The following is a 41,146-nucleotide window of genomic DNA, read 5'->3' on the forward strand; positions in this document are numbered from 1 at the left end:
GAAACGCAATATTCTGATCCATCCCGACCCCCGCCTGAAAAAGGTCTGCGCGCCGGTGGCCGACATCACCGATGACCTGCGCAAACTGGCCGACGACATGCTGGAGACGATGTATGACGCGCCCGGCATTGGTCTGGCCGCGCCCCAGATCGGTGTGCTGGACCGGTTGATCGTGGTGGATTGCGTCAAGGAAGAGGGCGAGGCCCCGCGACCGCTGGTGATGTTCAACCCCGAGGTCATTGCGTCGTCGGACGAGACCAATGTCTACGAGGAAGGCTGCCTGTCGATCCCCGAGCAATATGCCGAGGTCACCCGCCCCAAAACGGTGGACGTCACATGGTTGGACCGCGACGGCAATCTGCAACAGGAAACTTTTGACGATCTCTGGGCCACCTGCGTGCAGCACGAGATCGACCATCTGAACGGCAAGTTGTTCATCGACTATCTCAAACCGCTGAAACGCCAGATGATCACGCGCAAGATGCAAAAGCTGAAACGCGAAAAGGCCCGCACATGACCGTGCGGACCTGCCTGCCATGGCCCGACAAACGCCTGCGGACCAAAGCCGAAGACGTGCCCGAGATCACCGATGAGATCCGCGCCATCTGGAACGACATGATCGACACGATGGAGGCGATGCCCGGCGTCGGCCTCGCCGCGCCGCAGATCGGGGTGATGCTGCGGCTGGCCGTCGTTGATGGTTCGACCCAGCGGGGTCGGGCGGTGCGTCTGGCCAACCCCGAAATCCTGCACAGCTCGGTCGAGCTGCGCGAACATGATGAGGCCAGCCCGAACCTGCCCGGCGTCTCGGCCAAGGTGAAACGCCCGCGCGCGGTGACGGTGAAATTCCTCAACGAACAGGGCCAGATCGATCGCCGCGATTTCGTCGGGATCGAGGCCACCAGCGTGCAGCACCAGATCGACCACCTGAACGGGCGGATGTATTTCGACCGCCTCAGCAAGGTCAAACGCGACATGCTGCTGCGCAAGGCCAAGAAGATGGGGTGAAACCCCATCCTACGGAGGAACGGATGCGTATAATTTTTATGGGTACCCCCGATTTCTCGGTCCCTGTTCTGGACGCTCTGGTTGATGCGGGCCACGAGATCGTCGCCGTCTATTGCCAGCCCCCGCGCCCTGCTGGGCGTGGCAAGAAAGACCGTCCGACCCCGGTTCATGCGCGGGCCGAGGCGCTCGGCCTTGATGTGCGCCATCCGACCTCGCTGAAATCCCCCGAAGCCCAGGCCGAATTTGCAGCGCTGAATGCCGATGTGGCAGTGGTCGTGGCCTATGGCCTGATCCTGCCGCAACCCATTCTGGATGCGCCCGCCCAAGGCTGCCTGAACATCCACGCCAGCCTGTTGCCGCGCTGGCGCGGGGCGGCGCCGATCCACCGCGCGATCATGGCGGGCGACGCCGAAACTGGCATCTGCATCATGCAGATGGAGGCAGGGTTGGACACAGGCCCCGTTTTGCTGCGCGAGGCTACCGATATCGGGGCTGAGGAGACCACCGCGCAGCTCCATGACCGCCTGTCGGGAATGGGCGCGCGCCTGATCGTCGAGGCACTCACCAAACTCCCCGACCTGACCCCGGACCCCCAGCCCGATCAAGGCGTCACCTACGCCGCCAAGATTGACAAATCCGAGGCGCGGGTCGACTGGTCGGCTCCCGCAACAGAGGTTGACCGGCACATCCGTGGCCTCTCTCCGTTCCCCGGCGCATGGACCGAAATCGGAGGCGACCGGATCAAACTTCTCGCCTCACGTCTGGCCGGCGGGCAGGGCGCACCGGGCGAGGTTCTGGACAGCTACCTGACCGTGGCCTGCGGCACAGGCGCGGTCGAACTGCTGCGCTTGCAAAGGGCGGGCAAAGGCGCGCAGGATAGGGAAACCTTCTTGCGGGGCTGGCCGATCCCGGTCGGTACCCGCCTGACGTCGGAGTAAAGCCAGATGTTCATGATCCTGATGGGCACCGTCGTGATCGCCGGGATCGTCGGCTATCTGTCCGAGAAAACGGGCTTTACCCATAACGGCTACCTTCCATCCATCATCATCTGCGTCGGCGGGGCCTTCCTGTTCTATTTCGTCCGCATCATGTTCGGCATCAGCTTTGGCCCGCCGGGGCTGGACGCGGTCCTGTCGTCGATCGGTGCGCTGATCATCGTGCCCACCCATTGGAGGAAATGACATGCCCATCGTCGCCCTGATCGTCATCGGAGCTGCCGCAGGCTTCCTCGCCACCCGCCTGATGCGGATCGAGGCCGACATCCCCACCACAATGCTGATCGGCATCGTCGGCGCGCTGGTTGGCGGGCTGATCCTGCGCACCTTGCTGGCGGTGATGGGTTGGCTTTCGGGCTTTGTCGGGGCCGTGTTGGGGGCGCTGCTGGTGATCTGGGTGTGGCAAACTTATGTGCGGCGCTGACGGCGGCCCAAAATGAAAGGTGATCAATGATCCGCGATCTGAATCCCGGTGATGTCGCGTTGATGGGCGTGCCGTTGGACCTGCATTCCTCGTTCCTGCAAGGCCCCGCCTTTGCCCCGGGACGCATCCGCGAGGCGCTGCATTCCGGAGCTGCCAATCTAACGGCTGAAGATGGCACCGATCTGGGCAAAACCGACCGCTTCAAAGACACTGGCGATCTGGATGTGTTCGAGATGATGGGGCAGGAACCCATCGACCGGATCGAGGCCGGCACTGCCGCCCGGATCGAAACGGGTGCGCGGGTGCTGTCGCTGGGGGGCGATCATTCGGTGGCCTATCCGCTGATCAAGGCCCATGCCGACCGGTATGAGGGGCTGAATGTGCTGCATATCGACAGCCATCCAGACCTCTATGACAGTCAGCAGATCGGACCGCTGGGCCATGGCTGCCCTTTTGCGCGCGTCATGGAGCTTGGCAAGGTCAAGCGTCTTGTGCAGGTCGGTATCCGCACGATGAACGCCCATCAACAGGAACAGGCTGACAGGTTCGGGGTCGAGGTGATCGACATGCGCAATTGGCGTCCCGATCTTGAGGTCAGCTTTGACGGCCCGGTCTACCTGTCGCTGGACCTCGACGCGCTGGACCCGGCTTTTGCGCCGGGTGTGTCGCATCACGAGCCCGGCGGGCTGAGCACGCGGGAGGTGATCAACCTGATCCACCGCTTCCGGGGTCAGCTAATTGGCGCGGATATTGTCGAACTGAACCCGCACCGCGATCCATACGGTATGACCGCCATGGTCGCGGCGAAATTTGTCAAGGAGATCGGCGCGCGGTTGCTGAACGGCTAACGGATTTCGCAATTGGCCGCTCTGCCCAGTTGCGGAGTGCTGCGGGTGGTCATGTCGAACCGGTTCGCCTCGGCTGCGGTCATCCAGTGCATCTCGTTTTCCGAGGCCGCGTCCAATGTGAACCAATAAAAGGCGGGATCAACGCCAAGATCGGCAAAATAGTCCAGATACCGAACATGTTCCGGGTGATCCTCGGGCAGCTCTGCGGCCACAAACCCGCCGCCGCCCCAGCTGTGGACGCCGACGCAAGCGCCGGGCTCAAGCACCCGCCGATTGCCCGCCAGAAACAGATCGGTTCCACCCGAAGCAACCAGCCCGTCCGAAGGCACGACCGTGTCGAACCCTTCCTGCCGCACCACGCGGCTGAAGACCACATTGGCATCATCATCGACCGAGCCTTCGATATTCTGCAGCACCAGCGTTTTGATGTCGGGATGGTCTTCGATGATTTCCTCAAACGCGCCCAGCGTTGTGTGGTCGATCGTGCCGCTGGCCACGATCTGATCCCCCTCAGCGACGAAGCTGACCGGCGAGTAGGGGGAGGCGCATCCCGCCAGCAGCAGCGCCGAAGCCAGATATGAAAATCGGAGGGTCATTGGTGATTCCTAAACCTTATTGCCTCGGAGGCCGGGCTTTGTAGACCGGCAATTGCCATCCGAAAAACAGCGACCCGGCCCGCAATGCCCAGCAAACAAGGGCGCATAGCGCAAGCGCGGGCAGGCCTTCAAGTCCCGCCCGGGTTGCCACAACCGCAGTCAAAGCCCCTGCAAAGGCGCAAGAGACATAGAGCTCACCCTGTTTCAGCACCAGCGGCACCTCGTTGCAGACCACATCGCGCATCAACCCGCCCAGACAGCCGGTGGTGACGCCCATCAGCACCACAATGGTGCCGGATTGGCCAAGCGATAGCGCGGCGCCCGTTCCGGCAGCCACGGCGATAGACAAGGCGAAGCTGTCCAGCCAGATCAGCCAATTGTACCGGCTTTCCACCAGATGGGCGGTGAAAAAAACCAGCACCGCCGCGCCGCAGGCAATCAGGATGTAATCCGGCTGGCCCACCCAGAACACCGGGTGCCGGTCCAGCAGCAAATCCCGAACCGTGCCCCCGCCCACGGCCGTCAGGCAGGCAATGAAGGCAAAGCCCACCAGATCCAACTGTGCCCGACTGGCCACCAGGGCTCCGGTCAGCGCAAAGACCAGAACCGAGGCATAGTCCAGCATCGCCAGCCCGCTCATGATCCGGCCTTGTCCGGCTTGAACGGGGCCATGCCTGCGCGCGCCAGTTCGTCGGCGCGTTCGTTTTCGGGGTGGCCTGCATGGCCCTTGACCCATTCCCAGGTCACATCATGCCGCTGCGCTGCCTCGTCCAGCCGCTGCCACAGATCGACATTCTTGACCGGCTTCTTGTTCGAGGTCTTCCAGCCATTCCGCTTCCAGCCGAAAATCCAGCCCGTCACGCCGTTCTTCACATAGGCACTGTCGGTCACGATGGTCAGTTTCGAGGACCGCTCCAGTGTCTCTAGCGCACTGATCGCGGCCAGCAATTCCATCCGGTTGTTGGTGGTCTCGGCCTCTCCGCCGTTCAGCTCGCGCTCTTTCAGGACGGTCTCACCGTCCATCGCGCGCAACAGCACGCCCCAGCCGCCGGGGCCGGGATTGCCGGAACAGGCGCCGTCGGTATAGGCAAAAAGATCAGGCATGGGCAAACACCAGAATGAACCCGTCATATGACCCCGCCAGACCCTTGCCCACCCCTTTGACGCTGCGGTCGATGGTGAACCCGGCCTCTGCCAGCGCGGCCTCAATCTCGGCCTCCGAGTAATAGGTATAGTATCGATCGATGCCGTCGCGGTGCTCGCCCGTGCCCAGCTTCATACCAAGGAACAGTTGACCACCGGGTTTCAGCGCCGCGTGGATCGCGCCCAGATGGCGCGGAAAATCGGCGCGGGGGGCGTGCAGCAGGGAAAAGCTGGCATAGATGCCGTCATATTCAGCCACTTCCGTGACATTATCGAAGGTCCCCAGATGCGCATCCACGCCGTTCTCGCGCGCATGGTCCACAAAGGCAGGCGTCGCATCCAGTGCCCGCACCTTCAGCCCCTGCCGCATCAGAAACGCGCTGTCCGATCCGGGCCCCGAGCCCAGATCCAGCACATATCCACCCGCGCCAACGGTGTCGGCAAAAGCCTGCCGCGCCTCAAGCTGTTCAGGGGGCAGGGGGATGTTCAGATACTCCGCGACGCGCGCCGTATAAGCGTTGATCGTCCGTTCGTCGGTCACAGGTAAACTCCTACCGCAAGACAGGCCAAGACCACGCAGGTCAGCAGGATGCGCAGGCGCATCCACCAGACCGGGGTTAGCCGCCAATACGAGAACAGCGCATCCAGCACGAGTAACCCGGCGAACCCGTACATCAGGTTCGTCCCGGCACCGACTGGCCCGCCGCCGGTCATGAAAAACGCCCAAAGCGCGGGCAGAACGGACAGTGCATAACAGGTCGCCGCCTTGCTGCCCGAGGTTTTGGTGGCAAAGCCCCACAACACGCCGGACATGAAGCTCAGGATGACCGAGCCATAGAACAGCTGGATATAAGGCCCCACGAACCGCGACCCCAGTTCCTGACGACCCCAATCGTTAAGATCGCCACTGAGATAGGTCAGAGCGCCCCAGAGAAAGGGGAGCAGCCCGGCCAGCCCAAGAAACAGCGGCGCGCGGGGGATGCCGCTCATGCCGGTTGCCTCAGGACGCGGGGCACTTTGAATTCCACGTTTTCCACCGCGGTCTCGACCAGCTCGACGGTGACATCATAGTGGTCGCTGAAGGCGTCGATCACCTCATTCACCAGCACTTCGGGCGCGGAAGCCCCGGCAGTCACGGCGACGCTTGAGATGCCTTCCAACGCGCGCCAGTCGATCTCGGTCGCGCGCTGAACCAGTTGTGCGTAATTGCAGCCTGCGCGCGAGGCGACCTCGACCAGACGGCGGGAATTCGAGGAATTCGGAGCACCGACGACCAGAAGCGCGTCGGATTTCGGCGCGACCGCCTTTACTGCCTCTTGCCGGTTGGTGGTGGCGTAGCAGATGTCTTCCTTATGCGGCCCGACAATGGCGGGAAAGCGCGCCTCAAGCGCGGCAATGATATCCTTGGTGTCATCCACCGACAGGGTGGTCTGAGTTACAAAGGCCAGTTTTTCGGCGTTGCGTACGGAAACCTGCGCCACATCCTCAACCGTTTCGACCAGCAGCACCTCGCCGTCCGGCAGTTGCCCCATGGTTCCGACCGTCTCGGGGTGGCCTTTGTGGCCGATCATGATCATCTGAAGGCCTGCATCCGCATGGCGCTGCGCCTCGACATGCACTTTCGACACCAGAGGGCAGGTGGCATCGACATAGATCATCTCTCGCTGGGCGGCGGTGGCGGGAACTGATTTCGGCACGCCGTGGGCGGAAAAGATCACCGGGCGATCATCGGGGCATTCATCCAGCTCCTCGACAAACACTGCCCCCTTGGCGCGCAGACCGTCGACGACGAATTTGTTATGCACGATCTCGTGGCGCACATAGACTGGCGCGCCCCATTTCTGCAGTGCCATTTCCACGATCTTGATGGCCCGGTCCACGCCGGCGCAAAACCCGCGCGGGGCGGCAAGATAAAGGGTCAGGGGCGGCTTGGTCATGTCACTGTCTCCTTGTCTGAGACAGGTAAGTCTTTTCATTGCCATGGTCCAGACAGGAGCGCGTCATTTACCTGACATGAATCGCTGTTAGCAAAGGGCTGATTTTAGTACCTGTCCCTTTACAAAGAAGCGCGGTCAGGGTGGTGACATCCTGACCGCGCCAATTTTTCCCCGGAAGTGAGTGGCCGGGGATCAGTGCCCGCCAGCCGCCGCAACGCTGCGCGGCTCGACTGGCATTTCACGTGGAGGGCGTCCGATCACGTCGCGCAGATCCTCAAGCTCGATGAAGTTGTCCGCCTGACGACGCAGCTCATCCGAGATCATAGGCGGCTGGCTGCGGATGGTCGAAACCACCGAAACGCGTACACCCTGACGCTGAAGGCTGGCAATCAGCGGGCGAAAATCCCCATCGCCCGAGAACAGCACGATATGATCAACGCGCGGTGCCAGTTCCATGGCATCGACAGTCAGTTCGATGTCCATGTTCCCTTTGACCTTCCGACGCCCCATGCTGTCGGTGTATTCCTTGGCCGGTTTCGTCACCATGGTGAAGCCGTTGTAATGCAGCCAGTCAACAAGGGGACGGATCGGGGAATACTCGTCGTTTTCCAGTAGCGCTGTGTAATAGAAAGCTCTAAGCAGTTTGCCTCTGCGCATGAATTCCTGGCGCAGCAACTTGTAGTCGATGTCAAACCCCAGTGCTTTGGCGGCTGCATAAAGATTCGAGCCGTCGATGAACAGCGCTAGCCGTTCGTCTTTGTAAAACATAAAAATGGTCCTTCCGGTATAAGCCACCGCGCCTTGAGATCCGTGAGTGAAGAAAAATGGTCAGCGCAATGGTGTCCCTAAAATAGGTCTTTTGGGTCTTATCGCAAGCATTCTCTTGTCCGAATATGGGGTGAAATATGATCAAATCAGGGTCAATGGCTGTTATTGCGCTCGGCGCAAATCTCAGCCTGAGAGGAAACGGACCCAATGTGACACTAAAAAACGCGCTGACGGCCATGTCCGAAGCGGGTTTGGTGATTCGCAAGACCAGTCGGTTTTATGCCACTCCGTGCTTTCCGGCCGGAGCGGGGCCGGATTATGTCAATGCGGCGGTTTTGGTCGAAACCGTTTCTGATCCCGAAACCGTGTTGCAGATCCTGCATCGTATCGAGCATGAATTCGGCCGGACCCGCGAGCAACGCTGGGGCATGCGGACGCTGGATCTGGATCTGGTGTGCTGGGGCGATCAAGTCAGGCCCGATCGGGCCGAATTTCAGCGATGGTTGACCTTGCCAGCCGAAGATCAGATCAAGTCGGCGCCCGAACGCCTGATCCTGCCGCATCCACGTCTGCAGGATCGCGCCTTTGTTCTGGTTCCGATAGCCGATGTAGCGCCCGATTGGGACCATCCGGTTCTGGGCAAGACGGTCGACGAGATGATCAGCGACCTGCCAGCCGGGGATGTTGCCGCCGTCACACCGTTGTGAGCATTGCATTTGCGGTATTTCCTGCTTGTCAAGGCGGGGATTCGCCCTTAGATAAACCTCTTCCTGACATGGATTCACTAACGGAGAGCGCCCCATGGCCCGCGTGACGGTAGAAGATTGCGTAGACAAGGTACAAAACCGGTTCGAACTGGTGATGCTTGCCGCCCATCGTGCGCGTGAGATTTCCGCCGGTGCGGCGATCACCGTGGATCGTGACAACGACAAGAATCCGGTCGTGTCCCTGCGCGAAATCGCCGACGAAACCCAGAGCGCTGACGAATTGCGCGAGCGTCTGATCGAGGCAAACCAGACCCAGATCGAGGTTGACGAGCCGGAAGAGGATCAGATGGCCCTGCTGATGGGCGCGGAATCCGACAAGCCCGCAGATGACGACATGTCCGAAGAAAAGCTTCTGCGCGCTCTGATGGAGGCGCAAGGCCAGGGGTAATCCCCAGACACGAAGGTGCGGACCGGATGATTTCTGCTGAAGACCTGATTGCGCTGGTCCGCAACTACAACCCCAAGACAAATGCTGACCGCATCGCCAGTGCTTACGAGTTCGGGTATCAGATGCATGACGGTCAGTTACGCCATTCCGGCGAGCCCTATTTTACCCATCCCGTTGCCGTCGCCGCCATCCTGACCGAACAGCGTCTGGATGATGCTACGATCATCACAGCCCTGCTGCACGACACGATCGAAGATACCAAAGCCAATTACGGCAAGGTCTCGGATCTGTTCGGAGACGAGGTTGCCAAGTTGGTTGATGGGGTCACCAAGCTGACCAACCTGCAGCTGTCGAGCCGCGAAACCAAACAGGCCGAGAATTTCCGCAAGCTGTTCATGGCTATGTCCAAGGATCTGAGGGTCATTCTGGTTAAGCTGGCCGACCGTCTGCACAACATGCGCACGATCAAGGCGATGCGACCGGAAAAGCAGGTGGTCAAGGCGCGCGAGACGATGGATATCTATGCGCCGCTTGCCGGTCGCATGGGGATGCAATGGATGCGCGAGGAGTTGGAAGACCTCGCTTTCCGTGTGTTGAACCCCGAAGGTCGTCAGTCGATCATCCGCCGTTTTATCACCTTGCAACGCGAAACCGGTGACGTAATCCATCGCATCACCGGCGACATGCGGTTCGAATTGGAAAAGGCCGGGATTGACGCCGAGGTCTTTGGCCGCGCCAAGAAACCCTATTCGATCTGGCGCAAGATGCAGGAGAAAGATCAGGGCTTCTCGCGCCTGTCCGATATTTACGGCTTTCGCATCATCACGCAGACCGAGGAGGATTGTTACCGGACACTGGGTGCGATCCACCAGCGTTGGCGCGCGGTGCCCGGGCGGTTCAAGGATTACATCAGCCAACCGAAATCAAACGGCTACCGTTCGATCCACACCACTGTTTCGGGACGCGACGGCAAACGGGTCGAGGTTCAGATCCGCACCCGTCAGATGCACGATGTCGCCGAAACCGGTGTCGCGGCGCATTGGTCTTACCGCGATGGCGTCCGGTCCGAAAACCCATTTGCTGTCGATCCGGCCAAGTGGATTGCCAACCTGACCGAGCAATTTGATAGCGAAGAGGATCACGAAGATTTCCTCGAAGCCGTCAAGCTTGAGATGTATTCGGACCAGGTCTTCTGCTTCACCCCCAAGGGTGACGTGGTGAAACTGCCGCGCGGGGCGACGCCGATTGACTTTGCCTATGCCATCCACACGCGGATCGGCCACGCCTGTGTCGGGGCCAAGGTCGATGGCATCCGCGTTCCCTTGTGGACCCGGATCAAGAATGGTCAATCGGTCGACGTGATCACCGCCGATGGCCAGACCCCGCAGGTGACATGGCTCGAGATCGCAGTGACCGGCAAGGCCCGCACCGCTATCCGCCGGGCTTTGCGGGAGGTGGACCGGGAACGGTTCATCAAGCTCGGCAAAGAGCTGGCGCGGTCAGGTTTCGAACATGTGGGGCGTAAGGCCACCGAAAAGGCATTGGACACGGCCGCCAAGCACCTGCGTCTGAAAGACCGGCATGAGTTGCTGGCGCGTCTCGGCAGTGCCGAGCTGACCGCGCATGATGTCGTCAGCGCCGTCTACCCGGAACTGACGCAGGACGAAGGCGACGCCATCCCGTTGCGCCGCGCTGTGATCGGTCTTGAACCCGGCCAGAAATTCGACCGCGCGCCCTGTTGCCAACCGCTGCCCGGAGAGCGGATCGTCGGGATCACCTATCGCGGCAAGGGTGTTGTGGTGCATTCCATCGACTGCGACCGCCTGACCGAGTTCGAAAGCGAGCCGGACCGCTGGGTCGATCTGCACTGGCATTCGGGGACGCATCCTGCGGTCTATGGGGTGACGCTGGATGTGACGATTGGAAACGACGCCGGTGTACTGGGACGTATTTGTACATTGATCGGTGAGAAAAAGGCCAATATCTCCAACTTGGAATTTGTGGACCGCAAACCGGATTTTTACCGTCTTCTGATCAGCGTCGAACTACGCGATCTGGAGCAGTTGCATTCGCTGATGCTTATGCTTGAGGCCGAAAGCGACGTTGCCGCGGTTGAACGGTATCGGGACAGGACCAAGACCGCAGTTGCGGCTGGCTGAGAAGGGGTGATCAGGAGTGGTATTCAAGCGCCGAGATCGACGCTCGCCTGTCCGGATCGCATCAGAATTCGTCTACCCGAAGGGTGGGTGGACCCGCGCTTTTCACTATGTCAAACATCGCGTCCGCCGTTTGCCAGATTCTCCTGAGCGCATTGCGCGCGGGATCGGGGCGGGGGTTTTTGCGGCGTTCACTCCGTTCTACAGTATGCACTTCGTGGTGGCCGCCGTTCTGGCGCGTCTTATCAACGGGAATATTCTGGCCGCGCTCAGCGGGACGTTTTTCGGCAATCCTCTCACTTATGTCCCCATCGGTGTCGTCAGCCTGCAAACGGGGCATTTCCTGCTGGGGACCCGGTTTGACAAGGATGACACCCATGGGTTGATGGGTAAATTCGCCGGAGCCATCGGTGATCTGAAAGACAATTGCATCGCCATGTTCACCGAACGGGAAGCCGACTGGCACGGGCTCAGTCGGTTTTATGATGATGTGTTTTTTCCCTACATGGTGGGTGGCGTCATTCCGGGCATCGTGGCCGGCGTGGTTTGCGGTTACCTCAGTCTGCCGCTGATCCGCACCTATCAACAACGCCGCCGGGCCAAGATCAAGGCGAAGTTCGAAGAAATCAAACGTTTGGCCGAAACCGAGACTGCCGTTTCCGTCGCAAACCCACTAGGCTCGGGCCAGAAGTCGGGAAAGGAATCAAGCGATGTCTGATAACCAATTGCGTTTGGGCGTGAATATCGACCACGTGGCCACCATCCGCAACGCACGCGGCGGAGCCTACCCTGATCCGATCCGCGCCGCGAAGCTGGCCGAAGAGGCCGGGGCCGACGGCATCACTGCCCACTTGCGCGAAGACCGCCGTCACATCCTTGACGCCGATATCGAAGGTCTGATGGACGCGCTGACCGTGCCGCTCAACTTCGAGATGGCCGCAACGCCCGAAATGCAGCAGATCGCCCTGCGCCACAAACCGCACGCCGTCTGCATCGTCCCCGAAAAGCGCGAGGAACGCACCACCGAAGGCGGGCTGGAAGTCGCGCGCGAGGAAAACAAGCTGGCGCATTTTATCGCCCCCCTGCGCGAGGTCGGTTGCCGTGTGTCGATCTTCATCGCCGCCGATCGCCGCCAGATCGAAGCGGCCCACCGTATCGGCGCCGAGGTGATCGAACTGCACACCGGCGCCTATTGCGACCTCCACGCCGAGGGCAAACCGGACGAGGCCGCCCGCGAACTGGACGCCCTGCGCGACATGTCCGCCTATGCCCATTCGCTGGGGTTGGAAGTCCACGCAGGCCACGGCCTGACCTATGATACCGTAAAACCCGTCGCCGCCTTCCCCGAAGTGCGCGAGTTGAACATCGGCCACTTCCTGATCGGCGAGGCTATTTTTCTGGGGCTGACACCGGCGATCACCGAGATGCGGAGGCTGATGGACGAGGCGCGGGGCTAGAGATCTGTGAAAGTGCTATTTGCCAGGAATGAGAAAGTCGGTCTGCATCGGGGATACTTTCTCGGCTACCTGTGCGTGAGCCTGATTGGGCTCAGCTGGATGAGAATCCTGCTTGGTTTTGAATGGCCCTTCCGGTCGTTCCCGGTTTTTGCCGGAATGCTTTTTGCCGCATTCTTATACGGGTTTGATGCTGGTCGCCGCGGAATGCAATGCGGCCCCGCCGTCAAAAGTTGGATTCTGGCGCGTATGATGGTCGTGAGCGCTCTGGGCGCTGCGCTGGGCCTACTGGCTTTTCTATTTGTTTTTGAAGATTTGAGAATTCCGGACTTCGATATGGGCTCCTTATTCCGGGCCATCATCAAGATTGTCGCCTCGTCGCTGGTTATGATCATCATTTGCCGGTTCTCATTCGTTGTTGGCGTCCAAACCGGCTATTCGGCCTATCAGCGGAGAAGAGAACGCGGACAATGATCCTCGGCATCGGCACAGACCTCGCCGATATCGACCGCATTCAAGGCACGCTCGATTGCTTCGGCGACCGGTGCCGCAACCGCGTCTTCACCGAAACCGAATAGCGCCAGATCGACGTCGCCCCCCGTATCGGGGCCGAGGTGCGCGAGTTGAACATCGGCCACTTCCTGATTGGCGAGGAAAACCGATTGACGATCTCTCTGGCTTAGGGCACAGCAGAGAGTTCGACGAACCACTGTGCCACCTGATCTGCCCAATCCGCTTGTCTGCCGTGGCCGTGTGGGCCAAGGGACAGCACAATTGAACCCGCCTCGCACTTGCTCCAGTGCTTTTGCCAGGTTTCGGTATCGATGCTTACGTCGTTGGCCATCTGCCCGCAGCCATTGGTGCGGGTCAGCAATTCTACCGACTTCATGACGCTGCCCTGTTCGAATTCGTAGCCGCCGAAAACGACAACCCGGCCTTCGAGCGGAACCGTGCGATCGGCAAAACCATGCGAGTGATGCATATGAACCGGGCCGCTGCACCGCCGCCACATCGGTTCCCAGAATGCGCCGGACGCGGACGCGTAGGCGAAGGCAAAATCGTGATTGTAACAGGCTTTGTCCCAAACCATGGACCCGCCGCGTGAATACCCTGCCAGCAGGATGCGTTCCGCGTTCAGCCCGAACCGACTTATTGCATCGGCCTTGATCTGATCCAGGGCTTTCAGGTCATCTCTGGGCCAGCGATGACCGTCATGCACTCCCCAATCCAACGCCTTGGGATTGCCAACATCGACCTGACCATCGGGCACGATCAACGCGATCCCCCGATCCGTAAACGCCCGCGCAAGGTTTGGCAGCTTGACGGCCGAGTTTGCTGTGGCTGCATATCCATGCAGGTAGATGACGCCGGGTGCGTTCTCGGAGTCTTCGGGAAGGACCACGCGATAGGTCAGATCTCCGACCCGACACGGATTCTCTTCGCTTCCGCAATCGCGCGGAGCCGCCAGGACGGCGGTGCCCATGGCCGCAGCGGCCAGCGCGATCGCGGTCATAAGTCTGGTGATCATCCGGCCTCTCCCCGCTTAAGCTTTCATTTCAATATAACAGGGTTGCCCCCGCAGGCCATCGGCTTGCCAACGGGACCAAATTGCCGTTGATTGTCGCCACAGCAGAAATGAGAAACACATGATCCTCGGCATCGGCACAGACCTCGCCAATATCGACCGCATTCAGGGCACACTTGACCGCTTCGGCGACCGGTTCCGCAACCGCGTCTTCACCGAGACCGAACAGCGCAAGGCCGAACGGCGCGCGGATACCGCGGGAACCTACGCCAAGCGATGGGCGGCAAAAGAAGCCTGCTCCAAGGCGCTGGGCACCGGCCTGCGCATGGGCATCGCGTGGAAGGACATGGCCGTCACCAACCTGGCGACAGGCCAGCCAGTGATGCATGTCACGGGCTGGGCGGCGGAACGCCTGCGCGAGATGACACCCGACGGGCACGAGGCGATCATCCACGTCACTCTGACCGATGACCATCCCTGGGCACAGGCCTTCGTGGTGATCGAGGCGCGCCCGCTTCACGATGCGGCCGCACGGCCTTGACTTGCCCCAATCTGCCCCGCATGTAGCACCCCAACCAATCAAGGACCGGAGAGCAGTATGGCCGAGGAAGCCAAATCAGGAAACGCCGTCTGGGAGACGATCAAAACCATCGTCTACGCCCTTCTGATCGCGGGCGTTTTCCGCACACTGTTCTTTCAACCCTTCTGGATTCCGTCCGGGTCGATGAAACCGACTCTGCTGATCGGTGATTTCCTGTTCGTCAACAAGATGGCCTATGGGTATTCCTACGCTTCCTGCCCCAGTCTGATCATCCCCAGTGTTGGTCTGAATGTGGATGCCGAAGACCTGTGCGGCTGGATGCAGGGCGACAACTCCCGCGTTTTCGGTGGTGAACCGGAACGGGGCGATGTCATCGTATTCCGCCATCCTGTCACCGGGCGCGACTATATCAAACGCCTGATCGGGTTGCCGGGGGATCGCATTCAGATCCGCGAGGGCCAGATCATCCTGAACGGGACGCAAGTTCCGCAGAAGCCGGATGGAGTATTTACTGAAGTCGCCGCGCGTCAGGGCCCTCAGGGCCTCAGCCCGCGATGCGAGAACGGGCCGGTTGGCATCGGCGGAGCGTGTGAAAAATCCCGTTTCATAGAAACGCTGCCGAACGGTGTATCTTACGAAGTTCTCAATATCGGCAACCAGGGATCCGACAACACCGGTGTCTATGTCGTGCCAGAGGGAGAGTATTTCTTCATGGGAGACAATCGGGACAATTCGGCCGACAGTCGGTTGCCGCAATCGGCTGGCGGTGTCGGCTATGTGCCTTTTGAGGATCTGATCGGTCGCGCGGACAGGATCATGTTCTCATCCTCCGGGCGTTCGATGCTGTTCTTCTGGACCTGGCGCAGCGATCGCTATTTTAAGGCGGTCAATTGAAGCTATCGGCAGAGATAAAGGCGTTCCAGCGGCGGTTGGGCTATGAATTCTCCGACGCTGAGCTGCTGGTGCGCGCCCTGACCCACGGCTCTGTCTCCTCGCCTACAAGACCGGACAATCAGAGACTCGAATTTCTGGGTGACCGCGTATTAGGTCTCGTCATGGCCACCGCGCTGCTTGAGGCCGACAAAAAAGCCTCGGAAGGTCAGTTGGCCCCACGTTTCAATGCGTTGGTGCGTAAGGAGGCCTGCGCCGATGTCGCCCGCCAGATCGATTTGGGCGCAGTGCTGAAGCTGGGCAGGTCCGAAATGCTCTCGGGTGGACGCCGCAAACAAGCCCTTCTGGGTGATGCGATGGAGGCCGTCATCGCGGCCATCTACCGCGACGCAGGGTTCGAAGCCGCCCGCGACGTCATTCTCGCGCTCTGGGGGGATCGCATTCACACGGTCGAGGCCGATGCGCGCGACGCCAAAACCGCGCTGCAGGAATGGGCGCAAGCCCGCGGTCAGAAACCACCGTCCTATATCGAGGTCAAACGCACCGGCCCCGACCACGCCCCCATCTTCACCATTGCCGCTCGCCTGCAGGACGGCACCGAAGCGCAGGCTACCGCAGGATCTAAACGTCAGGCCGAGCAAGCCGCAGCCAAGGCGTTGCTCACCTCACTTATGGCATGAGTCGCAAATCCACCACGCACATGATCCGCTTTTCATCTGGCTAAAAATATCCCGGGGGGTTTGGGGGGCTGGCCCCCCCCGTCACTGTCTTCTGGAATACGCGCGCTCTTTGCATTTCGACAAATCCCTCTGGCCCACCGGTCCTTTCTGCTATAGGGGTGCGCACTTGCAAACAGGATCGCATCACCCATGACCACACGCGCCGGATTCATTGCCCTGATCGGAGAGCCCAACGCAGGCAAATCCACCCTTCTGAACCGCATGGTCGGGGCCAAGGTCTCGATTGTGACACATAAGGTCCAGACCACCCGTGCCCGTATTCGCGGTGTGGTGATGGAAGGCGATGCGCAGTTGGTTTTCGTGGACACGCCGGGCCTCTTCAAACCGCGCCGCCGGCTGGACCGTGCCATGGTCGCCGCCGCCTGGGGCGGGGCTGCTGATGCCGATGTGGTTGTGCTGATGGTCGAGGCCCATCGTGGTATCACTGAAGGGGTCGAACGCATCCTCGAGGGACTGGAAGAAATCGGGCAGGGCCGCACCATCGCGCTGGCAATCAACAAGATCGACAAGGTTCCCTCGGAAAAACTGCTGGCGCTCACCAGCGACCTGAACGTGCGCTATCCCTTTGCCGAAACCTTCATGATCTCGGCCGAGAAAGGCCATGGCGTTGACGATCTGCGCAAATGGCTGGCCGCAGAGCTGCCCGAAGGCCCGTGGCTCTACCCCGAAGACCAGATCGCCGACCTGCCGATGCGCATGATTGCGGCCGAGATGACTCGCGAGAAACTGACCCTGCGCCTGCATCAGGAGTTGCCCTATCAACTGACCGTCGAGACCGAAAACTGGGAAGAACGCAAGGACGGGTCTGCCAAGATAGATCAGGTCATCTATGTCATGCGCGACGGTCACAAGGGCATTGTGTTGGGCAAGCGGGGCGAGACCATCAAGGCTGTCAGTCAGGCCGCGCGGGCGGAACTGGAAGAGTTTCTTGATCGCAAGATCCACCTGTTTCTGCAGGTCAAGGTCCGGCCCAACTGGCTGGAGGAATCCGAGCGCTACTCGGAAATGGGTTTGGATTTCAAAGACGGTAACGCATGACACGGGCGAAGAATTTTCGACGAAAATTCTCGGCACAAACGGACAGGACGGCACCATGACCCGGCTGACGGCGGAGTTTTGGGTTCATGCCTACCTGGCACGGCTTCGGTTTCAGGACATCCCCGCTTTTGTCGTCACCCATGGCGATGACACGGCAGGCGCAGTGCTGGTCAAGCTTAACACGCTGGATGGCGATGCAACCGCCTTCCAGCGCAGCTTTGACCTGATGAGCGGCGATCGGAAATGGGTCGAGCTTGCCAGGGGCCCCGAGGCCGAGGTGGATCAGGCCATCTCACGTCAACGTGGATTTGATCCCGATCTGTGGGTGATAGAAGTGGAAGACCGGAACGGGCGGCATTTGCTAGGAGATGAAGGTCTCGACTGACCCGGCATTGTGCATGGCATTGCGATTGCGTAGCTTTTGGGTTGCAAGTCCAGAGCGGGCGCAAATACTCAGGCGGAACATGGTCGTCGGTCTGGTCAAAGATGCGGGGGCCTTTGGATCGGACCAAACGGCGGTTCCGATCACAGGCGAATGGGATGAAGGTATGATCGACCTCAGCAATCAAAATCCATTGCGGGCCAGCCGCAATTACAAGATTTACGACCATCCCCATTTTGAAGGCGTGCTATTGAAGGTCCGGACGGACAAACCGCGTAAACGGTTTTTCAAACGATATTCCACATTCCGGTACAGCAACCTCAGACAATGGCAGCGTGAGGCCAATGAATACCTTGCCGCCATGAGCCGGGGGTGCCCTGAAATCTGGCGGCTGGCCGGGTTCTATGGCTATGCGCAAACCTCGGAAGGGCCTGCGATTGCGGTGGAGAAAATGACTGGCCCCGACGGCGATCTGGCGCAAACGATTACCGAAGAGTTGCGCGGAGTTCCGAAAAGCGACCCACGGCACGCTGCGTTGATGAAGGAACTGGACGAATTGCTGACTGATCTGGAAAACGGTCGGATCATTGTCGGCGACATCAGCCGCCAGAACATCGTGCGTGCGCAGGAACGGGGCGGAAAACTGGTGGTCATCGACGGGTTGGGGGAACGCATTATGCTGCCACTGACCCTGATCAGCGACTGGGCCTTCCGGAAATCCTCGGCGCGCCGCCGCAAGCGCATGATGCTGTGAGCGCGGCTTGGACTGGCGCGACCAAGGGATATTGTTGACCACGCGCCGCCATGGTGAGACCGCGGCGATCATCGAGGTGTTCACCCAATCCCATGGCCGTCACGCCGGGGTGGTCCGTGGTGGAACCAGTCGCAAGATTGCGCCGATCCTGCAGCCCGGAGCGCAGCTGGATGTTCTATGGCGCGCTAGGCTTGAGGAGCATATCGGCACGTTTCAGGTCGAACCGCTCCGGTCCCGAGCGGCGGCAGCGTTCTCGGGGCGTTTGGCGTTGTCCGGGTTGAATGCGGTGGTCTCGCTGCTGTCCTTCTCGATGCCCGAACGTCAACCACATCCGGAGCTGTACAAAACGACCGAACAACTGTTGGACCTGCTGGGGCAGGACGACATTTGGCCCCTGGCTTATCTGCGCTGGGAGTTGGCGGTGTTGGAAGAGTTGGGGTTTGGTCTGGACCTTAGTCAATGTGCGGTCACGGGAGCGTCGGAAGGGCTGAAATACGTGTCGCCCAAAACAGGTCGGGCTGTCAGTGCGGCCGGGGCCGGAGACTGGGCGGACAGGCTGTTGCCGCTGCCCCCGTGCCTCAGGGGAGAAGGGCAGGGCGAGGACACGGAAGTTGCCGACGGGTTCAGGACCACCGGGTATTTCCTAAACCATCGATTGGCCCCGTCGCTGGGCCACAATCCATTGCCCGAGGCCCGAGAGCGATTTGTGGAACATTTCACTCGGCGGCTTTGAAGACCATCTCGTGCCCGGCGTCATTTCGAAGGATCAACACGTCGCCGGATACTTCCGACTGTGTCATGGCCAGCAAAGCGGCAAAGAAAACCCCCTCGGCCTCAAGCCCTGCACAGGCTGCCCGCGTTGCCGACAGGTTCTGAATTTCGAACCAGGGATAAGGCGCGTTCAGGGTGGCGTTGAAGCTGTTGCATGGACCATGTCCGGTGATTTTACCATCTTCAGGAAATTGCAACAGGGCACTGGTCGCGAAGGGTTCTCCGTCGATCTGTTGCAAAACCCAGGTCCTATCCGCGGCAGCATAAGCCGCAACGGTCTCATCCCTGTCGCATTGAAACAGAGCCAGCAGGGGGAGAATCAGGGTCCGGCGTAACATGGGCGTTCTGTCCTTCGGTTGCGGCGTCGAGCCGCCTCAATAGGGGTTTGCGCCGCTGAGCAACGCGTCGCGCACATCCTGACGCGGACGCCAGTTATATCTGGTGTCCTCGCGCACCGCTGACCAGTACAGCGCGCCACTGTTGCGCCACGGGTCCAGGATGATGCCATCATACATCGAGTCCCCCTTGGCGCTGATCAGGGCCGAGTGATGGATGATCCTGAACGCGGTTGGAGGAGACGTGGCCCAATGCAGATCGAGTGTGCGGAAATTTTCCTGCCGCAGCCGTGTGGTCATAGCTTGCGCCCAATCGTTGCACAGTCCGAACTCACGGAACCCATTGATGATCTTGGCGTTATGGACGATGGCCGGATCGGTGATCTGCCATTCCTCGGCCAGATTCTGAGAATATGTATAAGCTATGCGCGCCGCGTCCTGGGCCTCGGCGGGGTCAACCTTTGGGTCAAGGCTTTGGATGGCCTGCGCCAACTCATCAATGCCGGATTGGGTGACAGTGGGTCGAGGCGTCGCACAGCCGCCCAGCGTCGCGAGGGCTGCCAATAGGACCAGCGTCAATCGGATCATGTTTGTGCCACCTGCTCGGACTGTGTCGCCCGGTGATCTACCGATCCTGAAAGGGGAATCCTAGGGGGAGATTTCGCGTCATTCCGTCCCCAATGACAGAGAGGTCTGTATGAATGGCGCGAAAAAAGACCCGGCGCGGGCGCCGGGTCAAGTTGGGGAAACAGGGTGCTGAAATGGTCAGCCCAGCAGACGCCGGGCAATCACCTGTGCCTGAATCTCAGCAGCCCCTTCAAAAATGTTCAGAATGCGTGCATCGCACAAAACGCGGCTGATCTTGTATTCCAGTGCGAATCCATTGCCACCATGGATCTGCAACCCGTTATCCGCCGCAGCCCAAGCAACCCGCGCGCCCAGCAACTTGGCCATTCCGGCCTCGAGATCGCAGCGCTGGCCATGGTCTTTTTCCCAGGCCGAGAAATAGGTCAGCTGTCGCGCGATCATGATTTCGACCGCCATCATTGCCAGTTTGCCCGAGACCCGGGGAAAGTTGATCAGCGATTTGCCGAATTGTTTGCGGTCCTGCGCGTATTGCATGGCGATATCCAGCGCGCTTTGCGCCACACCGATGGCGCGGGCCGCAGTCTGGATACGGGCGGATTCGAAGGTTTCCATCAGTTGCTTGAAGCCCTTGCCTTCGTCGCCGCCCAGCAGGTTCTCGCCCCTGACTTTGAAGCCGTCAAAGCCCAACTCGTATTCCTTCATCCCGCGATAGCCCAGAACCTCGATCTCGCCACCGGTCATGCCGGGCGTTGGGAAGGGGTCTTCCTCAGTGCCCGGGGTCTTTTCGGCCAAAAACATGGACAGGCCGCGATGGTCGGTGGTTTCGGGGTTGGTGCGCGCCAGCAATGTCATCACATGGGTGCGCGCAGCATGGGTGATCCAGGTTTTGTTGCCGGTGATCTGGTAGTCGCCACTTTCATCCTTGACCGCGCGGGTGCGCAGGCTGCCGAGGTCTGATCCGGTGTTGGGTTCGGTAAAGACGGCGGTCGGCAGAATCTCGGCGCTGGCGATTTTGGGCAGCCAATGCTCTTTCTGGGCGTCGGTGCCACCCGCAATAATCAACTCTGCCGCAATCTCGGACCGGGTGCCCAGCGACCCCACTCCGATATAGCCGCGCGACAACTCTTCCGAGACCACGCACATCGAGGCTTTGGACAAGCCGAAGCCGCCAAATTCTTCGGGGATGGTCAGGCCGAAAACACCCATCTCTGCCAGGTCTTCAATAACTTCGATCGGGATCAATTCGTCCTTGAGGTGCCAGTCATGGGCGTGCGGTTCGACCTTTTCCTGCGCGTAGCGACGGAACTGATCCCGGATCATCTCAAGCTCTTCATCCAGACCCGAGGCCCCGAACATCGTGGCTCCGGCCTGATCCTCCATCAATTCCACAAGCCGCGTTCGCGCTGCTTGCGAATTGGCCTGGGCCATCAAAGTCTGAACCTCGCTGCATTGGAAACCCGAGAGCGCATCCCAGCCGAGCCCGAGGTCCTGAAGGCGCACGACCTCGCCCTGATTCATCGGGATGCCGCCGGCAATCTGATGCAGGTATTCGCCAAATGCGATCTGGTGCAGCAGCTGTTCGATCTCGCCGAACTTGCCTTCGGCCGTCAGCGCCTCGGCCCAGCGTTGCATCTGCTGCAATGCCTGATGGTAGGTGGCCAGCCATGACAACCCATGTGCCGCTGTCTGGTGCGCTTCGATCAGGGCACCAGAAACCTTGCCATCCTGCGAGACCATGTCGCGGACCGAGGCGCGGGCGCGGGTGAAAACCGTTTCGACCGCCGGCAGGGCAGTAGCGGTCAGCGTCAACAGATCGGGCAATACCGTCGGTTGGGTCATGGTGGTCAAATCCTGTCCGTCATGGGCCATCAGTCACGTCCTTCTCAAGGTCGTCTGGTCATATCATGCTGCACGTGCAGCGCAACAAAAATACGTAATAATGCCTAAAAAAGTTCGAAAATTACGAGATCGTTTTTGCAATGCAGAATTCCGCACGGGTGATATGAAAGCGATATGGCGCTGTTTTCACTCATGAGTCCGCAGGATTTCTACCTCGCTCTGATTGTTGCATTTGTTGCGGGATGGATCAAAGGTATGGTTGGGTTCGCTATGCCGATGGTATTGGTGTCCGGGCTCAGCATCCTGTTGCCGCCCGATCTTGCATTGGCAGGGTTGATTCTGCCGACATTGGCAACCAATGGCCTGCAGGCGCTGCGCGAAGGACCAGTGGCGGCGATCGCCTCTGTCCGTCAATTTCGGGTCTTTCTGGGGGTCGGGCTGATCTTTCTGTTAGGGGGGGCACAGTTGGTCAGTGTTTTGCCGACAAAGACTTTCCTGCTGGTGATCGGGCTTCCGGTGTTTTTTTTCGCGCTGGTTCAGCTGTTGGGCCTGCGGCTGACCTTGCAGAACCCTTCATTGCGTGTCGAGGCTGCAATCGGCGCCGTCGCAGGCTTTGTCGGAGGGATGTCCGGTGTTTGGGGGCCGCCGACCGTGGCATATCTGACGGCGCTGAACACGCCAAAACGTGACCAGATGCGCGTGCAAGGGGTGATCTACGGGCTGGGGGCGGTGGCTTTGATGCTGGCGCATTTGGGGTCGGGTATCCTGCGGGCCGAAACTGCGGTGTTTTCGGCCCTGCTGGTGACGCCTGCGGTGCTGGGCATGTGGTGCGGGCTTTCTCTGCAAAATCGGATTGATCAGGCCCAATTTCGCAAGTTGACGTTGCTGGTTTTACTGATCGCCGGGTTCAACCTGCTGCGTCGCGGATTGTTGGGTTGAGGCGTCAGCCGCGCTTTTCCATCAGTCTGAACGCATAGAGCAGCCCCAGCATCAGGAAGAACAGGCCCGAGATGTCTCCGATCAGATAGGCTATAAATTCCGCAGTTGCGCTGCCGAATGCCAGATTGGTCAGGCTGGCAACCAGGAAAGAAGTCACGACCCCGACCCCCATGATACACAGCCAGCAGGGCTTGCGGTCGGGGCTGGGGAACAGGTCCCATCCCAACCATTTGCATAGATAAAACACTGCAGGGACAGTTGTGACCGCGATGCCTATGGCCAGCAACCGGCTGGGCGCAAACACATCGACCCCGCCAATGGCAAAGAAGACAAGGAACACGCCGGGCAGCAAGGCAAAAATGGCGCGCCAGCCCAGCAGCCACGCAGTCAGCACGCGGACGCCATGCGGCAGAAACAGCAGACTGGCGCGGCTTGGATATTCAGGAAAGAACATGTTTTGCAGCGGCATCAGCACCTCGAAGGTGAGGAATGATGCAGCCACATAGGCCAGAGAGGCGAAAAATGTGTCCGAGACCCACCTGCGCACGGCATTCAGCCATCAATGCGCAGGCTTGCGGTATCACCTGGGGGCATGAACGACGTACCGCCCGCGATTGGCGTTGCCGCTTTGCGAAAGGTAGCCCTTCTGCACCAGCGATTTGAGTGCCCGGAAGAACGTGGGGCGCGAGACGCTTTTGACCAGTGTGTGCTCGATCAGGCCAAATGTACGAACCTCTTGGTCCGCTTTCGAAAGCTCTTCGGCCGCATAATAGATATCCCGTTCGACAGGAGAAAGCTCCTCCAGCCCCAGCGTCTTTTCCATGCTTTGCATCAGTTTGCGCAGTTCCGTGAGTTTCGAAATTTCTGTCATGGTCTACCTGTCATTTATCGTGTCGGTGCGAGATGATTGAGGCTGCGAGAACCCGGTTAACATTTCAAACTGACACTCATCCCCAAGTGGCTTTGATCGTTACATTTTGGGATCGTCCGGCACGCAGTATTGACTGAGCGTGCGCGGCTGACCTCTGGTTCACGGTCCGACACCTGCATAATCTGAAACACAGCCACAGGCACCTGACTGATGGGGTTCGATATCCCAACAGCTCTTTTGTCGCAATGCATTTTTGCGTGAGCTCGTGTTGCAACCGCACCGATTGCACCGGGTTTCAGCGTAATCTGTCAATGGGGGCATGATTGCCCCCATCTGCGCGATTACCCGATTGCGACGGCTTTGATGTCGTCGTCGATGAAGGGAACATACTGTTCGAAATTCTCGGCGAACATCTGGACCAGCTTTTCAGCCTGACGGTCAAACGCGGCCTGATCGTCCCAGGTGCGGCGCGGGTCCAGCAAGACTTCGGCGACGCCGGGAACCGAGACAGGCACATCAAAGCCGAAATTGGCATCCTTGCGGAATTCGGCGTCACGCAGCGATCCTTCCAAAGCGGAAGTCAGCAGGGCCCGTGTGGCCCGGATCGGCATCCGGCTGCCCACGCCATAAGCGCCACCGGTCCAGCCGGTGTTGACCAGCCAGCAGGTGGCGCCGTGCTGGGCAATCTTGTCACGCAGCAGGTTGCCGTATTCCTCGGGGCGACGCGGCATGAAGGGCGCGCCGAAGCAGGTCGAGAATGTGGGCTGCGGCTCGGTCACGCCCCGCTCGGTCCCGGCTACTTTGGACGTGAAGCCTGACAGGAAGTGATACATCGCCTGTGCCGGTGTCAGCCGTGCGATCGGAGGCAGGACGCCAAACGCGTCACAGGTCAGCATGATGATGTTCTTGGGGTGCCCACCCAACGCGCTTTTTGACGCGTTCGAAATGTACTCAAGCGGGTAGGCGCAGCGCATGTTCGCTGTCAGCGAGTCATCTTCGAAATCCAGCTCTTTGGTTTCCGGATCAAAGACCATGTTTTCGATCACGGTGCCAAATTTGCTGGTGGTGGCGTAGATTTCCGGCTCGGCCTCGGCGTTCAGGTTGATTGTCTTGGCATAGCAGCCGCCCTCGAAATTGAAGGTGCCGCGATCTGACCAGCCGTGCTCGTCGTCGCCGATCAGAATGCGCGCCGGGTCAGCCGAGAGGGTGGTTTTTCCAGTGCCTGACAGGCCAAAGAACACCGCAGTATCAACAGGGTTGCCGACCGCATGGTTGGCCGAGCAGTGCATCGGCATCACGCCTTTCTCGGGCAGCATGTAGTTCAGCAGTGTAAAGACGGATTTCTTGTTCTCGCCTGCATATTCGGTGCCGCCGATCAGGATCAGCTTGCGGTCAAAGTTCAGCGCGATCACCGTCTCGCTGCGGCAGCCATGCTTGGCCGGGTCGGCCTGAAAGCTGGGGCAGTTGATGATGGTGAAATCCGCGGTGAAGTCATCCAGGTCCTCGCGATCCGGACGGCGCAGCAGATGACGGATGAACAGATTGTGCCAGGCCAGTTCCGTGACCATGCGCACATTGATCGAATAAGCCGGATCAGCCCCGCCGACCAGATCCTGCACGAAGTAGTCGCGGCCCTTCATATGCTCCAGCATATCGGCATGAAGCGCATCGAACCCTTCGGGGCTCATCTCGGCATTGTTTTCCCACCAGATGCTGTCGGCCACGCTGTCGGTCTTGACGACATGCTTGTCCTTGGGGGATCGGCCGGTGAATTTGCCGGTGGTCACCAGAAAAGCACCGCCATTGCCCAGCGTGCCTTCGCCGCGTTTCAGCGCCTCTTCGATCAGCGCGGGTTCCATGAAATTGTAATAGACATTGCCCAGACCCTCGATGCCCTGATCCTCGAGGCGGAATTGCGGGTTAACCCGTCCAGATGTCATGTGTGTCTTCTCCGTGTGGTGGCGCGAAGGCGGTTGGGCCGCGTGCGCCTTGGGCAATAGGCCGGGAAAAACCGGCGGATGCGCGGGTCTTATCATGGTCATTTGGGGCATGAACAGGAGGGTTTGACGCAGTTAGCGCAACCAAGTCCAGGTTTAGCGCCACCACGGTTTTCCTGTCGGAAATTCAGGCGCTTTTCCGGGAAACGATACGGCTTTTTTGCCGCAACTGTGTGGCAACAATCTCACGTTTTATAGATACAATTTGATTCGCAGCCTTAAAAAAGCCAAAAATACTCTACTAATAGGCGGAATATTGCGTGTTTGAGCAGGAACAGGGGTAAACCCGATGTCTAAGATTGCACTGGTGGATGACGACAGGAACATTCTGACGTCCGTATCCATGACGCTTGAGGCCGAAGGCTTTGAGGTTGAAACTTATAATGACGGTCAGGCGGCGTTGGATGCGTTCAACAAAAAGCTTCCGGACATGGCCGTGCTGGATATCAAGATGCCGCGTATGGACGGCATGGATTTGTTGCAGCGTTTGCGGCAGAAAACACAGATGCCGGTCATTTTCCTGACGTCCAAGGATGATGAAATCGACGAGGTTCTGGGTCTGCGCATGGGCGCGGATGATTATGTCAAGAAACCTTTCTCGCAACGCCTGCTGGTCGAACGCATTCGTGCGCTTCTGCGTCGGCAGGAAGCCACCGAAGGCGATGTTGCCAATACAAACGCCGGCGATGCCAAGGTCATGGAGCGTGGAGAGCTGCGCATGGACCCGTTGCGTCACTCGGTGAGCTGGAAAGGCAATGACGTCTCTTTGACCGTGACCGAATTCCTGCTGTTGCAGGCGCTGGCCCAACGACCCGGCTTTGTCAAAAGCCGCGATCAGCTGATGGATGTGGCCTATGACGATCAGGTTTACGTAGATGACCGGACCATCGACAGCCATATTAAGCGTTTGCGCAAAAAGATGCGTGCTGCCGATTCCGAGTTTTCGGCTATCGAAACACTGTACGGCATCGGATATCGGTACAACGAAGAGTAAACGCGCCTGCTGCCTGCAGGAGTAAAGAGGTCTCGTGCGCGATACCGAGCAAGTCAATGAAATGCGCGACGGTGACGTTGTTCTTGGGGATGACTGGGTCATCCCCCAGGATCCCGAGTCTGCCGAACTGCGGGCCAGGCGGTCGCGGCGGAACCTTTTTTCCCTGCGCAATTCGCCTTTGGCGCGTCGGATCATCACGTTCAACCTGATCGCGCTGGTCATTCTTGTGGCGGGCCTGCTGTATCTGGATGATTCGCGGAAGGATCGGGTACAGCAGACTGCAGGAAACCTGATCGGTGATGCGCGACTTGTCAGCAACGTGTTTGAGACGCAGTTGCGGCAGCCTGGTATCGGGGCATCAATCGCACTTGACGTGAACGACACTCTGTCCGGCCTCAGCCTGCCGGAAGGCGGTGAAGTATTTGTCTATGACAGCTCCGGCACTCTGATCGGCTGGACCCGCGGGGCAACCGCTGTGCCAGAGTTTCCCGGGCTACTCAGGTCGAATTCCAGCGGGGCGACGGGCGGCACCCTGATCAGCGACACCTTGAACGCGGTCTGGAACGGGCTTTCCTCGATCATCAGCAACGCGCCTGCCAGTGACCCGCCAACCCTTGCCCAACGTGTTCAGGAAATCATTCCGCGCACGCTGGATGGCGACTTGCAGGTACAAGCGGTTCAGGACGAGGCCGGAGAAACCGTCATCGTGGCCGCCGCGCCCATTCGTCTGAACAATGTTCTTGTCGGGGCGGTCGCGATGGCCGGCCCCGCTGGTGAGATTGATGCGCTGGCACGGAAAGAACAGGAACGCATTTTGCAGATGTTCGTCGTGGCCTTACTGGTGTCTATCGGTCTCAGCCTCGTGCTTGCGTCTACCATTGCCAATCCTTTGGCAGATCTGGCCTCGGCTGCAGAGTTGGGCAAGGATCGGGGCGCAGGGGTCAATCCCGGTCGTATCCGCATCCCCGACCTCAGTGCGCGCCCGGACGAAATCGGACGTCTCAGCCAGGCTTTGCGTGGAATGGTGACAGCGCTTTACAACCGGATCGATGCCAACGAACAATTTGCCGCTGACGTCGCGCATGAGATCAAGAACCCGCTGGCCAGTTTGCAGTCGGCCGTGGGCACGCTTCGGATGGTCAAACGCGATGACCAGCGCGAAAAGCTGCTGGGTGTGATCGAACATGATGTACGCAGGTTGGACCGTTTGGTCAGCGACATCTCGAACGCGTCGCGGCTGGACGCTGAATTGGTAAAAGAAGAAGAACAGGCGTTTGATCTGCTCAACCTTCTCAACAATATCGGCCAGTTTCTTGGTGAGGATGCAAAAAAGAAAGGCATCGACTACATCACCGACCTGCCCCCCGGTCCAATCATTGTTAACGGGCTTGAGGCGCGGTTGGCGCAGGTTTTTGTCAATCTGATCACCAACGCCATCTCCTTCTGCGAGGAAAGCGATGCCATTCGTGTCTGGGTACGACGCCGCGACAACCGGGTTCTGATCGTTGTCGAGGACACCGGCCCGGGCATTCCGGAACAGGCGCTGACCAAGATTTTCAAACGCTTTTATTCGGAACGCCCGGAAGAGCACTTTGGCAACAACTCGGGTCTTGGCCTCGCGATCTCCAAGCAAATCGTTGAGGCTCATGGGGGCGTAATCTGGGCCGAAAACATCCGGCCAACGGAAACCGATATCACCTCGGAACCTCTGGGTGCGCGCTTCGTTGTGGGACTTCCCGTCTAAGCCATGGGCGCGGCTCCGCTGTCAGAATATGCGGATTGCGACACAGCCCGTCTTCATGCCAGTTGCGTCGCGGTTCAAGGTCATGGCCTGTTGATCACCGGGCCGTCTGGTGCGGGCAAATCGGGTCTTGCCTTGCAGTTGATGGCGCTGGGCGCGCAGTTTGTGGCGGATGACCAAGTCGCGTTGAGCACTCAAAAGGGGCAACTCATCGCAAACGCGGTCCCCGCGATCAGCGGTTTGATCGAAGCGCGCGGGATCGGTCTGTTGCGCGCTCAATCGGTTGGGGCCGTTCACGTGTCTTACATTGTCGATCTGCAGGACGCGGCAGACAGCCGTTTACCTGAGCCGACCGAAATTCTGCTGCTGAGGCAAACTGTTCCCTTGCTTCGCGCGCGCGGCATCCCCAATTTGGCGGCAGCATTGATGCAACTTGCAAAAATGGGGCGGGTTGACCCGGAATGGCCGAGCACATGACCTCTCAGCGGCAGATTGTCCTGGTAACTGGCCCGTCAGGTGCGGGCCGCTCGACCGCGATCCACGTGCTGGAAGACCTGGGGTTCGAAGCAATCGACAATCTGCCCATGCGGTTGTTGTCCCGTCTGTTGGACGGCGCGGACCTCAAGCGTCCCATGGCATTGGGTATTGATGCCCGAAACCGAGATTTCTCGACGATCGGGTTCATCGAACTGGCTGCCAAGTTGGGACGCATGGAAAACGTGGACCTGACGACGCTTTATCTGGACTGCAGCGAAGATGTGCTGCTGCGGCGCTTTTCCGAAACGCGACGCCGCCACCCGGTTGCCATGGACGCAAGCCCCGAGACGGGGATTCAACAGGAAAAGGAGCTATTGGCTCCGATTCGCGAAATTGCGGATACTCTGATCGACACCAGCCCCTTGAATGTTCATCAACTGCGCGACGAGGTCGAGCGCTGGTTTGCTCCTCGGGACGGGAGGCATCTGGCCGTGTCCATCGAATCGTTTTCCTATAAACGCGGCCTGCCGCGCGGATTGGACATGGTGTTCGATTGCCGGTTTCTGGCCAATCCCTACTGGCGTCCGGAATTGCGCGCCGAAGACGGTCGCAACCCGGATGTTGCATCTTATGTTCAGGCGGATGCGAATTACGGTCCTTTCGTCGACCGGGTTAGTGATTTGCTGACCACGCTCTTGCCAGCTTTCCGGGCCGAGGGTAAAGCCCATCTATCCGTGGCCTTCGGATGCACGGGGGGGCAGCACCGTTCAGTCGCCGTGGCGGAAGCGGTTGCAAAGGCCCTTGCAGAAGGCGGCCAGCAGGTGTCAATTAGGCACCGCGAAATGGAACGACGAGCGTTGAATGTGAGGCCGGGTTGATCGGTATCGTGATCGTAGCACATGGCGGATTGGCGCAGGAGTATCTTGCCGCCACGCAGCATGTGGTCGGCAAACAGCCAGGCCTCGTGGCGATTGCAATCGAACCCGAACATGACCGCGAAGAAAAGCAGGCGGAGATCTGCCGCGCTGCCGATCACGTCGACACAGGCGACGGCGTCGTTGTGGTGACCGATCTGTTTGGCGGCAGCCCATCGAATCTCAGCCTGCGCGCCTGCGCGCCGCAGGATCGGCGAATCCTCTACGGTGCGAATCTGCCCTTGTTGATAAAACTGGCCAAAAGTCGCCACTTGCCGGTGGCCGAAGCGGTGCGTTTGGCCATGGAGGCCGGGCGCAAGTATATCAATGCGCAAAACGTGACATTTGAATAAATCCGGATTGACCTGAATGACCCTCAAAAGCTTGAAAATAATAAATGAAAAAGGCCTGCACGCCCGCGCTTCGGCCAAGCTGGTAGAGGTTGTGGAAGGCTTCGATGCGTCAGCCGAGGTTTCTCGTGATGGGCTTTCTGCATCGGGGGACAGTATCATGGGGCTTTTGATGTTGGCAGCGTCGCGTGGAACCACTATTGACGTCGAGACGTCCGGCCCGGATGCTGAGGCGTTGGCAGAGGCGCTGGAAACGCTGGTGAACGACAAGTTCGGAGAGGGCTTCTAGGGCATAACCCTGCCGCGACACCAAGAACGGGAAGACCAGGAATTGGCGGAAACGACGCACGATACCAAAACAGGACCGGTCGTGGACGGGACCGACGATCAGGGTGAAATCTACGACCGTAGAACTCTGACCTATGCAAATTCCTTTGACGACGCCTGGACATCGACGGCCATTCGCGCCATCGAATGGTGTACCGGCAAGCTGACCATTCTGCGTATGGTCAACAAGTTCGAAAAGAAGAACGAATACTACCGTGGTCAACGGTTCTGGGGCGGTGCTCTTGAGGTCATGGGCATCGATCTGACCACTCCGCAAAGCCAGATCGACCGTATTCCCCAAAAAGGCCCGGTCGTGGTCGTGGCCAACCATCCGCACGGGATGGTCGATGGGATGATCCTGGCTGAACTGATTGGCCGGAAACGGAACGATTATCGCATTCTGACCCGCTCGGTCCTGACCGGTCTGGATGAGGCCGCGACCTCGTTCATGATCCCTGTCCCGTTCCCGCATGACCCCGAGGCGCAGGCGAAAATGCTGGAAATGCGCGGCAAGGCGATGGAGCATCTGAAAAACGGCGGCGTGGTTGCCCTGTTCCCGTCCGGTGTCGTGATGTCTTCGGATGATTGGTTCGGTCCGGCCATTGAACGGGAATGGAATGTCTTTACCGCCAAGATGATCCGCCGTTCCGGTGCGCAGGTTGTCCCGATCTATTTCCCAGGCAGAAACTCGCGCGCCTATCAGATTGCGAACAAGCTTTCCGCAATTTTGCGGCAAGGCCTTTTGCTGCATGAGATCGTCCGCTCTTGCAATAAACCGCAATCACCGGTGATCGGCGACCCGATTTCCGATAAAGACATGCAGATGCTCGAACGTGATCCGCGCGGCTTCATGGCCTGGCTCAGAAAGCACACGCTGGCGCTCGGCCCAAAAAGCTGATCCGCGCCTTCATCTGGCTGGAAATATCCCGGGGGTGAGCCCGGATGAAATCCGGGCGAGGGGGCTGGTCCCCTTTTTCAGCTACCGTGTCGGAACCGGAACTTCACCGCGATAATCATAAAATCCGCGCTGGGTTTTGCGCCCTAGCCACCCCGCTTCGACATATTTGGTCAACAGCGGACAGGGCCGGTACTTGGTGTCTGCCAGCCCGTCATGCAATACGTTCATAATGGCTAGACAGGTGTCCAGCCCGATAAAATCCGCCAATTCCAATGGCCCCATCGGATGATTGGCCCCCAACTTCATGGACTGATCAATCGACTGAACGCTACCGACACCTTCATACAGCGTGTAAACGGCCTCATTGATCATCGGCATCAGAATTCGATTTACGATAAAGGCTGGAAAATCCTCAGCACTGGCGGCGGTTTTTCCAAGACGATCCACAACCGCCTTGCACGCGCCAAATGTTTCTTCGTCCGTTGCAATGCCCCGGATCAGCTCGACAAGCTGCATCACCGGAACAGGGTTCATGAAATGGAACCCCATGAATCTCTCGGGCCGATCTGTTCGGCTGGCCAGACGTGTGATCGAAATCGACGACGTGTTCGAAGTCAGGATCGTATGAGGCAGCAGATGTGGCTGCAGATCCTCAAAGATCGCCTGTTTGACGGTTTCTCGTTCTGTGGCCGCTTCGATCACAAGATCGGTTTGACCCAGCTTCGGCAAGTCCAGCGTCGTCGTGATCCGGGCCAAAGCGGTTTGCATCGCTTCATCGCTGATTTTCCCGCGCGAGGCCTGCCGAGCCAGATTGCCTTCGATTGTCTTGATCGCGTCGTTCAAAGCGTCCTGACTGATATCATTCAGCAACACATCATAATCTGCCAGTGCCAGCACATGGGCAATACCGTTGCCCATCTGGCCTGCGCCAATCACTCCGACCGATTTGATATCCATGTTCAGCTGCCTCTGGTTCGCGGGATTGTTGCGACAGTATCGGCAGATCGGGTCGGGCGGCAAGAGGCGCGGTTCGGTCAAATTCGCTTCAAATGCGCACATTAGGAATTTCTCAAGACCTGCGGCGGCAACATGGCTATCGGGTGAAATATTTGGGTGAGCGTGATGAGCTATCAACCAGTTGTCGTGGATGGTCCTGCCAATCCGATGTGTCGATACGGCACGTCAAAACTTCAGTTCCGAGGCCCGGCGCGCAAATTGGACAGCGCGTATGTGGCCTGTCTGGGCGGCGAGGAGACATTCGGTCGATTCGTCGATCAGCCATTCCCATCCGTTCTTGAACGCAAACTGGACCGGAGATGCATCAACTTCGGTAGCCTGTTTTGCGGGGTTGAGGCACTGGCCAAGGATGATGGGGTGCTGGAGTTGGTCAACAGCGCCGAACTGGTGGTCCTGCAACTGCCCGGGGTTTTAGGGCAATCCAATCGGTTCTATCGGGTGCATCCCCGCCGAAACGACCGGATTATCGAAGCCACGCAAGACCTCAGAACGCTTTTTCCTGAGATCGAATTTACCGATGTTCACTTCGTGCGGCACCTCATGAGCCGTCTCAAACGGTTCCCGGATGCGCGCTTTGAAGTTGTTGCGGAAGAGTTGCGCCAAAGCTGGGCCAAAAACCTGATCGGGTTTCTGGGGCAAATCGCCCCTCCGGTCTTACTACTATGGCTCGAGATCGAAACCTGTTCGGGTGGCATCTGCTGTCATGATCCGGTTCGGGTGAACGCTGAAATGGTGAAAGCCCTGGACCTGACAGGCACGAAATCAGTTGTTTTGCGGGTGCGACGATCCGGCGACTCGGATGAGTTGGAGGACATGCTGTTTGGGACATTGCAGCAACCCATGGCCGAGCACATGATCGGGCCAGCTACCCACCGTCGTATTGCCGAGGCATTGACCCGGGCTGTGCTGCATCCGTAATAAAAAGGCCCGCCAATGGCGGGCCTTGCAAGATTTTTCGACGAAAAATCTCGGCCTTGGATCAGCCGAGTTTCTCGGTCAGTTCCGGCACTGCCTGGAACAGGTCGGCAACCAGTCCGAAATCGGCAACCTGAAAGATCGGGGCTTCTTCGTCCTTGTTGATCGCAACGATGACCTTCGAGTCCTTCATACCGGCCAAGTGCTGGATCGCGCCCGAGATGCCGACAGCGACATAAAGGTCAGGGGCAACAACCTTACCGGTCTGACCCACTTGCCAATCGTTCGGCGCATAGCCCGAGTCCACAGCCGCGCGCGAGGCACCGACGGCGGCACCCAACTTGTCTGCCAGCGTTTCGATCAGTTTGAAGTCCTCTTCCGAGCCGACACCACGGCCACCCGAAACAACAACGCCAGCCGAGGTCAGTTCCGGACGATCGCTTTCGGCCACTTTGTCCTCGACCCATTCAGACAGGCCTTCGGAACCCGGAACCGAGACAGTTTCAACCGAGGCCGACCCACCTTCGCCTGCCGCGTCAAAGCTGGCGGTACGAATGGTGACGACTTTCTTGGCGTCGTTCGATTTCACGGTCTGGATCGCGTTACCCGCATAGATCGGGCGCTCGAAGGTCGAGCCGTCAACCACGCCTGACGCATCCGAGATCACCATCACGTCCAGCAGCGCGGCTACACGCGGCATCACGTTCTTGGCGTCGGTGGTCGCAGGGGCAACGATATGCTCGTACCCGTCGGCCAGGGACACGATCAGCGCAGCCGTCGATTCTGCCAGACGATGACCCAGCGACGCATCTTCAGCCACCAGAACCTTGGACACACCGTCGATCTTGGCGGCGGCCTCACCGGCAGCGGCGGCCGAACCGCCTGCGGCCAGAACGGTCACATCGCCCAGAACTTTTGCAGCGTTGACAGCCTTGGCGGTGGCGTCCAGCGACAGCTCACCATTGTTGACTTCAGCCAGAAGAAGAACAGCCATTACACAGCCCCCGCTTCTTTGAGTTTCCCGACCAGCTCGTCGACCGAGCCCACGATGATCCCGGCAGCACGCGCCGGCGGCTCGTCGGTTTTGACGATCTCCAGACGCGGAGTGACGTCGACGCCGTAATCGGCGGCGGTTTTCTCGTCCAGCGGCTTTTTCTTCGCTTTCATGATGTTGGGCAGCGACGCATAGCGCGGCTCGTTCAGGCGCAAATCAACCGTCACGATGGTCGGCATCTTGACGCTGATGGTCTGCAGACCGCCGTCAACCTCGCGAGTGATCTTTGCGCTGTCGCCTTCGATGTCCAGTTCGGACGCGAAGGTGCCCTGCGACCAGCCCAGCAGGGCCGACAGCATCTGGCCGGTGGCGTTCATGTCGTTGTCGATCGCCTGCTTGCCCGCCAGAACGATGCCCGGCTGCTCTTCCTCGACCACTTTGGCCAGGATTTTCGCAACGGCCAGCGGCTCGATATCGGTATGGACGTCATCAGCTGCGACAACCAGAATGGCGCGGTCGGCGCCCATGGCCAGCGCGGTGCGCAGGGTTTCCTGCGCCTGCTTGACGCCGATCGAAACAGCAACCACTTCGTCAGCCTTGCCCGCTTCTTTCAGACGGATCGCCTCTTCCACGGCAATCTCGTCGAACGGGTTCATCGACATTTTTACATTGGCGAGATCAACACCGCTGCCGTCCGCTTTGACGCGAACCTTCACGTTGTAGTCGATCACGCGCTTGACAGGCACAAGTACCTTCATTTTTGCGTATGCTCCTTACAAAAACGGCAAGCCGCGCCGCGACTCCACCAATGCTCTCGCTGGTTTAGATAGCGGGTCGTGATGCCCTGCAACAGAGCAAAATCGTCACGTCATGGTTTCGGGACGTCGCGTTTTGTCATTTTTTCGACAGGAAACGAAATTTTATTTCCGCCGGGCGCGCAGATCAGCGGTTCGCGCCGACCTTTGGTCCGGGGCTCCGCCCTTCCGGTCGCCGCAACGTCCACCGGACGTTGCGCCGCTTTCAGCGGTTCGCGCCCGGAATCCACAGAACATCGTCACGCCCGTCATTGTTGGCGCAGCGCGCAGCGACAAAGAACCAGTCGCTGAGACGGTTGAGGTATTTCACCGCCACCTCGTTCACCGGTTCCATGTTGGTCAGTTCCACCGCCAGACGCTCGGCCCGGCGCGAGACCGTGCGGCACACATGCAGATGCGCTGCCAGACGCGAGCCGCCGGGCAGGATGAAACTGCGCAGCGGTTCCAGCGTTTCGTTCATCGTGTCGATCTCAGCCTCAAGCCGGTCGATCTGGGCAGGAACGATGCGCAGCGGGGTGTATTCGGCCTCGGCATCCTTATCCATGTCGGGGCGGCAGAAATCGGCCCCCAGATCGAACAGATCGTTCTGGATGCGGGACAGGGCGGCTTCGACCTCGCCTTCGGCCTCGGTGCGGGCGACGCCGACAAAGGAATTCAGCTCGTCCACCGTGCCATAGGCGGCCACGCGGCCCGAATACTTGGCGACCCGTTCACCATTGCCGAGCGCGGTTTTGCCATCATCTCCGGTGCGCGTGTAGATCTTGTTGAGAACGACCATTCTATTGAACTCCTTGTCCGCGCAGATAGACGTAGAGCACGATCAGCACCACGGCAATGAACTGAAACAGGATGCGCAGCCGCATCATCTTGTTGCTTTTCATCGCGGCGTCCTTGCCGGGTTTTCCGAAATTCGAGATGCCAATGACCAGCACAGCAACCACCGCCGCCATGGCCAGAAGCAATATGACCATCAACAGGTCCATGCGATCACCGTCCGTGTTTTGTCTCGTTGCGCCTGATGTAGCCTCAAAGCGCGCAAAAGCGAACGGGTAATTTCGCCTCAGATGTCCGACAGAATACGGTCAATCATGCGTGTCGGCAGGATACGGCGCAGATATCCGGCGATATAGGTGGGCGTGGTCACATAGTACCGGGCGCGGGGACGGGCGGCTTCGACCGCATGGGCCAGCTTGGCAGTCACGGCCGAAGCGGGCAACTCGAACCTGTCTGGCCCCGAGGATTCGTAGAGACGTTTTATCACCGTATCCTCGTATCGCTGGCGCAGGACCGAGTTTTCCCAGTCGATAAAACGCTCGAAGACCGGAATTGCGTTTTCGCGGATTTTCGACGTGACCGGACCGGGTTCGATCAAAATGACCTTGATATCGGTGTCGCGCAACTCCAGCCGCAGCGTGTCCGACAGGCCCTCGATTGCGTATTTGGTGGCGACATACGCCCCGCGCCACGGATAGGCGACCAGGCCCAGAACCGAGGAATTCTGAACAATCCGCCCATGCCCTTGGGCGCGCATGACGGGAATCACCTGTCTGGTCAGTTCGTGCCAGCCAAAGACATTGGTTTCAAAAATCTGGCGCAGGCCATCCGTGGGAACATCTTCGACCGCGCCCGGCAGGCCATGGGCGCCGTTGTTGAAAAGGGCGTCCAATGTGCCACCGGTTGCCTCAAGGACTTCGGCCAGGCCCGATGTTATACTGTCGGCATCGGTGTAATCAATGCGCGGGCTGTCGAAACCCTGCGCCCGCAACCGGTCGCAGTCGCGTTGCTGTCGGCAGGACGCAAATACGCGCCATCCGCGCGCGCGCATTCCGTGTGCGGCGTCCAGCCCTATGCCGGACGAGCAGCCGGTGATCAATATGGTTTTCTGCATGGGTGTCCCGGGTGTGAGTCTGTGCCAAAGCTATGGCGCACATTCGGTCAGGACAATGACGGCACAAGGTCAGTTTGATGTTTTCCGAACAAGCGATGCAGAAATCCAACCAACTTGCCGCGCGGGTAACACGCGCAGGCGCAGCCAACCTGTGCCGGACTCGCTCAGCACCTCGACCTTTTGGCCGATGGTCGCTTTGCCGATGATTGGATAGATCGTTCCCGGGCCGTCGCGCATATTGACGCGGGTGCCCGATATCTCGCGAATGTCCTTTGGCAGTTCCTGCACGACCGGTATTTCGGCGGCATCGCTCTGGACCTCTTGTGGGGCCTGCCTGATTCCGGCCAACCCATCCTCCAGCGATGCCAGAGTGATATTGGCCCCTGGCGCTGCGAAAGTGGGGCGACCGGTCAAGAGGCCGGGTTCGCTTTCCTCAAAGACAACGATCTGGGGTGGAGGGGCTGCCGGTTCCACAGGTTTTGCCGGGGTGCGGGCGGCGACATTGGTCACAAGCGCTTCTGCTTTTGCAGGCCGCACAGGTGCAGGCTCGGGCGCAGCCGCTGTGCGTTCCGGTTGATCGCTGCGCAGGCCGCGCGGCTCGAAATCCGGTCCTCCGCTCATGATGTAAAAACACCAGCCCAGTGCGGCAAAGGTAACAAGTATCAGGCGCGTCATGGCGCATCCCCCAAGGTCAATCGTAACAATAAAATCTGGCAGCAGTTCAATTGATGAAAGGCTAGCATATTTTTGGTCCCGAGTCGAAAAACCGGGGAAATCCGGGACTTGTCTCCCCCTGTTGCAAAAAGCGCGACTTGTCCCCAGCAAAATGCGTGTTGCTTGCTTTACCAAGCCGCGCTTGCGTCGTATCACATCATGTATGAACGACACGATCGACGACCCCAACATGGAGGCCCCTGACAACGGGGGCGAGGTAGCCGAACCGCTGCGCCGGGCGATTGGAGACCGCTATCTGACCTATGCGCTGTCCACCATCATGCACCGCGCTTTGCCCGATGCGCGCGATGGTCTGAAGCCGGTTCACAGGCGAATCCTCTATGCGATGCGCGAGTTGCGACTCAGTGCGACGGGGGGATTCCGTAAGTCGGCGAAAATCTCCGGCGACGTGATGGGTAACTATCACCCGCATGGCGATGCCGCGATCTACGACGCGATGGCGCGTCTGGCGCAGGATTTCAACGTGCGCTACCCGCTGGTCGACGGGCAGGGGAATTTCGGCAATATCGACGGCGACAACCCGGCGGCCTCACGCTATACTGAAGCGCGGATGACCATCGTCGCTGAGGCACTGCTTGAGGGTCTGAACGAAGACGCCGTCGATTTCCGTGACAACTATGATGGCACGCTGACCGAGCCGGTCGTGCTGCCCGCGCAGTTTCCGAACCTTTTGGCCAATGGCGCCAGTGGTATCGCTGTGGGGATGGCGACGAATATTCCGCCGCACAATATCTCTGAACTCTGCGATGCCTGCCTGCATCTGATTAAAACGCCGGACGCGCGTGACGACACGCTGTTGAATTACGTACCGGGCCCTGACTTCCCGACTGGCGGTGTGATCGTTGAGCCGCCCGAGAATATCGCGCAGGCGTATCGCACCGGGCGCGGGTCCTTCCGGCTACGCTGCAAGTTCGAGGTTGAGGATCTGGGCCGTGGTCAATGGCAGATCGTGGTCACCCAAATCCCCTATCAGGTTCAGAAATCCAAGCTGATCGAAAAGATCGCCGAGCTGATTCAGACCAAGAAAATCCCGATCCTCGCCGATGTGCGAGACGAATCCGCCGATGACATCCGTTTGATCCTTGAGCCGCGTTCCAAGAACGTGGACCCCGAGGTGCTGATGGGCATACTCTATCGCAATTCGGACCTTGAGGTGCGGTTCAGCCTGAACATGAACGTGCTGATCGACGGCGTAACACCTAAGGTCTGCTCGATGAAGGAAGTGCTGCGCGCCTTCCTCGATCACCGGCAAGAAGTGCTGCTGCGCCGCTCGCGCCACCGCATGGCGAAGATCGACCATCGGCTTGAGGTGTTGGAGGGCTTTATCGTCGCCTTCCTCAACCTCGATCGTGTGATCGAGATCATCCGCTATGACGATGATCCCAAGGCCGCGCTGATGCGCGAGGATTGGGGCATCGATCACGTCCGCGCGACCAGCGAGGCCGACTACGTCTCGCCCAAGCCGGGTGAGGGCGAACTGTCCGAGGTTCAGGTCGATGCTATCCTCAACATGCGCCTGCGCAGTTTGCGCCGTCTGGAAGAGATGGAGCTGGTACGCGAGCGCGACGCGTTGATGGAGGAGCGCGCCAACCTCGAAGACCTGCTGGCCGATCCTGCCTTGCAGTGGGCGAAAATCGCCGAGCAGTTGAAAGAGACCAAAAAGACCTTCGGCAAAGACTACGAAGGCGGCGCGCGCCGGACACGGTTCGCCGAAGCGGGGCAGGTCGAAGAAGTGCCGCTTGAGGCGATGATCGACAAGGAACCGATCACGGTCGTCTGCTCTCAGATGGGCTGGATTCGCGCCATGACCGGTCATATCGACCTCAAGCGTGAGCTGAAGTTCAAGGACGGCGACGGGCCACGGTTCATTTTCCATGCGGAAACAACGGATCGTCTGTTGGTCTTCGCCTCGAACGGTCGATTTTATACGGTCAGCGCCGCCAACCTGCCCGGTGGGCGTGGTATGGGCGAACCGCTGCGTCTGATGGTCGATCTGCCGAACGAGGCGCAGATCATCGACATCCTGATCCATAAACCGGGCCGCAAACTGCTGGTGGCCTCGGATGCGGGCAATGGCTTTATGGTGCCCGAGGATGACGTTCTGGCCCAGACCAGAAACGGCAAACAGGTGCTGAACGTCAAAGGCGATGAGACGGCGATGATCTGTAAGCCGGTTGAAGGCGATCACGTGGCCGTTGTCTCGCAGAACGGCAAGTTCCTGGTCTTCCCGACCGAAGAGCTACCCGAGATGACCCGCGGTAAAGGCGTCCGCCTACAGAAATACAACATGGCTAGGGGCCGTCAGGGCACGTTGGAACTGGATGGCGGGTTGTCGGACGTAACCACCTTCAACTGGGAAGAGGGCCTGAAATGGTCGATGGGCGGCGACAAAACCCGGCATGAGGCCGATATGTCCCAGTGGCTGGCCAAGCGCGCAGGCGTGGGCAAGAAAGCCCCCTATGGCTTCCCGCGGGATTATAAGTTCTCGTGATCCAAGGGCGTGTTTGGTGAAATTCCGCCGATACGGCTTGGCACAACCCGTATCGGTGCGCTACATCGAAAGAAAACAGGCCTATCGAGACGAGAGACATGCTGCGCATTCTGACCCTGATCACCGGACTGGCCCTGATGGGCGCGTGTACGCAGACGCAGGTTTACGAGGAGCCTGAATCGCTGGGTGAATTCAAGCTGCGGGTCAATTATGCCTTTGCGGACAAGGCGGTACAGGGCCCGGTCTCGCGAGATGCAACGCCGGACGAGTGGACGGCGGCAATCCAGAATGCGGTGGATATTCGTTTGGGCCGCTATGAGGGCGCACAGGACTATGACATCGGCATCAGCCTCGAAGGCTATATGCTGGCCCCCCCGGGCATCCCGGTGATCTACAATCCCAGAAGTACGGCGATTGTCCTGGTGAACGTCTATGACGTGAAAAAGAAGGAATTTCTGGCCAAGGGCAAACAGTTCCAGGTGTTGGAAGACACGACCGGCGGAAGTGCCTTTAAAGGCTCCGGGCATGAGCGCACCAAGGAAGAGCAGATGAGCGGGCTTGCCCTCAAGGTTGCGGACCGGGTCGAAGAATGGCTGGCCGAAGAACATCTGGACAACGGCTGGTTCGACAAGCGCCCCGACCTGATCCAGCCGCTCAACCCGGTTGAGGTCACGCAAAATCCGGCATGAGGGCGCTTTTCCCTCAGGATGTGCTTGATTTTCCCCCCTGAACCAAATATCTCGCGCGCGCAGATGTAACCACGGGACCAAGGGTCCCCCAAATTGCAAAAAGGGCGCCTGAGGAATGGCAAAGGAAAAGTTTGAGCGTAATAAGCCGCACGTCAACATCGGTACGATTGGCCACGTTGACCACGGCAAGACCACGCTGACCGCAG

52 protein-coding genes and 1 pseudogene (1 of these 53 cut by a window edge) are annotated in these 41,146 nt (G+C 59.3%); 32 read left to right on the forward strand and 21 right to left on the reverse strand.

The window, feature by feature from the left end; all coding sequences use genetic code 11:
- The 6 genes in view from def (ACR0K4_RS10385) to speB are tightly spaced (at most 26 nt apart) and all read left to right on the forward strand, a layout consistent with a single transcriptional unit that may run on beyond the window.
- Positions 1 to 517, forward strand: the 3' portion of a protein-coding gene (gene def, locus ACR0K4_RS10385; protein ID WP_170392632.1) for a peptide deformylase. It extends 2 nt beyond the left edge of the window; the window shows 517 of its 519 coding nt (coding positions 3–519); the start codon is cut by the window's left edge — 1 of its three bases falls inside, at position 1; the stop codon is at positions 515 to 517.
- The gene (gene def, locus ACR0K4_RS10390; RefSeq protein ID WP_480853897.1) at positions 514 to 1,008 is read left to right on the forward strand and encodes a peptide deformylase; all 495 of its coding nucleotides are present in this window, start codon (positions 514 to 516) and stop codon (positions 1,006 to 1,008) included. The genes def (ACR0K4_RS10385) and def (ACR0K4_RS10390) overlap by 4 nt, the downstream gene beginning before the upstream one ends.
- Positions 1,009 to 1,031: 23 nt before the next feature.
- Positions 1,032 to 1,946, forward strand: coding sequence for a methionyl-tRNA formyltransferase (gene fmt / locus ACR0K4_RS10395; protein WP_480853899.1), 915 nt, complete (start codon positions 1,032 to 1,034; stop codon positions 1,944 to 1,946).
- Positions 1,947 to 1,952: 6 nt separating this feature from the next.
- Positions 1,953 to 2,189 (forward strand): hypothetical protein, encoded by a 237-nt coding sequence (locus tag ACR0K4_RS10400; RefSeq protein ID WP_480534255.1) that lies wholly within the window; start codon positions 1,953 to 1,955, stop codon positions 2,187 to 2,189.
- Position 2,190: 1 nt separating this feature from the next.
- On the forward strand, positions 2,191 to 2,427 hold the full coding sequence (locus tag ACR0K4_RS10405) for a GlsB/YeaQ/YmgE family stress response membrane protein (protein ID WP_480518532.1): 237 nt from the start codon (positions 2,191 to 2,193) through the stop codon (positions 2,425 to 2,427).
- A gap of 26 nt (positions 2,428 to 2,453) precedes the next feature.
- Entirely contained in the window at positions 2,454 to 3,275 is an 822-nt protein-coding gene (gene speB, locus ACR0K4_RS10410) for an agmatinase (RefSeq protein WP_480853900.1), read from the forward strand.
- Here the strand turns inward: speB and ACR0K4_RS10415 are convergent.
- The 7 genes from ACR0K4_RS10415 to ACR0K4_RS10445 form a co-directional block, all read right to left on the reverse strand.
- Complete coding sequence (locus tag ACR0K4_RS10415; protein ID WP_480853901.1) at positions 3,272 to 3,871, reverse strand: COG3904 family protein; 600 nt, start codon at positions 3,869 to 3,871, stop codon at positions 3,272 to 3,274. The genes speB and ACR0K4_RS10415 overlap by 4 nt on opposite strands.
- Positions 3,872 to 3,887: 16 nt before the next feature.
- A complete protein-coding gene (locus tag ACR0K4_RS10420) occupies positions 3,888 to 4,511 on the reverse strand; it encodes a trimeric intracellular cation channel family protein (RefSeq protein WP_480853902.1) in 624 nt (207 codons plus the stop codon).
- A complete protein-coding gene (gene rnhA, locus ACR0K4_RS10425) occupies positions 4,508 to 4,975 on the reverse strand; it encodes a ribonuclease HI (protein WP_480853903.1) in 468 nt (155 codons plus the stop codon). Before rnhA ends, ACR0K4_RS10420 begins: the two co-directional genes overlap by 4 nt.
- Positions 4,968 to 5,555, reverse strand: coding sequence for a class I SAM-dependent methyltransferase (locus ACR0K4_RS10430; RefSeq protein WP_480853904.1), 588 nt, complete (start codon positions 5,553 to 5,555; stop codon positions 4,968 to 4,970). The genes rnhA and ACR0K4_RS10430 overlap by 8 nt, the downstream gene beginning before the upstream one ends.
- On the reverse strand, positions 5,552 to 6,004 hold the full coding sequence (locus ACR0K4_RS10435; RefSeq protein ID WP_480853905.1) for a DUF3429 domain-containing protein: 453 nt from the start codon (positions 6,002 to 6,004) through the stop codon (positions 5,552 to 5,554). Before ACR0K4_RS10435 ends, ACR0K4_RS10430 begins: the two co-directional genes overlap by 4 nt.
- Positions 6,001 to 6,951 carry a 4-hydroxy-3-methylbut-2-enyl diphosphate reductase gene (gene ispH / locus ACR0K4_RS10440; protein WP_480853906.1) on the reverse strand — a complete coding sequence of 317 codons (951 nt, stop codon included), beginning with the start codon at positions 6,949 to 6,951 and terminating at the stop codon, positions 6,001 to 6,003. Before ispH ends, ACR0K4_RS10435 begins: the two co-directional genes overlap by 4 nt.
- Positions 6,952 to 7,143: 192 nt before the next feature.
- On the reverse strand, positions 7,144 to 7,719 hold the full coding sequence (locus ACR0K4_RS10445) for a LabA-like NYN domain-containing protein (protein WP_480853907.1): 576 nt from the start codon (positions 7,717 to 7,719) through the stop codon (positions 7,144 to 7,146).
- A gap of 137 nt (positions 7,720 to 7,856) precedes the next feature.
- On the opposite strand from ACR0K4_RS10445, the gene folK reads away from it, so the two are divergent.
- The 7 genes and pseudogenes from folK to ACR0K4_RS10480 form a co-directional block, all read left to right on the forward strand.
- Positions 7,857 to 8,426 (forward strand): 2-amino-4-hydroxy-6-hydroxymethyldihydropteridine diphosphokinase, encoded by a 570-nt coding sequence (gene folK, locus ACR0K4_RS10450; protein WP_480853908.1) that lies wholly within the window; start codon positions 7,857 to 7,859, stop codon positions 8,424 to 8,426.
- Between the two features lie 94 nt (positions 8,427 to 8,520).
- Positions 8,521 to 8,874: a DNA-directed RNA polymerase subunit omega gene (rpoZ, locus tag ACR0K4_RS10455; RefSeq protein ID WP_170356736.1), complete on the forward strand. Its 354-nt coding sequence runs from the start codon at positions 8,521 to 8,523 to the stop codon at positions 8,872 to 8,874.
- Between the two features lie 26 nt (positions 8,875 to 8,900).
- A complete protein-coding gene (locus ACR0K4_RS10460; RefSeq protein ID WP_480853909.1) occupies positions 8,901 to 11,033 on the forward strand; it encodes a RelA/SpoT family protein in 2,133 nt (710 codons plus the stop codon).
- 16 nt (positions 11,034 to 11,049) lie between these two features.
- Complete coding sequence (locus ACR0K4_RS10465; protein WP_480518552.1) at positions 11,050 to 11,748, forward strand: DUF2062 domain-containing protein; 699 nt, start codon at positions 11,050 to 11,052, stop codon at positions 11,746 to 11,748.
- On the forward strand, positions 11,741 to 12,487 hold the full coding sequence (locus ACR0K4_RS10470; protein WP_480853910.1) for a pyridoxine 5'-phosphate synthase: 747 nt from the start codon (positions 11,741 to 11,743) through the stop codon (positions 12,485 to 12,487). Before ACR0K4_RS10465 ends, ACR0K4_RS10470 begins: the two co-directional genes overlap by 8 nt.
- A 6-nt stretch (positions 12,488 to 12,493) precedes the next feature.
- On the forward strand, positions 12,494 to 12,958 hold the full coding sequence (locus ACR0K4_RS10475) for a hypothetical protein (protein WP_480853911.1): 465 nt from the start codon (positions 12,494 to 12,496) through the stop codon (positions 12,956 to 12,958).
- Positions 12,955 to 13,059, forward strand: a pseudogene (locus ACR0K4_RS10480) (holo-ACP synthase); the annotation flags it as partial. The gene ACR0K4_RS10475 and the pseudogene ACR0K4_RS10480, both read left to right, overlap by 4 nt.
- A 104-nt stretch (positions 13,060 to 13,163) precedes the next feature.
- On the opposite strand, the gene ACR0K4_RS10485 reads toward ACR0K4_RS10480, so the two are convergent.
- On the reverse strand, positions 13,164 to 14,012 hold the full coding sequence (locus ACR0K4_RS10485) for an alpha/beta hydrolase family protein (protein ID WP_480853912.1): 849 nt from the start codon (positions 14,010 to 14,012) through the stop codon (positions 13,164 to 13,166).
- A 118-nt stretch (positions 14,013 to 14,130) separates the two neighbouring features.
- On the opposite strand from ACR0K4_RS10485, the gene acpS reads away from it, so the two are divergent.
- The 7 genes from acpS to recO all read left to right on the forward strand — a co-directional run bounded on the left by acpS (position 14,131) and on the right by recO (position 19,088).
- The gene (gene acpS / locus ACR0K4_RS10490) at positions 14,131 to 14,550 is read left to right on the forward strand and encodes a holo-ACP synthase (RefSeq protein ID WP_480518560.1); all 420 of its coding nucleotides are present in this window, start codon (positions 14,131 to 14,133) and stop codon (positions 14,548 to 14,550) included.
- Between the two features lie 57 nt (positions 14,551 to 14,607).
- Entirely contained in the window at positions 14,608 to 15,444 is an 837-nt protein-coding gene (lepB, locus tag ACR0K4_RS10495) for a signal peptidase I (RefSeq protein ID WP_480518562.1), read from the forward strand.
- Positions 15,441 to 16,121, forward strand: coding sequence for a ribonuclease III (gene rnc, locus ACR0K4_RS10500; protein WP_480518564.1), 681 nt, complete (start codon positions 15,441 to 15,443; stop codon positions 16,119 to 16,121). The genes lepB and rnc overlap by 4 nt, the downstream gene beginning before the upstream one ends.
- Positions 16,122 to 16,310: 189 nt before the next feature.
- The gene (gene era / locus ACR0K4_RS10505) at positions 16,311 to 17,219 is read left to right on the forward strand and encodes a GTPase Era (protein ID WP_480518566.1); all 909 of its coding nucleotides are present in this window, start codon (positions 16,311 to 16,313) and stop codon (positions 17,217 to 17,219) included.
- A 55-nt stretch (positions 17,220 to 17,274) separates the two neighbouring features.
- Positions 17,275 to 17,604, forward strand: coding sequence for a DUF1491 family protein (locus ACR0K4_RS10510; protein WP_480518568.1), 330 nt, complete (start codon positions 17,275 to 17,277; stop codon positions 17,602 to 17,604).
- Positions 17,605 to 17,683: 79 nt separating this feature from the next.
- Positions 17,684 to 18,355 carry a YrbL family protein gene (locus ACR0K4_RS10515; protein ID WP_480518570.1) on the forward strand — a complete coding sequence of 224 codons (672 nt, stop codon included), beginning with the start codon at positions 17,684 to 17,686 and terminating at the stop codon, positions 18,353 to 18,355.
- A 7-nt stretch (positions 18,356 to 18,362) separates the two neighbouring features.
- Entirely contained in the window at positions 18,363 to 19,088 is a 726-nt protein-coding gene (recO, locus tag ACR0K4_RS10520; protein ID WP_480518572.1) for a DNA repair protein RecO, read from the forward strand.
- Here the strand turns inward: recO and ACR0K4_RS10525 are convergent.
- From ACR0K4_RS10525 to ACR0K4_RS10535, 3 genes are all read right to left on the reverse strand, one after another.
- Entirely contained in the window at positions 19,072 to 19,464 is a 393-nt protein-coding gene (locus tag ACR0K4_RS10525) for an META domain-containing protein (RefSeq protein ID WP_480518574.1), read from the reverse strand. The two genes, recO and ACR0K4_RS10525, sit on opposite strands and share 17 nt — an antisense overlap.
- A gap of 36 nt (positions 19,465 to 19,500) precedes the next feature.
- Complete coding sequence (locus ACR0K4_RS10530; RefSeq protein WP_480853913.1) at positions 19,501 to 20,049, reverse strand: hypothetical protein; 549 nt, start codon at positions 20,047 to 20,049, stop codon at positions 19,501 to 19,503.
- Positions 20,050 to 20,226: 177 nt separating this feature from the next.
- Positions 20,227 to 21,918 (reverse strand): acyl-CoA dehydrogenase family protein, encoded by a 1,692-nt coding sequence (locus tag ACR0K4_RS10535; protein ID WP_480853914.1) that lies wholly within the window; start codon positions 21,916 to 21,918, stop codon positions 20,227 to 20,229.
- Between the two features lie 144 nt (positions 21,919 to 22,062).
- Between ACR0K4_RS10535 and ACR0K4_RS10540 the strand changes: the two genes are divergently transcribed.
- Positions 22,063 to 22,827 carry a sulfite exporter TauE/SafE family protein gene (locus tag ACR0K4_RS10540; protein WP_480853915.1) on the forward strand — a complete coding sequence of 255 codons (765 nt, stop codon included), beginning with the start codon at positions 22,063 to 22,065 and terminating at the stop codon, positions 22,825 to 22,827.
- Between the two features lie 4 nt (positions 22,828 to 22,831).
- Here ACR0K4_RS10540 and ACR0K4_RS10545 read toward each other — a convergent pair whose 3' ends face one another.
- The 3 genes from ACR0K4_RS10545 to ACR0K4_RS10555 form a co-directional block, all read right to left on the reverse strand.
- Positions 22,832 to 23,374: a hypothetical protein gene (locus tag ACR0K4_RS10545; RefSeq protein ID WP_480518583.1), complete on the reverse strand. Its 543-nt coding sequence runs from the start codon at positions 23,372 to 23,374 to the stop codon at positions 22,832 to 22,834.
- 33 nt (positions 23,375 to 23,407) lie between these two features.
- A complete protein-coding gene (locus ACR0K4_RS10550; RefSeq protein WP_480518585.1) occupies positions 23,408 to 23,698 on the reverse strand; it encodes a hypothetical protein in 291 nt (96 codons plus the stop codon).
- A 341-nt stretch (positions 23,699 to 24,039) separates the two neighbouring features.
- Positions 24,040 to 25,638: a phosphoenolpyruvate carboxykinase gene (locus ACR0K4_RS10555; protein ID WP_480853916.1), complete on the reverse strand. Its 1,599-nt coding sequence runs from the start codon at positions 25,636 to 25,638 to the stop codon at positions 24,040 to 24,042.
- Between the two features lie 346 nt (positions 25,639 to 25,984).
- On the opposite strand from ACR0K4_RS10555, the gene ACR0K4_RS10560 reads away from it, so the two are divergent.
- The 7 genes from ACR0K4_RS10560 to ACR0K4_RS10590 are packed head-to-tail and all read left to right on the forward strand — an operon-like array spanning position 25,985 to position 31,396.
- Positions 25,985 to 26,689, forward strand: a complete 705-nt coding sequence (locus ACR0K4_RS10560) for a response regulator transcription factor (protein ID WP_480518588.1) — start codon at positions 25,985 to 25,987, stop codon at positions 26,687 to 26,689.
- Between the two features lie 34 nt (positions 26,690 to 26,723).
- Positions 26,724 to 28,433 (forward strand): ATP-binding protein, encoded by a 1,710-nt coding sequence (locus ACR0K4_RS10565; RefSeq protein WP_480853917.1) that lies wholly within the window; start codon positions 26,724 to 26,726, stop codon positions 28,431 to 28,433.
- A 3-nt stretch (positions 28,434 to 28,436) separates the two neighbouring features.
- The gene (locus ACR0K4_RS10570; protein WP_480518592.1) at positions 28,437 to 28,907 is read left to right on the forward strand and encodes an HPr kinase/phosphorylase; all 471 of its coding nucleotides are present in this window, start codon (positions 28,437 to 28,439) and stop codon (positions 28,905 to 28,907) included.
- On the forward strand, positions 28,892 to 29,785 hold the full coding sequence (gene rapZ, locus ACR0K4_RS10575; RefSeq protein ID WP_480518595.1) for an RNase adapter RapZ: 894 nt from the start codon (positions 28,892 to 28,894) through the stop codon (positions 29,783 to 29,785). The genes ACR0K4_RS10570 and rapZ overlap by 16 nt, the downstream gene beginning before the upstream one ends.
- Positions 29,782 to 30,174 (forward strand): PTS sugar transporter subunit IIA, encoded by a 393-nt coding sequence (locus tag ACR0K4_RS10580; RefSeq protein WP_480518596.1) that lies wholly within the window; start codon positions 29,782 to 29,784, stop codon positions 30,172 to 30,174. The genes rapZ and ACR0K4_RS10580 overlap by 4 nt, the downstream gene beginning before the upstream one ends.
- 16 nt (positions 30,175 to 30,190) lie before the next feature.
- Positions 30,191 to 30,460, forward strand: coding sequence for an HPr family phosphocarrier protein (locus tag ACR0K4_RS10585; RefSeq protein WP_480518599.1), 270 nt, complete (start codon positions 30,191 to 30,193; stop codon positions 30,458 to 30,460).
- A gap of 42 nt (positions 30,461 to 30,502) precedes the next feature.
- Positions 30,503 to 31,396, forward strand: coding sequence for a lysophospholipid acyltransferase family protein (locus tag ACR0K4_RS10590; protein WP_480518601.1), 894 nt, complete (start codon positions 30,503 to 30,505; stop codon positions 31,394 to 31,396).
- Positions 31,397 to 31,477: 81 nt separating this feature from the next.
- On the opposite strand, the gene ACR0K4_RS10595 is transcribed toward ACR0K4_RS10590, so the two are convergent.
- Positions 31,478 to 32,353: a 3-hydroxybutyryl-CoA dehydrogenase gene (locus ACR0K4_RS10595; RefSeq protein WP_480518603.1), complete on the reverse strand. Its 876-nt coding sequence runs from the start codon at positions 32,351 to 32,353 to the stop codon at positions 31,478 to 31,480.
- A 165-nt stretch (positions 32,354 to 32,518) separates the two neighbouring features.
- Between ACR0K4_RS10595 and ACR0K4_RS10600 the strand changes: the two genes are divergently transcribed.
- The gene (locus ACR0K4_RS10600; protein ID WP_480853918.1) at positions 32,519 to 33,331 is read left to right on the forward strand and encodes a DUF6473 family protein; all 813 of its coding nucleotides are present in this window, start codon (positions 32,519 to 32,521) and stop codon (positions 33,329 to 33,331) included.
- 61 nt (positions 33,332 to 33,392) lie between these two features.
- Here ACR0K4_RS10600 and ACR0K4_RS10605 read toward each other — a convergent pair whose 3' ends face one another.
- From ACR0K4_RS10605 to ACR0K4_RS10630, 6 genes are all read right to left on the reverse strand, one after another.
- Positions 33,393 to 34,322, reverse strand: a complete 930-nt coding sequence (locus ACR0K4_RS10605; protein WP_480518607.1) for an electron transfer flavoprotein subunit alpha/FixB family protein — start codon at positions 34,320 to 34,322, stop codon at positions 33,393 to 33,395.
- Positions 34,322 to 35,080: an electron transfer flavoprotein subunit beta/FixA family protein gene (locus ACR0K4_RS10610; protein ID WP_480518609.1), complete on the reverse strand. Its 759-nt coding sequence runs from the start codon at positions 35,078 to 35,080 to the stop codon at positions 34,322 to 34,324. Before ACR0K4_RS10610 ends, ACR0K4_RS10605 begins: the two co-directional genes overlap by 1 nt.
- Before the next feature lie 262 nt (positions 35,081 to 35,342).
- A complete protein-coding gene (locus ACR0K4_RS10615) occupies positions 35,343 to 35,915 on the reverse strand; it encodes a cob(I)yrinic acid a,c-diamide adenosyltransferase (RefSeq protein WP_480853919.1) in 573 nt (190 codons plus the stop codon).
- 1 nt (position 35,916) lies between these two features.
- On the reverse strand, positions 35,917 to 36,120 hold the full coding sequence (locus ACR0K4_RS10620) for a twin transmembrane helix small protein (protein ID WP_480518613.1): 204 nt from the start codon (positions 36,118 to 36,120) through the stop codon (positions 35,917 to 35,919).
- Between the two features lie 77 nt (positions 36,121 to 36,197).
- Positions 36,198 to 37,025: an SDR family NAD(P)-dependent oxidoreductase gene (locus ACR0K4_RS10625; protein WP_480853920.1), complete on the reverse strand. Its 828-nt coding sequence runs from the start codon at positions 37,023 to 37,025 to the stop codon at positions 36,198 to 36,200.
- Between the two features lie 69 nt (positions 37,026 to 37,094).
- On the reverse strand, positions 37,095 to 37,700 hold the full coding sequence (locus ACR0K4_RS10630; RefSeq protein ID WP_480853921.1) for an SH3 domain-containing protein: 606 nt from the start codon (positions 37,698 to 37,700) through the stop codon (positions 37,095 to 37,097).
- A gap of 202 nt (positions 37,701 to 37,902) precedes the next feature.
- Between ACR0K4_RS10630 and ACR0K4_RS10635 the strand changes: the two genes are divergently transcribed.
- The 3 genes from ACR0K4_RS10635 to ACR0K4_RS10645 form a co-directional block, all read left to right on the forward strand.
- Positions 37,903 to 40,251, forward strand: a complete 2,349-nt coding sequence (locus ACR0K4_RS10635) for a DNA topoisomerase IV subunit A (protein ID WP_480853922.1) — start codon at positions 37,903 to 37,905, stop codon at positions 40,249 to 40,251.
- A gap of 98 nt (positions 40,252 to 40,349) precedes the next feature.
- Positions 40,350 to 40,940 carry a hypothetical protein gene (locus tag ACR0K4_RS10640; protein WP_480853923.1) on the forward strand — a complete coding sequence of 197 codons (591 nt, stop codon included), beginning with the start codon at positions 40,350 to 40,352 and terminating at the stop codon, positions 40,938 to 40,940.
- 115 nt (positions 40,941 to 41,055) lie between these two features.
- On the forward strand, positions 41,056 to 41,146 hold a 91-nt coding region (locus ACR0K4_RS10645; RefSeq protein ID WP_036223564.1), incomplete at its 3' end, for a GTP-binding protein.

The sequence above is a fragment of the Ruegeria sp. K11 genome (assembly GCF_056531905.1).

What these genes read in the sequence shown, in the direction of transcription:
- ACR0K4_RS10620 (WP_480518613.1), bottom strand. Translation starts at nt 36,120, where the DNA reads ATGGACCTGTTGATGGTCATATTGCTTCTGGCCATGGCGGCGGTGGTT.
- ACR0K4_RS10605 (WP_480518607.1), bottom strand. Translation starts at nt 34,322, where the DNA reads ATGGCTGTTCTTCTTCTGGCTGAAGTCAACAATGGTGAGCTGTCGCTG.
- ACR0K4_RS10540 (WP_480853915.1), top strand. Translation starts at nt 22,063, where the DNA reads ATGGCGCTGTTTTCACTCATGAGTCCGCAGGATTTCTACCTCGCTCTG.
- ACR0K4_RS10485 (WP_480853912.1), bottom strand. Translation starts at nt 14,012, where the DNA reads ATGATCACCAGACTTATGACCGCGATCGCGCTGGCCGCTGCGGCCATG.
- ACR0K4_RS10625 (WP_480853920.1), bottom strand. Translation starts at nt 37,025, where the DNA reads ATGCAGAAAACCATATTGATCACCGGCTGCTCGTCCGGCATAGGGCTG.
- ACR0K4_RS10530 (WP_480853913.1), bottom strand. Translation starts at nt 20,049, where the DNA reads ATGATCCGATTGACGCTGGTCCTATTGGCAGCCCTCGCGACGCTGGGC.
- ACR0K4_RS10525 (WP_480518574.1), bottom strand. Translation starts at nt 19,464, where the DNA reads ATGTTACGCCGGACCCTGATTCTCCCCCTGCTGGCTCTGTTTCAATGC.
- ACR0K4_RS10535 (WP_480853914.1), bottom strand. Translation starts at nt 21,918, where the DNA reads ATGGCCCATGACGGACAGGATTTGACCACCATGACCCAACCGACGGTA.
- ACR0K4_RS10460 (WP_480853909.1), top strand. Translation starts at nt 8,901, where the DNA reads ATGATTTCTGCTGAAGACCTGATTGCGCTGGTCCGCAACTACAACCCC.
- ACR0K4_RS10550 (WP_480518585.1), bottom strand. Translation starts at nt 23,698, where the DNA reads ATGACAGAAATTTCGAAACTCACGGAACTGCGCAAACTGATGCAAAGC.
- fmt (WP_480853899.1), top strand. Translation starts at nt 1,032, where the DNA reads ATGCGTATAATTTTTATGGGTACCCCCGATTTCTCGGTCCCTGTTCTG.
- era (WP_480518566.1), top strand. Translation starts at nt 16,311, where the DNA reads ATGACCACACGCGCCGGATTCATTGCCCTGATCGGAGAGCCCAACGCA.
- rnhA (WP_480853903.1), bottom strand. Translation starts at nt 4,975, where the DNA reads ATGCCTGATCTTTTTGCCTATACCGACGGCGCCTGTTCCGGCAATCCC.
- ACR0K4_RS10555 (WP_480853916.1), bottom strand. Translation starts at nt 25,638, where the DNA reads ATGACATCTGGACGGGTTAACCCGCAATTCCGCCTCGAGGATCAGGGC.
- ispH (WP_480853906.1), bottom strand. Translation starts at nt 6,951, where the DNA reads ATGACCAAGCCGCCCCTGACCCTTTATCTTGCCGCCCCGCGCGGGTTT.
- speB (WP_480853900.1), top strand. Translation starts at nt 2,454, where the DNA reads ATGATCCGCGATCTGAATCCCGGTGATGTCGCGTTGATGGGCGTGCCG.
- ACR0K4_RS10400 (WP_480534255.1), top strand. Translation starts at nt 1,953, where the DNA reads ATGTTCATGATCCTGATGGGCACCGTCGTGATCGCCGGGATCGTCGGC.
- ACR0K4_RS10510 (WP_480518568.1), top strand. Translation starts at nt 17,275, where the DNA reads ATGACCCGGCTGACGGCGGAGTTTTGGGTTCATGCCTACCTGGCACGG.
- ACR0K4_RS10420 (WP_480853902.1), bottom strand. Translation starts at nt 4,511, where the DNA reads ATGAGCGGGCTGGCGATGCTGGACTATGCCTCGGTTCTGGTCTTTGCG.
- rapZ (WP_480518595.1), top strand. Translation starts at nt 28,892, where the DNA reads ATGGCCGAGCACATGACCTCTCAGCGGCAGATTGTCCTGGTAACTGGC.
- ACR0K4_RS10515 (WP_480518570.1), top strand. Translation starts at nt 17,684, where the DNA reads ATGGTCGTCGGTCTGGTCAAAGATGCGGGGGCCTTTGGATCGGACCAA.
- ACR0K4_RS10470 (WP_480853910.1), top strand. Translation starts at nt 11,741, where the DNA reads ATGTCTGATAACCAATTGCGTTTGGGCGTGAATATCGACCACGTGGCC.
- ACR0K4_RS10600 (WP_480853918.1), top strand. Translation starts at nt 32,519, where the DNA reads ATGAGCTATCAACCAGTTGTCGTGGATGGTCCTGCCAATCCGATGTGT.
- ACR0K4_RS10415 (WP_480853901.1), bottom strand. Translation starts at nt 3,871, where the DNA reads ATGACCCTCCGATTTTCATATCTGGCTTCGGCGCTGCTGCTGGCGGGA.
- ACR0K4_RS10445 (WP_480853907.1), bottom strand. Translation starts at nt 7,719, where the DNA reads ATGTTTTACAAAGACGAACGGCTAGCGCTGTTCATCGACGGCTCGAAT.
- ACR0K4_RS10435 (WP_480853905.1), bottom strand. Translation starts at nt 6,004, where the DNA reads ATGAGCGGCATCCCCCGCGCGCCGCTGTTTCTTGGGCTGGCCGGGCTG.
- ACR0K4_RS10585 (WP_480518599.1), top strand. Translation starts at nt 30,191, where the DNA reads ATGACCCTCAAAAGCTTGAAAATAATAAATGAAAAAGGCCTGCACGCC.
- ACR0K4_RS10635 (WP_480853922.1), top strand. Translation starts at nt 37,903, where the DNA reads ATGAACGACACGATCGACGACCCCAACATGGAGGCCCCTGACAACGGG.
- ACR0K4_RS10570 (WP_480518592.1), top strand. Translation starts at nt 28,437, where the DNA reads ATGGGCGCGGCTCCGCTGTCAGAATATGCGGATTGCGACACAGCCCGT.
- ACR0K4_RS10630 (WP_480853921.1), bottom strand. Translation starts at nt 37,700, where the DNA reads ATGACGCGCCTGATACTTGTTACCTTTGCCGCACTGGGCTGGTGTTTT.
- ACR0K4_RS10610 (WP_480518609.1), bottom strand. Translation starts at nt 35,080, where the DNA reads ATGAAGGTACTTGTGCCTGTCAAGCGCGTGATCGACTACAACGTGAAG.
- ACR0K4_RS10595 (WP_480518603.1), bottom strand. Translation starts at nt 32,353, where the DNA reads ATGGATATCAAATCGGTCGGAGTGATTGGCGCAGGCCAGATGGGCAAC.
- rpoZ (WP_170356736.1), top strand. Translation starts at nt 8,521, where the DNA reads ATGGCCCGCGTGACGGTAGAAGATTGCGTAGACAAGGTACAAAACCGG.
- ACR0K4_RS10560 (WP_480518588.1), top strand. Translation starts at nt 25,985, where the DNA reads ATGTCTAAGATTGCACTGGTGGATGACGACAGGAACATTCTGACGTCC.
- acpS (WP_480518560.1), top strand. Translation starts at nt 14,131, where the DNA reads ATGATCCTCGGCATCGGCACAGACCTCGCCAATATCGACCGCATTCAG.
- folK (WP_480853908.1), top strand. Translation starts at nt 7,857, where the DNA reads ATGATCAAATCAGGGTCAATGGCTGTTATTGCGCTCGGCGCAAATCTC.
- def (WP_480853897.1), top strand. Translation starts at nt 514, where the DNA reads ATGACCGTGCGGACCTGCCTGCCATGGCCCGACAAACGCCTGCGGACC.
- ACR0K4_RS10615 (WP_480853919.1), bottom strand. Translation starts at nt 35,915, where the DNA reads ATGGTCGTTCTCAACAAGATCTACACGCGCACCGGAGATGATGGCAAA.
- lepB (WP_480518562.1), top strand. Translation starts at nt 14,608, where the DNA reads ATGGCCGAGGAAGCCAAATCAGGAAACGCCGTCTGGGAGACGATCAAA.
- ACR0K4_RS10405 (WP_480518532.1), top strand. Translation starts at nt 2,191, where the DNA reads ATGCCCATCGTCGCCCTGATCGTCATCGGAGCTGCCGCAGGCTTCCTC.
- ACR0K4_RS10640 (WP_480853923.1), top strand. Translation starts at nt 40,350, where the DNA reads ATGCTGCGCATTCTGACCCTGATCACCGGACTGGCCCTGATGGGCGCG.